This window comes from Clostridium sp. CTA-19 (assembly GCF_054767855.1).
Window position 1 is genome coordinate 1 of sequence record NZ_BAAABH010000025.1, and the last position, 52,797, is coordinate 52,797.

General features: G+C 27.1%; 36 protein-coding genes, 1 riboswitch and 1 other annotated feature. Of the genes, 34 read left to right on the forward strand and 2 right to left on the reverse strand.

Annotated features, from left to right (window positions below; translation table 11 throughout):
* Positions 1-640 precede the first annotated feature (640 nt).
* The 8 genes from yyaC to ACYUE0_RS13205 all read left to right on the forward strand — a co-directional run bounded on the left by yyaC (position 641) and on the right by ACYUE0_RS13205 (position 9,799).
* On the forward strand, positions 641-1,159 hold the full coding sequence (yyaC, locus tag ACYUE0_RS13170) for a spore protease YyaC (protein WP_460270939.1): 519 nt from the start codon (positions 641-643) through the stop codon (positions 1,157-1,159).
* Between the two features lie 96 nt (positions 1,160-1,255).
* Positions 1,256-1,499 (forward strand) — a binding site (T-box leader).
* A 267-nt stretch (positions 1,500-1,766) separates the two neighbouring features.
* Complete coding sequence (locus tag ACYUE0_RS13175) at positions 1,767-3,020, forward strand: dicarboxylate/amino acid:cation symporter (RefSeq protein ID WP_061995825.1); 1,254 nt, start codon at positions 1,767-1,769, stop codon at positions 3,018-3,020.
* A gap of 157 nt (positions 3,021-3,177) precedes the next feature.
* Complete coding sequence (locus ACYUE0_RS13180; RefSeq protein ID WP_460270940.1) at positions 3,178-4,203, forward strand: GIY-YIG nuclease family protein; 1,026 nt, start codon at positions 3,178-3,180, stop codon at positions 4,201-4,203.
* Positions 4,204-4,286: 83 nt separating this feature from the next.
* Complete coding sequence (locus tag ACYUE0_RS13185) at positions 4,287-5,636, forward strand: replication-associated recombination protein A (protein ID WP_460270941.1); 1,350 nt, start codon at positions 4,287-4,289, stop codon at positions 5,634-5,636.
* 174 nt (positions 5,637-5,810) lie between these two features.
* The gene (locus ACYUE0_RS13190; protein WP_460270943.1) at positions 5,811-6,983 is read left to right on the forward strand and encodes an alanyl-tRNA editing protein; all 1,173 of its coding nucleotides are present in this window, start codon (positions 5,811-5,813) and stop codon (positions 6,981-6,983) included.
* A gap of 178 nt (positions 6,984-7,161) precedes the next feature.
* The gene (locus ACYUE0_RS13195; RefSeq protein WP_061995828.1) at positions 7,162-7,389 is read left to right on the forward strand and encodes a DUF1292 domain-containing protein; all 228 of its coding nucleotides are present in this window, start codon (positions 7,162-7,164) and stop codon (positions 7,387-7,389) included.
* A 51-nt stretch (positions 7,390-7,440) separates the two neighbouring features.
* Complete coding sequence (locus ACYUE0_RS13200) at positions 7,441-7,590, forward strand: hypothetical protein (RefSeq protein ID WP_157450891.1); 150 nt, start codon at positions 7,441-7,443, stop codon at positions 7,588-7,590.
* A gap of 418 nt (positions 7,591-8,008) precedes the next feature.
* A complete protein-coding gene (locus ACYUE0_RS13205) occupies positions 8,009-9,799 on the forward strand; it encodes a MutS-related protein (RefSeq protein ID WP_199869661.1) in 1,791 nt (596 codons plus the stop codon).
* Positions 9,800-9,856: 57 nt separating this feature from the next.
* Here the strand turns inward: ACYUE0_RS13205 and ACYUE0_RS13210 are convergent, their stop codons facing one another.
* Positions 9,857-10,012, reverse strand: coding sequence for a hypothetical protein (locus ACYUE0_RS13210; RefSeq protein WP_164474743.1), 156 nt, complete (start codon positions 10,010-10,012; stop codon positions 9,857-9,859).
* 182 nt (positions 10,013-10,194) lie between these two features.
* Between ACYUE0_RS13210 and ACYUE0_RS13215 the strand changes: the two genes are divergently transcribed.
* From ACYUE0_RS13215 to ACYUE0_RS13340, 26 genes are all read left to right on the forward strand, one after another.
* Positions 10,195-11,532 (forward strand): MATE family efflux transporter, encoded by a 1,338-nt coding sequence (locus tag ACYUE0_RS13215; RefSeq protein ID WP_199869660.1) that lies wholly within the window; start codon positions 10,195-10,197, stop codon positions 11,530-11,532.
* Between the two features lie 466 nt (positions 11,533-11,998).
* On the forward strand, positions 11,999-12,316 hold the full coding sequence (gene trxA, locus ACYUE0_RS13220) for a thioredoxin (protein ID WP_061995831.1): 318 nt from the start codon (positions 11,999-12,001) through the stop codon (positions 12,314-12,316).
* 21 nt (positions 12,317-12,337) lie between these two features.
* Positions 12,338-13,222, forward strand: coding sequence for an NAD(P)/FAD-dependent oxidoreductase (locus tag ACYUE0_RS13225; RefSeq protein WP_199869659.1), 885 nt, complete (start codon positions 12,338-12,340; stop codon positions 13,220-13,222).
* 131 nt (positions 13,223-13,353) lie between these two features.
* Entirely contained in the window at positions 13,354-13,659 is a 306-nt protein-coding gene (locus tag ACYUE0_RS13230) for a rhodanese-like domain-containing protein (protein ID WP_010295603.1), read from the forward strand.
* 465 nt (positions 13,660-14,124) lie between these two features.
* The gene (gene clpB, locus ACYUE0_RS13235; RefSeq protein ID WP_460270944.1) at positions 14,125-16,728 is read left to right on the forward strand and encodes an ATP-dependent chaperone ClpB; all 2,604 of its coding nucleotides are present in this window, start codon (positions 14,125-14,127) and stop codon (positions 16,726-16,728) included.
* A gap of 800 nt (positions 16,729-17,528) precedes the next feature.
* Positions 17,529-20,396 carry a DEAD/DEAH box helicase gene (locus tag ACYUE0_RS13240; RefSeq protein WP_460270945.1) on the forward strand — a complete coding sequence of 956 codons (2,868 nt, stop codon included), beginning with the start codon at positions 17,529-17,531 and terminating at the stop codon, positions 20,394-20,396.
* 231 nt (positions 20,397-20,627) lie between these two features.
* Positions 20,628-21,920, forward strand: coding sequence for an NCS2 family permease (locus ACYUE0_RS13245; RefSeq protein WP_061995835.1), 1,293 nt, complete (start codon positions 20,628-20,630; stop codon positions 21,918-21,920).
* A gap of 342 nt (positions 21,921-22,262) precedes the next feature.
* On the forward strand, positions 22,263-23,456 hold the full coding sequence (locus ACYUE0_RS13250; protein WP_460270946.1) for a pyridoxal phosphate-dependent aminotransferase: 1,194 nt from the start codon (positions 22,263-22,265) through the stop codon (positions 23,454-23,456).
* 145 nt (positions 23,457-23,601) lie between these two features.
* On the forward strand, positions 23,602-23,865 hold the full coding sequence (locus ACYUE0_RS13255; protein WP_460270947.1) for a hypothetical protein: 264 nt from the start codon (positions 23,602-23,604) through the stop codon (positions 23,863-23,865).
* Positions 23,866-24,088: 223 nt separating this feature from the next.
* A riboswitch (cobalamin riboswitch) is annotated at positions 24,089-24,261 on the forward strand.
* A 134-nt stretch (positions 24,262-24,395) separates the two neighbouring features.
* Complete coding sequence (locus ACYUE0_RS13260) at positions 24,396-25,844, forward strand: ABC transporter substrate-binding protein (RefSeq protein ID WP_460270948.1); 1,449 nt, start codon at positions 24,396-24,398, stop codon at positions 25,842-25,844.
* Between the two features lie 29 nt (positions 25,845-25,873).
* On the forward strand, positions 25,874-26,902 hold the full coding sequence (locus tag ACYUE0_RS13265) for a FecCD family ABC transporter permease (RefSeq protein ID WP_460270949.1): 1,029 nt from the start codon (positions 25,874-25,876) through the stop codon (positions 26,900-26,902).
* Positions 26,899-28,098, forward strand: coding sequence for an ABC transporter ATP-binding protein (locus tag ACYUE0_RS13270; RefSeq protein ID WP_460270950.1), 1,200 nt, complete (start codon positions 26,899-26,901; stop codon positions 28,096-28,098). Before ACYUE0_RS13265 ends, ACYUE0_RS13270 begins: the two co-directional genes overlap by 4 nt.
* Positions 28,099-28,143: 45 nt before the next feature.
* Positions 28,144-31,896: a cobaltochelatase subunit CobN gene (gene cobN, locus ACYUE0_RS13275; RefSeq protein WP_460270951.1), complete on the forward strand. Its 3,753-nt coding sequence runs from the start codon at positions 28,144-28,146 to the stop codon at positions 31,894-31,896.
* Positions 31,889-32,935 carry a radical SAM protein gene (locus ACYUE0_RS13280; protein WP_460270952.1) on the forward strand — a complete coding sequence of 349 codons (1,047 nt, stop codon included), beginning with the start codon at positions 31,889-31,891 and terminating at the stop codon, positions 32,933-32,935. Before cobN ends, ACYUE0_RS13280 begins: the two co-directional genes overlap by 8 nt.
* Positions 32,922-33,761, forward strand: a complete 840-nt coding sequence (locus ACYUE0_RS13285; RefSeq protein WP_460270953.1) for an ABC transporter ATP-binding protein — start codon at positions 32,922-32,924, stop codon at positions 33,759-33,761. The genes ACYUE0_RS13280 and ACYUE0_RS13285 overlap by 14 nt, the downstream gene beginning before the upstream one ends.
* Positions 33,761-34,495: an ABC transporter permease gene (locus tag ACYUE0_RS13290; RefSeq protein ID WP_460270954.1), complete on the forward strand. Its 735-nt coding sequence runs from the start codon at positions 33,761-33,763 to the stop codon at positions 34,493-34,495. Before ACYUE0_RS13285 ends, ACYUE0_RS13290 begins: the two co-directional genes overlap by 1 nt.
* A gap of 31 nt (positions 34,496-34,526) precedes the next feature.
* Entirely contained in the window at positions 34,527-35,567 is a 1,041-nt protein-coding gene (locus ACYUE0_RS13295; RefSeq protein WP_460270956.1) for an ATP-binding protein, read from the forward strand.
* A 17-nt stretch (positions 35,568-35,584) separates the two neighbouring features.
* Entirely contained in the window at positions 35,585-37,540 is a 1,956-nt protein-coding gene (locus tag ACYUE0_RS13300) for a magnesium chelatase subunit D family protein (RefSeq protein ID WP_460270957.1), read from the forward strand.
* Positions 37,541-37,578: 38 nt separating this feature from the next.
* Positions 37,579-38,628, forward strand: coding sequence for an ABC transporter substrate-binding protein (locus ACYUE0_RS13305; protein ID WP_460270958.1), 1,050 nt, complete (start codon positions 37,579-37,581; stop codon positions 38,626-38,628).
* Entirely contained in the window at positions 38,618-39,631 is a 1,014-nt protein-coding gene (locus ACYUE0_RS13310) for a FecCD family ABC transporter permease (RefSeq protein ID WP_460270960.1), read from the forward strand. The genes ACYUE0_RS13305 and ACYUE0_RS13310 overlap by 11 nt, the downstream gene beginning before the upstream one ends.
* A 29-nt stretch (positions 39,632-39,660) precedes the next feature.
* Complete coding sequence (locus tag ACYUE0_RS13315; RefSeq protein WP_460270961.1) at positions 39,661-40,458, forward strand: ABC transporter ATP-binding protein; 798 nt, start codon at positions 39,661-39,663, stop codon at positions 40,456-40,458.
* Between the two features lie 26 nt (positions 40,459-40,484).
* Positions 40,485-44,234, forward strand: coding sequence for a magnesium chelatase subunit H (bchH, locus tag ACYUE0_RS13320; protein ID WP_460270962.1), 3,750 nt, complete (start codon positions 40,485-40,487; stop codon positions 44,232-44,234).
* Positions 44,235-44,278: 44 nt separating this feature from the next.
* Positions 44,279-48,031, forward strand: a complete 3,753-nt coding sequence (locus tag ACYUE0_RS13325) for a cobaltochelatase subunit CobN (RefSeq protein ID WP_460270963.1) — start codon at positions 44,279-44,281, stop codon at positions 48,029-48,031.
* Positions 48,032-48,062: 31 nt separating this feature from the next.
* Entirely contained in the window at positions 48,063-49,214 is a 1,152-nt protein-coding gene (locus tag ACYUE0_RS13330; RefSeq protein WP_460270965.1) for an adenosylcobinamide amidohydrolase, read from the forward strand.
* A gap of 164 nt (positions 49,215-49,378) precedes the next feature.
* Positions 49,379-50,350, forward strand: a complete 972-nt coding sequence (locus tag ACYUE0_RS13335) for a TIM barrel protein (protein WP_460270966.1) — start codon at positions 49,379-49,381, stop codon at positions 50,348-50,350.
* Between the two features lie 360 nt (positions 50,351-50,710).
* On the forward strand, positions 50,711-51,430 hold the full coding sequence (locus ACYUE0_RS13340; protein WP_460270967.1) for a hypothetical protein: 720 nt from the start codon (positions 50,711-50,713) through the stop codon (positions 51,428-51,430).
* A 57-nt stretch (positions 51,431-51,487) separates the two neighbouring features.
* Here the strand turns inward: ACYUE0_RS13340 and ACYUE0_RS13345 are convergent, their stop codons facing one another.
* Positions 51,488-52,177 (reverse strand): hypothetical protein, encoded by a 690-nt coding sequence (locus ACYUE0_RS13345; RefSeq protein WP_460270968.1) that lies wholly within the window; start codon positions 52,175-52,177, stop codon positions 51,488-51,490.
* Positions 52,178-52,797: the final 620 nt, after the last annotated feature.

The window sequence follows — 52,797 nt, forward strand, 5'->3', positions numbered from 1 at the left end:
TCATTATGTGATATAAACTCACTTGAAATAGGAAAAGAGTTAGGGGGGATAACTGCAAGTAGAGTATGCACATTAACTAATTATGGAATAGAGCTTCTCCGACATAATAGTAAATATAAAAACATATTTAAAAAGTTCATAGCAAAAGAAGCCTCAATAATTTAGTGATTTTTTTGRAAAAATTAAAGARTTGATATTATAGTAGCTTTAAAATTGTACAAGCTATCATAAACTATTTAAAAAAATCAATTTTGGTAAATTCAATTGACTACATACTAAAAATTAATGTATTTAAGTCATATTTTTAGTGACAGTGATTAAATATTAAACTAATAATTATTATAAATAGTGACATTTAATAAATATTAAATAAGTTAGTTAGTATATATAGTGACAGACAATAAATAAAATTAATAATTAGTAAAATTTGTATTTTATATATTTATGTTAAAGTAATCATAGTATAATTAAAATAGATTATTAATATGTTTTAATAGAATACAAATTAAAATTGTGTTGATAAATAATAAAGGATTAGAGATTTAAATTTTCAAAAAACTAATTATGAATTTTCATTTAAAATAAGGGCGTTTTATATAAAGTATAATAACCTAGAATTTTTATAAATGAAGGAGGAATAATGAAAGAGGTAGTTTTTTATGATAGTATAAAACTTGACATATTAAATTGCATTAAAGATATAGAAGACAGAGAAATAATAATTTTAGCTATAGGAACAGATAAAATATTAGGAGATTGCTTAGGTCCATTAACTGGAGAATTTTTAATTGAGATGAAATGTCCATGTGAAATTTATGGAACACTTAAAAATCCTGTTCATGCAAAAAACTTAAAAAAGACTTTAAAAATAATAGAAAAAAATCATAAAAATCCTTATGTAATAGCAATTGATGCCTCAGTTGGTAATTTAGATGAAATAAATAAAATAATGGTTAAGAAGGATTCTATTTTTCCAGGGTTAGGGTTTAAAAAGAGTCTTCCAGAAGTAGGTGATTTATCTATAACTGGTATAGTTGGTACAGAAGAAGAGGTTGTTTATGACCTTTTAAATAATTTAAGATTGAATCAGGTTTATACTATGGCTAAAACAATATCAAAAGCTATTATAGCAGCGTTAGATGAAAGTAATCTATATTGATTTTTTATTTTATTTTAAATTTAGATAATAAAAAATACAAAAAATATATTGACACATATATTTTTTGTAAGTATAATAAACCTCAACAAGATTAAATATAACACGTTGAATAGGGAAAGTAAGTTAATGTATTTACTACAGAGAAAAACTCATTTGCTGAGAGAGTTTATAAAAAAATTGGCCCAAGTGCCCCTAGGAGTGGAAATGCCGAAATTTATAGTAGGTTTTTACGGGTTCTCCCGTTATAGAGATAGGGTATTATATATGTACCTAAAATGAGATGAGCATACTATGTGCTTAATTAGAGTGGAATCGCGGAATTATATCTTCTGCCTCTGAGAATATCAGAGGCAGAAGATTTTTTTATTTTCAAGATTTTTAAAAGTTAAACATATTAAAAATGCATAACATTTCATTATTTGTATTAATAATACTAATATCAATTATTACTTGGCCAAGGAAAACATTGATAAAAAACAGATTTATAGATAAAGAAGTTCTAGAATAAGTTTACTAGAATTTATGTATCTACACAAAACTCTAATTTGCAATCTTGTTTCATTATAAGTTTTACAGTTAATTTAAAATAGAAAATGGAGGAAGAAATATGGATTTGTTTATATCAGCATTTATCCTAGTAGTAGTTATGATTTTTTTATATTGGTTAAAATTTAAGGAAATAAATTTTTCTTTAAGAATTTTAGTAGGTTTAGGCTTAGGTGTAGTTGCAGGGATTATATTTAAAGAGAAAATATCTTATGTTCAGTATGTAGGGACTATATACATATCTTTTATTAAGATGCTTGTAATACCTCTAGTTATAGTTTCTTTAATTGGAAGTATAACTAATTTGAAAGATGGAGAAAAGTTAAAATCCTTAGGAATAAAAACAATATTTTTCTTATTGTTAACAACAGCTATTGCTACCATGGTAGGTATTATTATAGGTAAAGTTTTTAATGTAGGAAGTGGTATGAACTATATAGTAGCAGAAGGATTTAAAGCAAGAGAAATACCTAATTTTAATACTGTTTTAATGGACATGCTACCAACCAATCCTATACAATCAATGGCAGAAGGAAAAATAATACCTGTTATCATATTTTCACTTTTTATAGCAATAGCAATGGTTATTGAGGGAAATATATATCCAGAAAAAATAAAACCATTTAAAGATTTTATTACATCTTTAAATGTAATCTTAGTAAGAGTAACTAGAATTATATTGAATTTCACACCATATGGAGTATTTGCATTAATGGCAAAATTATCAGCGGAAAATGGTATTTCAACATTACTTCCATTAGGGACAATGATTGTAGCGGTATATGTAGCCTGCATAATACAAATAGGGGTAGTTTATAGCGGATTAATATTAGCTATAAAAAAGAAAAATCCTATACACTTTTTTAAAGCAATATCTCCAGCACAAATAGTAGCTTTTACTACTCAAAGTAGTTATGGAGCATTACCTGTTACTATTAAAAGTCTAGTTGAAAGAGCGAACATTCCAGAAGAAGTTGCAAGTTTTGTAGCACCTCTTGGATCTACTATAGGTATGAATGGTTGTGGTGGAATATATCCAGCAATTGTTGCTATATTTGTAGCAAATGTATTTGGAATAGATTTAACAATGACCCATTATGGATTATTGGTAGTAACAACAGTTATAAGTTCTATAGGTATAGCAGGAGTTCCAGGAGCAGCAACTATGTCAACAACAGTAGTTCTTGCCTCTTTAGGGTTACCGATAGAGGGACTAGCTATGGTTATAGGTGTGGATGCTATAATAGATATGATAAGAACAATGACAAATGTAACGGGATCATCTGTAGTAGCATTATTAGTTTCAGAAGAATAAAAAAATTATTTAAATTGTAAACAACAAGAAGTAGAGGTGCTGAAAAAGTACCTCTATTTTTGAGCGATAGGAAAGTTCATTTTATTAATTATATATTTTTATTTTATAGTTTACTTGTGTATAATAGTACTAAAGATAAGATGAAAGGATTTCGAAAATGCTTAAAACGAAGGCTAAGAGTTTAAAAGAGTACCCTGGAGTTTATCTTATGAAGGATAAATTTGATATAATTATATATGTAGGGAAATCTAAAAATTTAAAAAACAGAGTATCAAGTTATTTTAGTAATATTAAAAATCGTACAAGTAAAGTGGAAAAGCTTATTAAAAATATAGCAGATTTTGAATATATATATTTAGATACTGAAATTGAAGCATTACTTTTAGAAAAAGAGCTTATAGATAGGTATAAACCAACTTATAATAGACTATTAAAGAATACTGAGAGGTATCCATATATTGAAATTACCTTAGAAGAAGATTATCCAAGGATTTTGGTTAGTTATGAGCCTATAAGTGAATATAATCTTTATTTTGGCCCTTTTACAAGTTTAAGTGTGGTAGAAAAAGTATGTTTTAGTATAAGTAAAATATTAAAGTTAAGAACTTGTAATAGAATATTGAAATCCAGCTGTCTAAATTATAATTTAAAAAACTGTTTAGGTGTTTGTATAAATCATAATATAAAAGAAATATATTATAATAACTTGAATATAGCAATAGAATACTTAAGTTTATTAAATACAAAACTTTTAGATATATTTCAAAATGAAATGAAAAATGCCTCTTTGACTTTGGATTTTGAAAATGCAATTAATTTTAGAGAAGATATTAAAAGTTTAAATTTTATCAGAGAAGCACTATTAAACTCTGTTAAAATAAAGAATAAAAATATACTTATGGTAGAAAATTTAAATAAAAATACATTTAAAGTATTTTGTATATATAATAAAATATTCTACTGTGAAAAATATGATAAAGAAAATTTAGATATAAAAACGTTAGAAAGAACAATAAAAAGTATTTTTAATACTTTTGAGAAAAATTCTTATAAAAATAGCAAAAGCAGTATTGATAGTACTCTTATAATCAATCGGTATTTAAACAATAATAAAGTTAATTTTTTAGAGGTAACAGATAAATCACATATAGATTTATTTTTAAATGAATTTATAAGGTTCTAAATTTTAATTTTTTAGTTTTAGATTTTAGAACTCATTAATAAGTTTAGCCCTATAACATTATAGAAAGGATTAGAATAAATAAGATGAATTTTGAAAATATCAGTTTATTTGATAGTAACAATTCACAAAATGAAGATAATATAGAAATTAAAGACAATTCACCTTTAGCTGAAAGATTAAAGCCAGAAACTTTAGATGAGTATATAGGACAAGAACATATATTAGCTAAAGACAAACTTTTATATAGAGCTATAAATGCAGATAGACTTTCTTCACTAATATTATATGGCCCACCAGGTATAGGAAAGACTAGTTTGGCAAGAATAATAGCCAAAACTACAAAAAGTAAATTTAAATCATTAAATGCAGTTACAAGCAATTTGAAAGAGCTAAGAGAAACCATAGATAAGGCTGAAAACAGCTTAAATATGGAAGGGAAAAAAACTATAGTATTTATAGATGAGATACACAGATTTAATAAAAATCAACAGGATGCACTTCTTCCACATGTGGAGAAAGGACGAATAATTTTAGTTGGTGCTACAACGGAAAATCCTTTTTTTGAAGTTAATAAGGCACTAATTTCAAGAGCTATGATATTTAAATTAGATCCTTTAAATAAAAAACACATAGAAAAGATGGTAAAAGGAGCACTTAATAATAAAGAAAAGGGATTTGGTAATATAAATATAAACCTTCAAGATGATGCTCTTAATTTTTTAGTAGAGTGTTCAAATGGAGATGGTAGAAGAGCGTTAAATGCCCTTGAACTTGCAGTACTTACTACAAATAAAAATAGTAATGGAATAATTGATATAGATCTAAAAACTATAGAAGAATGTATACAAAGAAAACATATAAATTATGACAAAAATAGTGATAATCATTATGATGTTGTTTCTGCTTTTATAAAAAGTATGCGGGGATCGGATCCAGATGCAGCCATACACTATTTGGCAAGAATGCTTTATGCAGGAGAAGATATAGAGTTTATAGCAAGAAGAATCTTAATAGCTGCTAGCGAAGATGTAGGAAATGCAGACCCATATGCTCTGCTTATTGCAAAAGCTTGCTTAGATGGAATAAAGGAAATTGGTATGCCAGAGGCTAGAATACTTTTAGCACAAGCAGTAACTTATGTAGCCTCTGCTCCTAAAAGCAATGCTTCTTACAATGCTATAAATATGGCACTTAAAGATATTGAAAAAGAAGATATAGGAGAAGTTCCTAATCATTTAAGAGAAAAGGGTTACAGTGGAGCTGAAAGGCTGTATAGTGATAAAGAAAAATATTTATATCCACACGATTATAAAAATCATTATGTAAAACAACAGTATTTACCACATAAAATAAAAGAGAAACAATATTACAATCCTAGTGATTTAGGATATGAAGGTAAAATTAAGTTAAGATTGGAAAAATTAAGATATTAGATTAATTTGTAAAAATAGTATATAATAGTTCGTAATGTAAAGAATTATTATATAAATTAATATATTAATGAAAAATTAACATTTTTTTGGAGAAAACTTTTCAAAAACTGTTGAAATTTTTATTGATAATTATTAAAATGTTTAAAACAATTAATATTGCAGAGAGGTTTATTTATGACTATAAAATTATATTATGATAATCTATATCTAAAAGAATTTGATTCTAAAGTAGAAAAAATAGAAGAAATTGATGGAAAATATCATGTTGTTTTACAGAGAACAGCTTTTTATCCAGAAGGTGGAGGACAGCCTTGTGACATAGGAACAATAGATGGATTAAATGTTATATACGTGTATGAAAAAGATGATTTAATATATCATGTTATGGAAGAAAAAATTAATAAGGATAAAGTTAGAGGAATTATAGATTTTAATAGAAGATTTGATTACATGCAGCAACATACTGGTGAACATATATTGTCAGGAGTGTTTAAATATCTTTATGGAGCTAATAATGATAGTTTTCATTTAGGTGAAGAATATGTAAGTATAGATATTGATATTAAAAATTTAACTAAAGATATGGTTTCCAAGGTAGAAGATATAGCAGATAGTGTTATATCAATGGATTTACCAGTAAAAACATATGTGGTAGATGATTTAAAAACTCAAGAAATTACATTAAGGAAAAAAGTTAATGTTGAGAAAAATATTAGAGTTGTCCAAATTGGAAATTTTGATTTTAGTGGATGTTGCGGAACACATGTAGAAAATACTTGTCAAGTTGAAACTATAAAAATATTAAAATGGGAAAATTATAAAGGAAAAACTAGGGTTTATTTTAAATGTGGAGAAAGAGTTAACAAAGATTATAATAAAAAACACGAAATTCTTTCTACAGTTTATCAAATGCTAGGTTGTAAACTAGATCAAATAATTCCAATAACAAGAGAAAATCAAACTACTATAAAATCTTTAAATAAAGAAGTTAAGGACTTAAAAGAAAAAATAGTATTTTTAGAAACTAAAGAGATATTAAGAAATTTAGGCGATAAAAAATTAATAAATATAACTTTTAAAGATGAAACATTACAGGACATAGAGCTATATATAAAGGAAATAAATAAAAATAAAGAATGTATCATTTTAGCTTTATCTGAGACAGATAAACAAGTGGTTTTAACTTATAATGGAGATTTTGCTATAGAGTGTGGCAAAATGTTTAAAGAAAATATAAAATCTTTTGATGGAAAAGGTGGAGGAAATAAAAAAAGAGCTCAAGGTGTATTTGAAAGCAATGAAAAAGCTCTAGAATTCTATAACTTCCTTTTAGAAAAAATACAATAAGAAAACTAAATGCCAGCATTATAGCTGGTGTTTTTTGTTTAATAAAATTTTTTTATTAACTGTATCCCTATATTTCCTATAAGTGCAATTAAAACTTGTTATATATTTTATTGAATTTGCACATCTTAAATATGTAATAAAAAATATTTTGTAAAACTTAATTTAGGAGGTATTTAACATGGCAGAAATTTTTAAAATTAATGACTCTCATGGTAATGAAGTTGAAATGGAGCTTATAGATAAGCTGAAATTAGATGATAAGGAGTATATAATTGCAGGTCCTAAAAATGCTAATGAAGCATATGCATACAGAGTTACACGATTAAATAATGAAATACAATATACTTCAATAAGTAGAGGGGATGAATTTAATAAAGTACTTAAAGCTTATAATAAAACTGCTTAGAAATAAAAAATACTATTCCTGTTAAAAATAATTAGGAAGAAGGTGAATCCTGTGAAAACTTCAAAAGAAATAAAAGATGAAAATGAAAAATATTATAAAGAAAAATTTGAAAATTCTGGACACCTTCCAGATAAAAATACTTTTCCCAATCATCAAGAAAACCCTGGAACACAAAACTATCAAATAAATAATAGACGTTAAAATTAATTAAAAGGACTATTTCAAAATATAAAATTATTTTGAAATAGTCTTTTTGTATATTTAGTTTATTAAAAATATAATTGGAATATAATTGAAAGGTGAAAAGATTTTTTAGCAGTAGTATAAACGTAGAAAACAGTAGTTTTTATAATTTAGATTTTTATTATGATAAAAAACAAATTATGAGGTATAATATGTTAATATATAAATAAATTTCTATTTAAACTTTATTATATAGAGATGAACTTTCTACATTTAACTTATAATTTAATTTTTGGTATTAAATAAAAAAATAAACATCTTATAGAAATTTAATCTTAAAAATTCTCAAGTAATAATGGTATAAGTTAGATCTCTAGATTATAATCATATTATTAAGATGAAACTAAATTTAAAATATACATGAAGGAGAAGTCAAATGGTTTTTGAAGAGAGATTAAAACACTATGAAAAAGAAGCTAAAAGCTTTACTAAAACTTATAATATTTTAGGAGCATTAAGACTTATAGTGTTTATATTAGCTGCTTTTTTTACTTATGCTATATGGAAGTTAGGTTTAATTCCAATATATAGCATATGTTTTGCTATAAGTTATGTAGCTTTTATAATACTTGTGGTTTATCATAGAAATATTAGTGATAAATTACAATATGCTAAAGGTATGATAGGAATAAATAAAGATTATATTGATAGAACTAATGGAAAATGGGTAAATTTCAAAGATTGTGGTGAAGAATTTATAGATAGAAAGCATCCATATTCTTTTGATTTAGATATTGTTGGAGATAAATCCTTATTTCAGCTTATAAATACTACTAATACTTTTATAGGTAGAGAGAGGTTATCTAAATCATTGTTAAATCCTGATTTTGATACGGAAATTATAAAGAAAAGACAGGATGCAATAAAAGAGTTATCTTCTAAGTTAGAGTTTTGCCAAAGCATAGAAAACTCTGCATATAGAGATAGAGAAAAACTACAAAATCCAAGATTTTTATTTAAATATGGAAGTGAAAAAAAGGAAATTACCAACAAAGGGTTTATAAAAAAAATACTATATATACTTCCAATTATAACAGTTCCAATATCTTTAGCGCTAATATTATTTAAAGGTACTTTAGGTTTTAAACTAGCGTTTCTTATAATAGCAATTCAACTTTTAATTTGGGCAATGGGATTAAACAAAATAAATCAAAGTTTTTATGAAGTATCTAAATTTAAAAGTGGGTTTGATGGATACTATAATTTGTTAAAACTTATAGAAAATGAAGAATTTAAAAGTGAATTGCTTAAAGATTTAAAAGAAAAACTTTTTGAAACTGGAAATGAATCTTTAAAGGGAATGAAAGATTTAAATAAAATTATGAACAAGATAAATCTTAGATTTAATACTTTTTTCATGTTGCCCCTAAATGGAATATTTCTTTGGGATTATCAATGTATATTTGCGCTTGAAAGTTGGAATAAAAAATATGGAAGCAATATAGAAATGTGGCTAAGTTTAATAGGCGAATTAGAAAGTTTAATAAGTTTTTCTGTGCTTATGCATATAAATGACAATGTTACAATGTGTGAAATAAATGATAAATCTTTAAAAGTAAAAGCTGTGAACTTGGGACACCCACTTATAAATTCTTCTATTAGGGTTTGTAATGACTTTAGTATGGATGATGAGATATTTGTAATAACGGGATCTAATATGTCAGGAAAGACAACTTTTTTAAGAACAATAGGAATTAATCTTGTTCTTGCTTATAACGGAGCCCCAGTGTGTGCGAAAGAGATGGTTGCATCTAAAGTTCAAATATATACATCTATGAGAATTAGTGATGATTTGAAAAATGGTGTATCTACATTTTATGCAGAACTTATAAGGATAAAACAAATAATTGATTATTCTAATAAAAATAGCAAAATGATATTTCTAATAGATGAAATTTTTAGAGGAACTAATTCTGTAGATAGAATTACAGGAGCTAAAAATGTATTAGCAAATTTAAATAAGTTAGGAGCAATTGGATTAATAACTACCCATGATTTAGAACTTTGTGCTCTTGAAACTAACAATAGGATAAAAAATTTTCATTTTGCAGAGAATTATAATGAAAATAAAATTCTTTTTGATTATAAATTAAAAAATGGAAGATCCACCTCTACAAATGCAAAATATTTAATGAAGATGGTAGGAATAAATATATTAGAAGAGTAAAATTATACATTATAAAAAATAATCGCCAACAAAATGTAGGCGATTATTTCTATTGGTTTAAAAACCTTTTTTCTTAGCTATAATACCACTTTCGTTAGTTCCTGGTTCTTCTATTGTAGTATTAAAACTATTTTTGGCAAATTGATTTTGAGTTTTGTTTCCATTTTTCAAATAGTTTTCTTCAGAATATTCTTTTCTATTTTTAGTCTTCATAATTGTCATCCTTTCATCATTAAATTCATAATTAGTATGTGAATAAACTAAAAGAATATTCTGCGTTTTATATAAGAAAAAATTTATTTTTAAAATATAGAATATAAAATAAAATTTTGATACAATAGTCAATATAGTTATAGAAATATAACTGTGTAGTAACTATAATTTAAGGGGGCAATATGAAGGATTTAACAGAAGGACATGAAGGAAAACAGATTTTTACTTTTGCATTACCAATGCTTATAGGAAGTTTGTTTCAACAATTATACAATACAGCAGATAGTATAATTGTTGGGCGTTTTATTGGTAAGGATGCAATGGCTGCTGTTTCAGGGGCAAATCCAATTATGTTTTTATTAACATCGTTACTTATGGGAGTTACTCTTGGGTTTTCAATTTTAGTATCTCAATATTATGGTTCTAAAAATATGAAAAAAATAAAACGTACAATTGATACAACATATATTTTTATATTTATAACATCAATTATTATTACTATAATAGGTATAATTTTTAGTGAACCTATATTAAAAATTATGAATACTCCAGATGTTATAATGAATCAGTCAAAAGAATATCTTATAATTATTTTTTCAGGGACTATTTTTTCAGCAGGATATAATTCTGTAAGTGCTATATTAAGAGGACTTGGTGATTCTACTAACCCTTTAATATTTCTTATAATATCTACAATTTTAAATATAGTTTTAGATATAGTTTTTATATTAAATTTTAATATGGGTGTAAATGGTGTTGCATTGGCAACTATAATAGCTCAAGGAATTTCTTTTATATTTAGTATAATTTATCTTAATAAAAAGCATGAAGTTTTAAAAATAAGATTTAAAGGATTAAAATATGATAAGGATATATTTAAAAAAGGATTAAGACTTGGAATTCCTAGTGCTATTCAACAAATGTTATTTTCTTTTGGCAATATAGCGCTTCAATCATTAGTAAATGGTTATGGAACATCTGCTATGGCAGCTTTTGGGGCAGGGACTAAGGTTGAAACTTTTATATCTATACCAATAATGAATTTAGGTGCAGCAGTTTCTACTTTTGTTGCTCAAAATATGGGAGCAGGAAAGTTAGATAGAATAAAAAAGGGAGTAAAATCATCTTTATTTATGGCAGCTTCATTATCAATAGTTGTTTTAGTAATATTTTTAATGTTTAACAAAGAACTTATAGGGCTTTTTAATACAGATAAGGAAGTTGTAGATATTGGTTCAAGATATTTAATGACTGTTGGACCATTCTTTATAGCAATATCTACATCTTTTATGCTTACCAGCGCTATAAGAGGAGCAGGGGATTCGATGTTTTCATTAATAAGTTCTATAATTTCATTATGGGCTGTAAGAATTCCAGCATCCTATATATTTTCTAAATATTTAGGTGTAAATGGAATATGGGTAGGAATACCAGTAGGCTGGATTGTAGGATGGTTTGTAACTTTTTGGTATTATAAAAAAGGTATGTGGCAAAAAAAGGATATAATTAAAAACTCATAGAAAGTACATATTTTAAAATATATAGGATTCTAAGTTAGGTTATTGTATAGGGAAACAAGCTCGCATTTGAATTTATTCAATAACTTTAAATGTTTTTATGCAAGATGCAGTGTTGAATTCTAACTGATTCAGAACATGTCTCATTATTTTGGATATCCAAGTTTTGGAATGAATAAATTTAAGAGTCAACTTGGAATCCTATAGTTCTATATGAATTAAGTAGTTAAAAGTATAATTAATTTCTTTTGTATAAAATATTAAAAAATATATTTTAATATTTGAATATATAAATGCTTTATGATAAAATAAGATTAAAAGATAAGGGATATTTGTTAATAAAAATTATTGTAATTTAATATATTAATGTAAGGATACAAATGCTATTAAAATTTTTAAAAAGCACAGGTATAGCAATTGTGCATTTGCATAACCTAATATTAAATTCTATTTATAAGGAGTGGTAAAAATGATAAAACATATAACAGATAGTAGTTTTAATGAAGAGGTTCTAAATTCAAAAGGTTTAGTTTTAGTAGATTTCTGGGCACCATGGTGTGGACCATGTAAAATGCTTGGACCTGTTTTAGAAGAACTAGCAGGAGAGATGAATAATAATTTAACTATAGGAAAAGTAGATATAGATACAAATGTTGAAAAAGCATCTGCATATAAAATATCAGCGGTTCCAACTATGTTATTATTTAAAGATGGTGACTTAGTAGATAAATTTAGTGGATTTGCACCTAAAGAAATGTTAGTTGAATTTTTAAACAAACATATGTAATAAAGAAAGGCATGATTTAAGATGGAACAGATGAAACAGTATGATGTAGCTATTATAGGAAGTGGTCCTGCAGGAATTAGTGCTGCATTAAATTTAAAAATAAGAAATAAAAGCTTTGTAATTTTTGGTCAAGAGAATCTTAGTAATAAGTTAGAACTAGCTCCAAAAATAGATAATTATCTTGGATTTCCAGGTATAAGTGGAAAAGAACTTACTAACAATTTTAAGAAGCATATAGATGATATAGGTATAAAAATAACATATGAAAAAGTAACAAACGTGTATTCAATGGGAAGCTTCTTTGCGGTAGTTTGTAATGATAAATCTTACAAAGTAGATGCAGTTATATTAGCAACAGGAGTAAACTATGGAAAATTACTACAAGGAGAAGAAAAGCTTGTAGGAAGAGGTGTAAGCTATTGTGCAACCTGTGATGGTCCATTATATAAAGGAAAAGAAGTAGCTGTTGTTGGTTACAATCAAGCTTCTTTAGAAGAAGTTGATTATTTAAAAGGAGTGGCATCTAAAGTATACTTTGTTCCAATGTTTAAAGGCCAATTTAGTTTAGGTGATAATGTAGAAGTTATTCACAGTAAAATTAAATCTATTGAAGGTGAAAATTCTTTTGAAAAGATAATATTTGAAGATAAAGAATTAACAGTATCAGGATTATTTATATTAAGAGATAGTGTAGCACCAGATGTGTTAATGCCAGGACTTAAATCTGCAGACGGTCATATAGAAGTAAATAGAAACCTGGAAACAAATATAAAAGGAGCTTTTGCAGCTGGCGATTGTATTGGAAAACCTTACGGTTATATAAAATCAGCTGGAGAAGGTCAAATTGCTTCATTAAATGCTGTAAGTTATTTATATGAAAAGGCGATTAGTAATAAAAATAAATAGTGAAAAACTACTTTAAAATAGATATTAATCTTATTTTAAAGTAGTTTTTTTTTATTTGAATAGAGCAATTATAGATAACTTAGTATATTATATTATAGAGATAATTTAAAAGCTTGCTAAGGGGTGAGTTTATGAAAAATATAAGTAAATATGAAGCAATAAATTTTTTGAACAATAGAGATGCTATATTTTTGGATGTAAGATCTTATTCTGAATTTGAGTATGGTCATATACCTAATGCAATATCTATACCAATAGATGAGCTAAATGAAAAAATTGATTTATTAGAACCATATAAAAATGAAAACATTGTTATTTACTGTAGTTCTGGTTCAAGAAGTTTTACAGCAAGTTCATTTTTAAGTAGAAATGGATTTAGATATATATATAATTTAACTGGTGGAATTAGCCCGTTACAAAATTATTTAGTAAGATAAAAAAATCAATTTATAAATTTATAAGTTAAATATGAAAAGTACAATAAGATATTTTAAATAGATGTCTTATTGTGCTTTATTTTACGTAAAAATAAAGGAAAAATAGACTTTGACTTTCTTTGACTTTTATATTATTATAAATATATTGAAATTAAATTATTTATTATAATTTTAAAAGTTAATTTATAATAATAATAACAAAGTAAGTTAAAATAATTTTAGAACTATAATAAATATGAACACAAGGTAAGGTGATAATATGAATATATTAAATATAAACAAGATTTTAGTTATCTAAAAGTTTATTATATGTATAACTTTTACATATAATGAAAAACTAATATGGAATGCGCTTAAAATATAAACTCACTTTAAAGTGTTTTGTTAAATAGAATAATTAGAAAATTAAGAGGAGGTGAAATGTTGCAATAAATTTTAATAAAATCTATTGCAACATAAAAATATATGAATGTAGATAAAATGACTGTAAGAGTACAACAAAGTTTAAATGATGCATATAGTGAGGCCGTAAAGTATAATCATCAACAAGTGGATGTAATACATTTATTTGCAGCTCTTGTAAATCAAGAAGATGGATTAATTCCTAATATTTTTGAAAAGATGTCAGTTAATATAAATGTACTTAGAAATGATTTGCATACTGAATTGGATAGAATGCCTAAAGTGTTAGGTGAAGGAGCTCAAAATTCAGGTGTAGTAGCTACAAGAAGAATAAATGAAGTTTTAGTTAAGGCAGATGAAATTGCAACGGAATTTAAAGATTCATATATTAGTGTGGAACATGTAATGATTGCTATTATGGAAGTTGACAAAAAAGGTGCAGTTGGAAAAATATTAGACAGATTTAATATAAATAAAAATGAATTTTTAAAAGTTTTATCAGATGTAAGAGGTAATCAAAGAGTTGATACTCAAGATCCAGAAGGAACATATGATGCACTTAAAAAGTACGGAACAAATCTTATTGAACTTGCTAAAAAACACAAACTAGATCCCGTAATTGGACGTGATGAAGAAATTAGAAGAACAATAAGAATACTTTCAAGAAGAACAAAAAATAATCCTGTATTGATAGGAGAACCTGGTGTTGGTAAAACTGCTATTGTTGAAGGTTTGGCAGAAAGAATAGTAAGAGGAGATGTTCCAGAAGGATTAAAAGATAGAATTATTTTCTCATTAGACATGGGTGCATTAATTGCAGGGGCTAAATATAGAGGCGAATTTGAAGAAAGATTAAAAGCAGTATTAAAAGAAGTTCAAAGTTCAGAGGGAAAAATAATATTATTTATAGATGAAATTCATACAATTGTAGGTGCTGGAAAAACAGATGGAGCAATGGATGCAGGTAACTTAATTAAACCATTACTTGCAAGAGGGGAACTTCACTGTATTGGGGCTACAACTTTTGATGAATATAGACAATATATAGAAAAAGATAAAGCATTAGAAAGAAGATTCCAAACAGTTATAATAGAAGAGCCAACAGTAGAAGATACAGTTTCTATTTTAAGAGGGCTAAAAGAAAGGTTCGAAATACATCATGGAATAAGAATACATGATTCAGCTATAGTAGCTGCAGCGAAATTTTCAGATAGGTATATTCAAGATAGATATCTTCCAGATAAAGCAATTGATTTAATAGATGAAGCTGGCGCTATGATAAGAAGTGAAATAGACTCTCTTCCAACAGAACTTGATATTATAAGAAGAAAAAAATTAATGCTTGAGACAGAAAGAGAAGCATTAACTAAAGAAAATGATGAGGCTTCACAAAAAAGGCTTAAAAATCTAGAAAAAGAACTTGCCGAATTAAAAGAAAAAAATGATGAAATGACAGCCAAATATGAAAAGGAAAAAGGCCATATTTTAGAAATAAGAAATTTAAAATCTCAACTTGACAAAGTTCGTGGAGATTTAGAAAAGGCTGAAAGAGAATATGATTTAAATACTGTTGCAGAGCTTAAATATGGAACAATTCCAGAACTTGAAAGACAAGTAAAAGACAAAGAAGAAGAAATGAAAAAAAATTATGAAGGTGCTCTTTTAAAAGAAGAAGTAACGGAAAGTGAAATATCTGAAATTGTTTCAAAATGGACTGGTATTCCAGTTACAAGATTAGTTGAAGGTGAAAGACAAAAACTTTTAAGATTAGAAAAAGAGCTGCAAAAAAGAGTAGTAGGCCAAGAAGAGGCAACAAATGCAGTATCTAATGCAGTACTTAGAGCTAGAGCAGGGCTTAAAGATCCTAATAGACCTATTGGTTCATTTATATTCTTGGGGCCTACTGGTGTTGGTAAAACAGAACTTGCTAAAACTCTTGCAAGAAACTTGTTTGATAGTGAAGAAAATATTGTAAGAATAGATATGTCAGAATATATGGAGAAATACTCAGTTTCAAGACTCATAGGACCACCTCCAGGATATGTGGGTTATGAAGAAGGAGGACAATTAACAGAAGCAGTTAGAAGAAGTCCATATTCAGTAATATTATTTGATGAAATTGAAAAAGCCCATGAAGACGTATTTAATATATTTTTACAAATATTAGATGATGGAAGGCTTACAGATAATAAGGGTAAAACTGTAGATTTTAAAAATACAATTATCATTATGACGTCTAATTTAGGAAGTAGTTATTTGTTAGAAAATCAAGATGAAAGTGGAATAAGTGAAGATGCAAAAAATGCTGTAATGAATGAGATGAAGTTAAGATTTAAGCCAGAATTCTTAAATAGATTAGATGATATTATAATGTTTAAACCTTTAAGTGGAGAAGGTATTAAAAAGATAATAGATATATTTTTAAAAGATGTAAGAAGGAGATTAAGTGATAGAAATATAACCTTAAAAGTAACTGATGATGCAAAGGATATATTAGTAAAGGAAGGTTATGACCCAGTTTATGGTGCAAGACCATTAAAAAGATACATTGGAAATGTGTTAGAGACTAAAATAGCTAAAATGATAATTGCGGGAGAAATTTATGATGGTTCTGTAGTTCTTGTTGATGGTAAAGATGAAGTTTTAGAAATAACAGTTAAAAATTAAAAGAGCTATTCTATAGTGATATAAGCTTGAAATTAAATTCATTCAATAACTAAGAATATTTTTATGTAAAATGTAGTTTTGAATTTAGGATATTACAAGCTTGTATCACTTTTTAGTTGTTTAGAATTTTGAATAGATATAGCGTTGAAGTTTTATATTAAGTATAGCCTTTTTAGTATAAGCTTTTTTAGTATATATTGAATTTTAAAAAAGGTATTGGGCAGAATTATATATATAATCTAAAATAAAAAATAATGAACTATTGAAAAAAGTAAAAAATTACGGTAAAATAGTATTTAAAAACCTCATATATAAAAATAAATACTATTTTATTAGGTAAAATTTAAAGTTTAACATGTTTTTATAAAGAAGTTTAATTAAGCTTATAAGATTATATATAGATATTTTATTATAAATACAATTTTAAGTTATTAAAATAAACTTAAAATAGTCATAAAAATAAATCTATAATAATATAGTATTATATTATATTAAAAGAAAACCTAAAATTTCTATTTGAACAGTTTTAGGTTTTATTATATATTATAATTTTATAAAGTTTTATATAATTCTAGAAAAACAAACTGGAAATTAGAATTATTTATAAGTCTAAAATATTGTTATTTGAAATATTTATGAGAATAACTAACTCTTAACAGTATTTAAGTTTCGGTATGAGTAATTTTAAAAGTAAACTTGAAACCTTATAATAACTTAGGATAAATAAAAAGGTGATTTATGAGAAATTGTAAGTAAATTTAAAGAGTTATATAAATTACGTTTAATGATTGGTGATGAAAATGATTGATGATTTTATTAATTTAGATATGAAATTAGAATTAAACCTTAATAAGGAAGTTAAAAATACCTTATTAAGGTTTAATGTTGTAAGAAAAAATGAAGTAGGTGAAAATTATAAGTTTAAAGAAATTTTTGGAAATATAAAAGATGATAAAATAATTAAAGTTAATAATAGTTTTAAAATATCTTATAAAAATTTTTATGAACAGCATAATAATTTTCTAAAAATTTTATTGAAAGGGAATTATTTAGAAAGTGACATTATTGTTTTAAATAGTGATGAAGAAGTTGAGGTTTTAAAATTCCTTGAAAATTGCAAATTTGACTTAATTACAAATGGTAAAAAATACCTAAATAGAAAAATATTAAATCGAAATTTAGATTTAAAATTTAAATTATTTGTTGATGAAGATGAAGATAAAGTGAAGTTAACTCAAATTAGTGAGATTCCTGATTATAGTACAAATAATTTTGAATATTTTTTATTGGGTAATAATATTTATAAACCAGAAATAATGCAATCTTTTAGATATAGCACTTTTTATAAGAATTTTAATACATTAGGATCTTCTACACTGACCTTTAAGAATAAGGATTTAGAAAAAACAATAGGGTTGATTTCTTTTAAATTAAAAGAGGTTAGTAATTATTTTTATATAGAAAGGCCTAATTTAAATAAAAAAATTCAGCCTTTAAAAGTGGACTTCTATATAGAAAGTAATACAAATGAAATCACGGTGAATCCTATGTTTACTTATGGAGATATTGTAATTGATATTTGCAGTGAAGATAAATTTATGCAGTCCCAAAAAGTATCTTCAAGAGATTTAGATAAAGAGAAAAAAGTAAACGATGTATTAAAAAAATATAACTTTGATATGAGAAAAATAGGATTTGTTTTAGATAATACAAAAGATATAATAGATTTCATATTGCATGGAAAAGAGAAATTGAAAGAATTGGGTACAATTCATAAAAGCGAGGATTTTAAATGTAAAAAAGTATATAAAGAAAATGATTATGAACCTACTATGGAGGTTTATAATGAATATATAGAGTTTAGCTTAGGTATTGAAGAGATAACTTTTGAGGATGTTAATAATATTTTTAATGCCATAGAAAATGAAGAGAAAATAGTAACGATGAAGAATGGTTCCTATATATATTTAAATAATAAAAAATTGTTTAAAATTTATGAGGGAATAGGGTCAAGAAATTTTTCAAGTAGTAAGTCTAAAAATGGAAGATTTGTTGTATCAAGAATTGCTTCTGTCTTTGTAAAAGGCGGAAGTGGAAATTTTCATACCCAAAAATGGAGAAAAACAGCTAATGATATAGCAGAAAATGAGGCTAATAATAAACTTTATATAGAAAAGAAAGAAAAGTTAAAAGAATTTATATATAAAATAGAAAGTGTAGAAGATGAGTTTAAACTGCCTAAAAATCTGCAAGGAGTTATTCGCAATTATCAAATTATAGGATTTAAATGGCTTAAAACTTTGGCGTTAAGAAATTTAGGGGGAATACTTGCTGATGAAATGGGGCTTGGAAAAACTCTTCAAGCAATATGTTTAATACTTGACTATGTAGAAAATTCCAAAGATAGTGATAAAAAATATCCATCTATAGTTGTAGCGCCTACATCGTTAATTTATAACTGGGAAAATGAAATATTAAAATTTGCGCCTAATTTAAAAACTTGTGTTATTTATGGAGTAGCTAAGGAAAGAAGACCACTGTTTGAAACAATAAATGAATATGATGTGGTAATAACATCATATAGTACCTTAGCAAAAGATATTGATTATTATAATAACATAGAGTTTCAATATTCTTTTATTGATGAAGGACAACAAATTAAAAACTCAAATACATTAAATTCAAAAGCTGTAAAGTTAATAGATGCAAAGGCTAGATTTGCTTTAACAGGTACGCCTATAGAGAATTCCCTTTTAGAACTTTGGTCTATTTTTGACTATATAATGCCAGGGTACTTGTTATCGAAATCAAAATTTTATAGAGCTTTTCAATATCCAATAGAAAAATTTGGAGATGAGGCTGCATTAGATACCCTAAATCAAATTATAAGACCTTTTATATTAAGAAGAATGAAAAAAGATGTACTTTTAGAACTTCCTGAAAAGATTGAACAACAAATTATAATAGATATGCCTATTAAACAAAAAAGAGCTTATGATGTATGTTTGAAAAATGCTAGAAATTTAGTTCAAAATGAAATTGAAGATAAGGGAATAAATAAAAGTCAAATACACATATTTTCATTGCTTACAAGGCTAAGACAAGTATGTTGTGACCCAAGAGTAGTTTTAGATGAATATAATGGGCCAAATGGGAAAATGGAAATGTTAAAAAGTATTGTAAGAGAGGCAATAAGTAATGGAAGTAAAATTTTAATATTCTCCCAATTTGTAACCATTTTAGAAAATATTAAAAATGAACTTGACAGTGAGGAAATAGATACATTAATTTTAACAGGAAAAACAAAAGTTAAAGATAGACTTTCTCTTGTAGAAAAGTTTAATGAAGGAGAACAAAGTGTCTTTTTAATATCGTTAAAGGCTGGTGGATATGGATTAAATCTAACTTCTGCAGATGTGGTAATACACTTTGATCCATGGTGGAATCCAGCTGTAGAGAGTCAGGCAACAGATAGAGCACATAGAATAGGACAAGATAAAACAGTTAAGGTATATAAATTGATAACTAAGGGAACAATTGAAGAACGAATAATAAAACTTCACAGTTTAAAACGAAATATTATAGATAATGTTCTAAAAGATAAAAATTCTGAGGGTAGTTTTATCTCCAGCTTATCACAAAGGGAAATAGAACAATTATTTTCATAATAATTTATAAATATGGGAAACTACAGTTGAGATTTATTTTAAAATCACTGTAGTTTTCATTTTGAAAATAAAAAATGCATAAATTTATAGAAAAAATAAAAATAAGGAACGTACAAAAGCAGATTATTTCATAAAAAAATAAAAAAATATTCGTAAAAACTCTTTTCACTTAAAAAGAATTATGCTATTATAATAAGCGTGTTCAAAAAAAAGATAAAGTGAGTGATAGATATGGAAAAGTATTTTAAGCTTAAAGAGAACAATACTAATGTTAAAACAGAGATAGTAGCGGGAATGACTACATTTATGACGATGGCGTATATTTTAATAGTTAACCCATCTATTCTGTCAGTAGCAGGTATGGATTCTGGAGCAGTATTTACAGCAACTGCATTGTCAGCAGTAATAGCAACACTTATAATGGGACTTTATGCAAAATTGCCTTTTGCACAAGCTCCAGGAATGGGATTAAATGCATTCTTTGCTTTTACAATAGTTAAAGGCATGGGATATTCTTATCAATTTGCATTAACGGCAGTATTTTTAGAAGGATTAATATTTATATTTTTGACGTTATTTAATGTTCGTGAAGCAATTGTGGATTCAATACCAGAAAATATTAAAAAAGGAATATCAGTAGGTATAGGTCTATTAATAGCATTAATAGGACTTGAAGGCGCTGGAATAGTAGTTCATCCAGACGGTGGTGGAACAATAGTTGCACTTGGAAATATTATTTCAGGTCAAGGACTTTTAGCAATAATAGGTGTAATACTAACATCAATATTATTAACTAGAAATATAAAAGGGGCATTATTTATAGGAATGCTTCTTACAGCAGTAATTGGTATACCGATGGGAATTACTCATATGCCATCTAATATTGTAAGTATGCCACCATCAATTTCATCTTCAATGTTTGCTTTTGAATGGCATAACATAATTTCTTTAGATATGGTTATTGTATTATTTACATTATTATTTATGGATATGTTTGATACAATAGGAACTTTAGTTGGAGTAGCAACAAAAGCTAAAATGTTAGATGAAAATGGAAAAGTTCCCAATATTAAAAAGGCACTTTTTGCAGATGCAGTAGGAACAACATTAGGTGCTTGTTTAGGGACTAGTACAGTTAGTACCTTTGTTGAAAGTGCATCAGGGGTTGCTGAAGGTGGAAGAACAGGATTAACAGCAGTTTCTACAGCAGTAATGTTTTTCCTAGCATTGTTTTTCTCCCCAATATTCGCTGTAATAACACCAGCTGTAACAGCTTCTGCACTAGTATTAGTAGGATTATTTATGATAGAACCTATAAAAGAAATAGATTTAGATGACTATACTGAAGCTATACCGGCATTTTTAACAATTATAATGATGCCATTTTCATACTCAATATCAGATGGTATAGTTTTTGGTGTAATATCATACATATTATTAAAATTGTGTTCAGGAAAACATAAAGACATAAGTATAACAACAGTTATAATAGGAATAATATTTCTGTTAAAGTTTTTGATATAATACATATAATATAAAAATAGCCAGTAAAAGATAAATTAAGCCCTTATCTTTTAACTGGTTATTTTTACTTTAATTAATATAATTAATTAAAAAGAAATATCCAAAGATTTTAAAAATAAACTCAATTCGTAGCATTTCTATTTCAAATGACATATTAAAACAAATATGATAGAATTAAATAAAGTTATACCTTTACATACATTAAAATTTTGTTTGAAATATTAAACATATCGAATTTTAAATTGTCTCAAATTTTAAACAAGGTATAAAATATAAAACTATATAAAAATATAAAAAAATATATTAATTTTAAATTGTATATGAATATAGGAGGAATAACAAATGAAAATATCAAAAAGAATAGGAAATGTTGAAGCATCAACAATAATGGAACTTTTAACTTATTCAGCAGAAGCTAAGAAAAGTGGTAAAAAAGTATATCATTTAAATATAGGACAACCTGATATTAAAACTCCACAAGGATTTGTAGATGCTATAAGAAATCATAAAGAAGAAGTTTTAGAATATGCATTATCAGAGGGATTACCAGAATTAATAGAAGTTATACAAAAATATTACGAAGGATATAATATCAAATTTAATAAAGATGAAATATTAATAGTAAACGGTGGTAGTGAAGCATTGTTATTTGCTATGTTAACAATATGTGATGAAGGTGACAATATAATAGTTCCAGAGCCATTTTATTCAAATTATAGCAGTTTTGCAAATGCAGTTGGTGTTACTATAAGACCAGTTACAACTTATGCAGAAAATGGTTTTCACCTACCTAAAAAAGAAGAAATATTAGCTAAAATAGATGAAAATACTTCTGCTATACTTTTATCAAACCCTGGAAATCCAACAGGAGTTGTTTACACTAAAGAAGAAATTCAAATGATAGCTGAAATAGCAAAAGAAAAAAATTTATGGGTAATAGCAGATGAGGTTTATAGAGAGTTTGTATATGAAGGAGAGTACACTAGCTTTGGAAATATAAAAGCAGCAGAAGATAGAGTTATAATAGTTGATAGTGTTTCTAAAAGATATAGTGCATGTGGGGCAAGAATAGGTTCTATAGCATCTAAGAATAAAGCTGTTATGACAGAACTTTTAAAATTATGTCAAGCAAGGTTATCAGTTCCAACATTAGAGCAAATAGGGGCGGTTGAGCTTTATAAAACTCCATCTTCTTACTTAAAAGAAGTTAATGAAGAATATAGAGAAAGAAGAGATGTTTTATATAACGAACTTATAAAAGTTCCTGGAGTAGTATGTAAAAAACCAACAGGAGCATTTTATATAATGGCTAAACTACCAGTTGAAAGCGCCGATGATTTTGTAAAGTGGTTATTAAAGGACTTTGAAATAGATGGGAAAACAGTAATGCCTTGTCCAGCAGAAGGTTTCTATGGAACAGAAGGGCTTGGAAAAGACGAAATAAGACTAGCTTATGTATTAGAAAAAGAAACATTAGAAGATGCAGCAAGAATATTAAAAGAAGGATTAAATGAATATTTAAAATTAAATAAGTAATATACGAAAAAAGCTTTCCTAATTTGAACTTATAGGAAGGCTTTTTTTATATGTTTAAAGTGAATATTTTTAATATAAAGTATTAAAGTGGTAAATAGAAAATATAAATAATAGTATATGTAATAAAGGTGATAGGGAGATAATCATGGCAAGTTTAAATAAGTGTAATTTATATTATGATGAGAATGTATATCATTTTTTAGTAGAGTATAGAGGAGATTTTACAAAAGAAATAAACAAAGTTTCTTATGCTTGTGGATATGCAATTAATAATAGTCTTGCGATAGTAGTTGTTGAATTTGAAAACTTAGAGAAATTAAAACAAGATGTTCCATCAATTATTTATATAGATTTTAGAAGTACATTTATATTACAAGATATTTCTCCAGATTATGCAGATAACATATAAACTGTTAAAAATCCAAATTTAGAAGGTGTTGTTCCAGAATATGATTTTGTTATTATAAAAAATAAAATAATGAATAAGATTAAATTTATAATCTATTAAATTAAAAAATTGTAAAATAATTAAAATTTTTCACTGAAAACATGGTATATTTAAGAAAAAAATAAAAAATAGCTTGAAAAATGTAAAATTTAAGAATATAATGAAGGTGTTTGAAATAGAAAATTAAATAGTGTGTATGTTGGGTACCTTTATAGGTATAATAGGGAAAGTGGTTAAAATCCACTACAGCCCCCGCTACTGTATACGGATACGAAATCAAATCCACTGGGTAATACTGGGAAGGATGATTAAGGTTATGCCGTGAGTCAGGAGACCTGCCTAATATATTATGTCATAGATTTCGGAGGGAAATTGGGTGTGTAAAAGATAATAAATATTATTTTGATGTTTATTTTTATTGGATATATAACCTCTGTTTTTCAGAGGTTTTTTTATTTTAAATTATATAAATAAGTTTTTAGGGGGAAAAAATGTTAAGATTAAACAAAAAAATTACAAGAACAATATTAAGTATTACATTATGCACAGTAATAAGCGTAGGATTTGCTGGTTGCTCTAGTTTAAATTCAGCATCTACAACATCTAATGTAGTTGTAGATAATCAAAAAAGTGAAAGTAAAGTTAAAACAAAGTTAGAAGATGAAAAAGTATATGTATCTTTAAAAGATACTACTAATTATTTGAAAGGAGAATTTTTATTAGAAAAAAATACAGTAACAGTTAAAAATAAAGAAGATATTATAACTATAAATTTAGAAAATTATGAAGCAAAAATAAATTCTACAGCTATAAATCTAAAGGATAAAATAAAAAAAGAAAATGATGATGTATACGTTATAATGGATTTTCTGAATGAAGCTGTAGATGCTAGATTTACATATAATAAAGAAAATAAAGAATTAAACATAAAAACAGAAATGCCATTAGAGTATACAAAGGCTTTTAGTGTTAAGTATTTGAAAGGTGGCATTAAAAAAATAACTGATGGAGAAAAGAGAACTTTGATTTTAGTTCCACAAGGAAAAGAAGTTCCAAAAGAATATAAAGATGAAATAGTAATTAATACTCCAATAGATAATGTTTTGCTAGGTTCTACAACTCAAGCATGCTTATTAAGATCAATAGGTGCTCTTAACAGTGTTAAAGCTGTAACTACAGAAGCTAAAAATTGGAGTATAGATGAGATAAAAAATGGAATGGAAAAGGGCGATATAGAGTTTGTTGGAAGAGGAGATTCACCAGATTATGAAAAAATATCTATGATGAAACCGGATTTGGCAGTGGTGTATACTGGGCCATCAGGACAACAAAAACTTATTGAAAAGCTAAAGGAATTGAATATAAATTATGTAGTTGATAATGAATATTTAGAAGAAAATCCTTATGGAAGAATGGAATGGGCTAAATTAATGAGTGCATTTTATGATAAAGAGGAAGAATCAGAAAAGCAATTTAATGAAGCTATAGAAAAAGTTAAGGCTGCAAGTAAAAATATAGAGGGAAAAGATAAGCCTAAAATTGTATGGGCAACAATAAGTAAAGGAAAAGTATATATACCTAAAGGTGATTCATATGTTGCAAAAATGATAGAGATGGCTGGCGGAGAATATATGTTTAAAGATGATGGAATAGGAAGTGGGAACATAAGCATAGAGGAGTTATATGCAAAGGCTAATGATGCAGATATATTTATGTATTCTTCTACTACAAACTATACACCAACATTAAAAAATGTTATTGAACAAGCTCCTATCCTTGAGAAACTTGATGTAGTTAAAAATAAAAAAGTTTGGTGTTTTGCTCCAGATTACTATCAATCAATAGATAAAACAGATGAACTTATTATAGATTTAATGGAAATATTCCATCCAGGTTCTATAGGTGAAGATATAAAACATTATGTAAATTATAAAGAATAAAGAATTAAAAATTAATATTGGAGAGAAAGATGGAATTTATAAAAAAATCTAGAGTTAAATACACAATTATTTTTTCTGTATTAATATTAGCACTATTTTTCACATTAACTTTTTGTATTTGTTTTGGGTCTGTAAAAATAGGTGCTTTGAATGTAAGTAATATTTTATTTAATAAAGATATCATAGAGGATCCTTTTTATGATATAGTTTGGAATATTAGATTTCCAAGGGCATTAGCTACAGTAATAGGAGGGTCAGCATTAGCTTGTTCAGGATTATTACTTCAAATATTTTTTAAAAATCCTATAGTTGAGCCTTATGTTTTAGGAGTATCATCAGGAGCTTCTCTTGCTGTTGGGATTATTATGCTGGGAGGTTTGAGTTTTGGGTTTGAAAGCATTTCGCCTTTTATGTTAGTAGCAGCAGCCTTTATAGGTTCATTGATAGTTATGTGTATAGTAATTATTTTTGCAGGAAAAGTAAAAAGCGTAGTTACGCTATTAGTAATAGGTATGATGTTTGGATATCTGTGCAGTGGGGTTACAAGCGTATTAACAGCTTTTGCTGATAAGGAAAAACTTCAGGGATTTACAATTTGGAGAATGGGCAGCTTTTCAGGATTTACATGGGAACAAGTTAGGGCTTTAATGATTATAGGAATTCCAGCTATACTATTAAGTATGATTATTATAAAGCCTTTAAACGCATTTTTATTAGGTGAAGATTATGCTAAAAGTATGGGTGTGAAGATTAAAAATTTTCGTATAGCTATTGTAGCAATTTCAAGCATTTTAGCTTCAGTTGTAACTGCATTTTCAGGTCCGGTTGCATTTATTGGTTTAGCAGTTCCTCAAATTTCAAGACTTATATTTAAAACAACAGATAATAAAGTACTTGTACCAGGAACAATAATATTAGGAGGTATAGTAACATCTATTTGTGACTTGATTGCTAGAACTATTTTTGCACCAATTGAACTACCAATAAGTGCTATAACTTCTTTTATTGGAGCACCAATAGTTATTTTCCTTATACTTAAAAGGAGGAGCACTATATGATGATGTTAGAAACTAAGAATTTATCTGTTGGTTATGATAAAAAAGTTGTAGTTAATAATGTTGAGATACAAGTGAATAAAGGTGAAATACTTTGTTTTTTAGGTGCAAATGGAGCTGGGAAAACTACAGTGTTAAGAACCCTTTCAACGCTTTTAAAGACTATTGACGGGGAAGTTTATTTAAAAAATGAAAATATAGATAAAATTGATAAAAAGGAACTTGCTAAAAAATTAGCATTAGTTTTAACAAATAAATTTTCAGGAGAGTTAACTACTGCATATGAAATCGTATCCACGGGAAGGTATCCTCATACTGGTTTTTTTGGACGACTTAATGAAAACGATAATGAAAAAATATTGGAAGCTTTATCAGTTGTAAATGCAGAACATTTAAAAGAAAGATATTTTAATGAATTAAGTGATGGAGAAAAACAAAAAGTTTTAGTAGCAAGAGCACTAGTTCAAGAACCAGAAATTATTATATTAGATGAACCAACAACTCATTTAGATATAAGACATAGATTAGAACTTATGGATATTTTAAAAGAGCTTAGCAAGAAAAAAAATATAGCAGTTGTAGTTTGTTTACATGAGATAGACATTGCTATTAAAAGTTGCGATAAAGTAGTTTTAATAAAAGATAATTCTATGTTGGCATATGGAACTCCAGAAGATGTAGTAGATGAAAAAGTAATAAACAATTTATATGGTATGGAAAATAATTATAATAATTTATTAGGATCGGTAGAACTTAAAAATAAATGTAAACCTGAAGTATTTATACTTGGTGGATGTGGTAAGGCTTCTCACATATATAGGGCTCTTACTAAACGATATATAGGAATTTCAACAGGAATACTTTATGAAAATGATATTGATTATGAAGTAGCAAGGACTATGGGATTAGAGATTTATAGTGCTAAACCCTATGAAAAAATTAAAGAGAAGGATGTAATCTATGCTAATAATGCATTAAATGATGTAAATATAGTTATAGATTCTGGGGCAAGTCTTCAGGGTATAAATAAATTAAATACTGAAATTATTAGGGAAGCTATAAGAAGAAAAAAGATAGTTTTATCTTTAAGAAATGAATATGAGACTATGAGACTATTTAGTGATTGTTATAAAAATATTAAAAATGTAAATAGTATATTAGAGCTTTTAAACGAGTGTCATATAGTAATTAAAAAATAATTTAATAAATGCAGTAGCGCATATTTTAGGAGGTGTAGGATTAAAATGTTTAGACTTTTATTTATAATGTCTCCAATGGATTCATCATACAAATTAAAAGAAGTAAATATGTCACTTCAAGAAAAATACAATAATGAATTTTCTATAGAGTTTATGGATACATATACAATAGATGAAAATCCAGAAGAATTTAATAGGTGCATGAGAGAAATTCAATGTTCAGATATGATTTTTATCACGGCACATGGTGGAATAAGTTACTTTAAAAGCTTAAATAAAATAATGGACAAGTATCAAGGAAAAAAGAAATTTTTTATTCATTCAGGTCTAGATGATGAAAATAATGAATTATTTAAAAAATCATCAATTTCTAAAGAGGAATATATAGATATATTAAACTATTTTTTAATAGGAGATACTGAAAATTTAGAAAATATGATACTGCATTTAGCTAAAAATTTAGGTGAAAAAAATTATAAAGTTAATTCACCTAAATATCCTAAATGGGAAGGTATATATTATCCAGGAAGAAATATAGAAAACCATGAAGAATATATAGAAGGTTTAAGAAATAATGAAAAGCCGATTATTGCTATTTTATTTTATAGCAAATATATGCATGAAAATAATGTAGAACATATTGATAGATTTATAAAAGAGATAGAAAATCTACAAGGTCAACCATTAGCAATATATACATCTAGTGCCCCTAATCTATCTATGGGATGTAAGGGATTTCAATGGGTTGTTGATAATATATTGATGAAAGATGGTAAATCCCAAGTTGATGCAATTATAAATACTATAGGATATTCTCAAAGTATATTAAGTAACCCTGGAGATGGTACAACTGTAGTGGATAAAAGTATATTTGAAAATATAAAAGTCCCAGTATTTCAAGGATTAAACACTTATCAAAGTTTTGAAAATTGGGAAAATTCATTGCAAGGTGTTGACATGATGTCTCTTACAGGAAGTGTTTATTATCCAGAGTTTGATGGACAAATAATTACTGTAACTACATCTTATTGCGAAAAAGTAAAAGATGAAATAGGAGAAAAATTAGTATTTAAGCCAATCAAAGAAAGAATTAATAAAGTCTGTAGGTTAGCTTTAAATTGGGCAAAGCTTAGAGTTATGGAAAATAAAAATAAGAAAGTAGCAATAATTTTTCATAATATGCCACCAAGAAATGATATGATTGGTTGTGCTTTTGGATTAGATACTCCTGCTACTGTATTTAATATAGTAGAAAAATTAAAAAGTGAGGATGTATATACAGAGTATGATTTTGAAAATGGTGATGAAATAATAAATAGAATTATTGATGCTGTAAGTAATGATATGAGATGGCTATCACCAGAAAAGGCTATAGAAAAGAGTGTAGATATAATAGAGGGTAATTTATATAGAAAATGGTTTTCTAATCTTTCCGAAAAGGTTCAGAATAAAATGACACATGATTGGGATACTCCACCTGGGGAATTTATGGTATTTAATGATAAACTCCCAATACCAGGTATTATTAACGGAAATATATTTATAGGACTTCAACCACCAAGGGGATATGAAGAAAAGGCAGATGAAGTTTATCATAGTACAGATATTGTTCCACCTCACCAATATATAGCTTTTTACAAGTGGGTAAAAAATGTATTTAAAGCTGATGTAATTGCGCATATTGGAACACATGGTACATTAGAATGGCTTCCTGGAAAAGAAGTTGGACTTTCGAAAGATTGTTACACAGATATTGCAATTGATGATATGCCTCATATTTATCCTTATAGCATAAATGTTGTAGGTGAAGGAATTCAGGTAAAAAGAAGAGGAAATGGAGTTATTTTAGATCACCTTATTCCGTCACTTATGCAAAGTGGAACTTATGGTGAAATGGAAAATGTTGATGATTTAATAAAGCAGTACTATCATGCAAAACAAGGAGATAATACAAAAGTAAAACATATAGAAGATGAGATAGTAAATTTAGTTGTAAAAAATAATTATCATATAGATTTAAATATGAGTAAAGAAGAAATAAAAAATGATTTTAATTTATTTATGGAACGTTTTCATGGTTGGATTGAAGAAATCAAAAACTCCTTAATAAAAGATGGCTTACATATTTTTGGTAAAGTTCCGGAAGAAGAAAGGTTTGAAAATTTAGTTTCTGCACTTTTAAGAATATCTAATAGCAATATTTTATCATTAATTGAAGGTGTCTGTATTGCTTGTGAATTAGATTATGAATATTTAAAAGATAATCCATATGATATCAATAATGCAGGGAAAACAAATTTAATGTTATTAGATGAAATGGAAGAGATAAGTAGGGACATAATAAATAAAATTCATAAATCAAATTATGAAATTAAAACTATTGAAGATATATTAAAGAAATATTTTAAAGTAGAAACAAGCAATTTAAATGATTTAAGAAAAACATTAGAGTATGCATGTACTGTTGTTAAAAATAAATTGAATGGTACAACAGATGAAATTAAATATTTTATAAATGCAGTAAATGGAGAATTTGTGCCACCTGGTGGTTCAGGAAGTCCAACTAGAGGAAGAGTAGATATATTACCAACAGGAAGAAATTTTTATTCTATAGATCCTACTTCGGTTCCTACTAGAGCATCATGGAAAGTAGGTAAACAACTTGGTGATAATTTAATAAGCAAATATTTAAATGATGAAGGAAAATATCCTGAAACAGTTGTAATGATTGTATATTCTGGAGAAACGATGAAAACTTGCGGAGATGATATATCTCAGGCTCTTTATTTAATGGGAATAAAGCCTAAATGGTTAGGAGATACAGATAAAGTAATAGGACTTGAAGTTATACCATTACAAGAATTAAAAAGACCAAGAATTGACGTTACTTTAAGAATATCTGGTCTTTTTAGAGATACTTTTCCTAATATTATTGAATTAGTTGAGGATGCCGTTAATCTTGCATCAAGCCTAGATGAAAGTGATGATACAAACTATATAAGAAAAAACATATTAAGTGAAATTAATAATTTAATTAAAAGTGGTATTGAAGTGGAAAAATCACAACAACAAGCAAGTTTAAGAATATTTGGATGTCCTCCAGGGACATACGGTGCTGGTGTAGACACATTAATTAATAGTAAGAATTGGAATGATGTTAGTGACATTGGAAATGTATATGCATTATGGGGTGGACATGCTTATGGGCGTAAAATTCATGGAGATAAACTTAAAGATGTATTTGCAAAAAGATTGTCTTTAGCACAAGTAACTGTTAAAAATGAATCTTCACAAGAAATAGATATGCTTGATAGTGATGATTTTTATAATTATCATGGAGGTCTTATTGCAGCAGTAAGAACTTTTTCAGGGAAAATGCCTAAATCTTATTGTGGAGATACTAGTGATCCATCTAGAGCTAAAGTCAAAGAAGTTAAAGAAGAAACAGCGAGAATCATGCGATGTAGAATTTTAAATCCAAAATGGTTTGAGGGACTTAAGCCGCATGGATATAAAGGTGCTCAGGAAATTTCAGGTATGGTAGATTTCGTATTTGGATGGGATGCAACTGCCGATGTTGTTGAAGATTGGATGTATGAAAAAATAAGTGAAACTTATCTTTTTGATGATGAAAAAAGAGAGTGGATAAAAAGTGTGAATTCATGGGCTATACACAGTATGGCTGAAAGATTGTTAGAAGCTAATCAAAGAGGCATGTGGAATGCAAATAAGGAAAGTATAGAAAAATTAAGACAGATATACATGGACATAGAAGGAGATATAGAAGATTATGTTTAAAAATGTAAAATTTTTAGTGCTATGGCTAACTAATGATTGCAATTTGAGATGTAAATACTGTTATGCAAATGCAGGAGAGAAAAATGAATATATGACCTTTGAGACAGCAAGAAAAGCATTAGAAATGCCAAAGTCTAAATTTAAACTCCAACTAGCAGGAGGTGAACCACTTTTAAACTTTAATCTTGTTAAAGATATATATAATTATTTAAAAGTTAATAATCCAGAAATCAAAATTCAAATGCAAACTAATGGAGCTTTGATAAATAGTGAAGTTGCTAAGGAAATTAAGAAAATGGATATATCCCTTGGTGTAAGTTTAGATGGACCTATAGGAATTAATGAAAAATTAAGAGGGAAAACAAAGGATGTTATAAATAGAATAAAAATCTTAGCACAGGAAGGTATAATGGTAAATCTAAATTGTGTCGTAACTAATGAAAGTATTCAACATTTACATAAGCTTGTAGACTTAGCTTTATATTTAGGAAATGTTGGAGGTATAGGCCTTGATTTATTAAGAGAAACTGGAAGAGCTTCTAATGGTGAAGTAAAAAAGGCAACTCCATCTCAAATAGAAAAGCATTTAAAAGAGGCCTACAATAGGAGTATTGAATTATATAAATTAACTGGAAGAAAAATAATTATAAGAGAAATAGAGGATGCAAGAAAAAGAATTACAGAAAATAATATATGCACAGATTATTGCCATGCAGTCTATGGAGGGTCTATGGTGGTACATCCTGATGGAAGCTTATATCCTTGCGGTTCTCTTAGTAAAGATGAGAAATATTATATGGGGAATATCTCTAATTTATCTTCACAAAGAGAGATTAGAATAACTAATAATAAATCTGAAAGTTGTAAAATATGCAAATATGAAAAAATTTGTGTAGGAGCATGTCCAGCAAGGAATATTATAAATGGTAAAAGTAGTGAAATAAACATTGAGGATTGTACTTTAAGAAAAACCTCTTTTAAGATTGTAGAAAAAGAAATTAAACAGGGTGGAGAGGAGTATAAGAATGCTAATTATTAAAGAGCTTACAAAGAAATATAATAATGTAATGGCAGTAAATAAGTTAAATTTGCAAATTAGCAAAGGTGAATTCTTTGGGCTTTTAGGGCCTAATGGCGCTGGAAAGAGCACAAGCATTAGAATGATAAGTACACTGACTCCACCTACGTCAGGAGATATTATTATAAATAATGAAAATATGAATAGAAATTTGCAAGAAGTTAAAAAGAAAATAGGTGTAGTACCGCAAGGAAATAATTTAGAAGTTGAAATGACAGCTTGGGAAAATCTTGAGCTTCATGGAAGACTTTATAAAATGCCTAAACATATAAGAAGAAAAAGAATAGAGGAACTTTTAGAATTTACCGAACTTACTAAAAGGGCTAATGAAATTGTTAAAGGATATTCTGGTGGAATGAAAAGAAAACTTATGATAGCAATAGCACTTATGCATAATCCTGACTTACTTCTTTTAGATGAACCAACAGTAGGACTTGATGCAAATGCAAGGAGAAAAATGTGGGATTTGCTTAAAAGGTTAAAAGATGAAGGACTAACAGTATTATTAACAACTCACTATATTGAAGAAGCTGAGATTTTGTGCGATAGAGTAGGGCTTATAGATGGTGGAAGTCTAATGGAACTAGATTCTCCAAAAAAGTTAATAGAAAAGGTTGGTAAATTTACTGTTGAGTATTTTAAAAATGGAGAAACTAAAGAAGAATTTTTTGAAACAAGGGAAGAAGCTACTTTATTTGCATCTAAATTAGAAGGAAATGTAAATATTAGATCATCAAATTTAGAAGATGTATTTATTAAATTAACTAATAGAAGGGTGGAAGCATAATGTCAACATTTACAAGCATTTTATGGCAAGAATATATACTATTTAAACGTAAATTTTGGACTATAACTTTGGCATCAATGGTTTCACCTATTTTGTATTTAATAGCCTTTGGATGGGGACTTGGTGGAGGTGTAACTGTAGAAGGTAAAGCTTATATTAATTTTGTAATTCCAGGAATTATTGCTTTAACTACAATGACATCAAGTTATAATAACACAGCAAATTCAGTTAATATATCAAGAATATTTTATAAAACCTTTGAAACTTTTATGATAGCACCTATTTCTATAGCATATTATGCGTTAGGGAAAATAGTAGCTGGAGCATTAATGGGAATGTATTCAGCATTATTAATAATAGTTTTATCTATAATTTTTAAAGCAGGAATAACAATAAATTTTTATTTTATTTTAATAATTATTCTTAATTGTTTAGTTTTCGCAGCAATAGGATTTACAGTAGGGGTATTTATAAATTCACATAGCGATATGTCAAAGTTTTCAAGCTTTGTTATTACACCAATGTCATTTTTATGTGGAACATTTTTTTCATTAGATAAAATGCCATTAACAATAAAGAATATTATATGGTTATTGCCACTAACTCATACTAGTTTGGGATTAAGAAGTAGTAATGACAATTTAACGAATATGATTATACATCCTATTATTTTAATTTTATATTTTATATTTATATTTTTAATAGGAATAAGAAAATGTAAAAGAGCAGAATAACAATGCTTATATTTGAAGGGAGTCTTATAAAATGAAAAATACAAAAGAAATTTATCCATTTACAGCAATTGTTGGTCAAGATAGTATGAAAAAAGCATTAATACTTAATGTTATAAACCCATCTCTTGGAGGTGTTCTGATAAGAGGAGAAAAAGGTACTGCTAAATCAACAGCAGTTCGTGCTTTAGCAGAGCTTTTACCAGAAAAGTCACAGGTTGAAGGATGTATTTTTGGATGTGATCCTAAAAATAAAAGTAATATTTGTATAGAATGTGGTGAAAAAATAGAGAAGAATAAAGTTTTAAAAGAAAAAAAAGAAAAGATGAGAGTGGTAGATTTACCAGTTAGTGCTACAGAAGATAGAGTTGTAGGAACTTTAGATATTGAATATGCAATTAAAAATGGAGAAAAGAAATTTGAGCCAGGAATTTTGGCTAATGCTAATAGAAATATTCTTTATGTAGATGAAGTAAACCTTCTTGATGATCATGTAGTAGATGTTTTACTTGATTCAGCAGCTATGGGGGTAAACACAATAGAAAGAGAAGGTGTGTCTTTTTCACATCCAGCTAAATTTATTCTTGTAGGTACTATGAATCCAGAAGAAGGAGATTTAAGACCGCAACTTCTAGATAGATTTGGTATGGTAGTTGATGTAATAGGTGAGAGGGATAGCGAAAAAAGAGTTCAAGTAATTAAAAGAAGATTAGAATATGAAAACAATAAGGAAAGTTTTATATTAAGTTATGAGGAAGAGCAAAAAAAATTAAGAGATAAAATTGTAAAAGCAAAGGATATATTAAAAGAAGTTACTTTTGATGAAAAAATATTACAAATGGCAGCAACTATAAGTATAGAAATGGATGTAGATGGTCATAGGGCAGATATAAGTATGATAAAAACAGCAATGACTATAGCTGCATTAAATGGAAGAAAGAATGTAACTAGTGAAGATATGATTGAATCAGCAAAGTTAACCCTTCCACATAGAATGAGAAAAAAACCATTTGAAGAAGGAGTTATGAATTTTTCTAAGATTGAAGAAATAATTAACGAAATAGAAATAGCTTAAGGAAGGAGTGCTTTTAGATGATAGAAAATAGCGTATATCCTTTTGCGGCAGTTATCGGACAAGATGAAGTTAAAAAGGCCCTTATTTTAAATATAATAAATCCATCTATAGGTGGGGTTTTAATAAGTGGAGAAAAAGGTACAGCAAAGTCAACGGTTGTAAGAGGGCTGGCTCAACTTATGCAAGATATGAAAGTTATTAATTTACCATTAAATATAACAGAGGACAGGTTAGTTGGAACCATTGACATAGAAGAAGCTATAACTAAAGGTGAAAGAAATTTTCAGCCAGGAATATTAAAAAAAGCACATAAAAATATTTTATATATAGATGAAGTTAATCTTTTAAGTGAACATATTGTTAATTGTCTTTTAGAAGTATCTTCATTAGGTATAAATACTGTTGAAAGAGAAGGAATATCTTATAGACACAAGTCTGAATTTGTTTTAGTTGGAACTATGAATCCTGAGGAAGGAAACTTAAGATCTCAATTTTTAGATAGGTTTGGATTATATTTAGATGTTAAGGGTAGTAACAATGTAATAGAAAGAAAAGAGATAATTAGAAGAAGATTAAGATATGAAGAAAATCCAATTGAATATATAAATGAATGGAAAGATGAATCTAAGAAAATTTTACTTAAAATTTTAAAAGGAAAAGAATGCTTGAAAAAAGTTGAGATTTCAGAAAGTGTAATGAAGCTTGCGGTAGAATTTTCTAAAAAAGCAAATTGTTCTGGACATAGAGCAGAACTTGTAATTATAGAAACTGCAAAAGCTATTGCAGCTTTTGAAAATAGAAAAAATATAACTGTTAATGATATTAAAGAGGCGGCTAAATTAGCTCTTCCACATAGGATGAGAGACACTCCACCTAAAGATGAGCCACAGGAAAATTATGATGAAGACCAAGAAATGGATGATGAAAGCCAAGACGTGGATGATGATAATTTAGAAAAAAATGAAGATGAGAATAATCAAGGGGATAGTAAAGAGCAGACAGAGACTGAGAATGATGCTGAATCACAGGATTTTAACGAAAAGGAAGAAGATAATAGTGATGAAGATACAAGTAATGTTAAAGAAAGTTCGGAAAATGAAGAAAAAAAAGATAAGGAAAATAGCAGTGAAAATGATGTTGTAGACGATATTGGAAGAATATTTACAGCAAAATCTTTAAATATTCATACTATGGATAGAAAAAAACGTAGAGGTAGTGGGAAAAGAAGTAGAACAAAAACAGACTTAGTTCAGGGAAGATACATAAGATATACACTTCCAAAGGAAAAGTCAAAAGATATAGCTTTTGACGCTACTCTTAGAGCAGCAGCACCATATCAGAAAGTAAGAGAAAAACATGGACTTGCTGTTGCTATAAATAAAAATGATTTTAGAGAAAAGGTAAGAGAAAAACGAACAGGAAGCACTATAATGTTTATTGTTGATGCTAGCGGTTCTATGGGAGCAAAAAAGAGAATGACTGCAGTTAAAGGTGCTATAGTTTCTCTTCTTACAGATGCATATCAAAAGAGGGACAAAGTAGGTATGATAGCTTTTAGAAAAAAAGAGGCTGAGGTTTTACTAGGAATTACTAGAAGTGTAGAACTTGCAGAAAAAAGTCTTAAAACATTACCTACAGGAGGAAAAACTCCATTAGCATCAGGGCTTTCTAAAGGATATGAAATTTTAAAAGCACATAAAAAGAAAGATCCTGATATGGTTCCAGTTATGGTCCTTGTATCTGATGGAAGGGCAAATTCTTCAAAAAACGAAGGAGATCCTTTTAAAGAGGCTATAAATATGGCAAATATAATTTCTAAGGAAGGAATACAAACTATAGTTATAGACACAGAGCAGGATTTTATAAAGTTAGGTTTGGCTAAAGAAATTGCACAGGCTATGGATGCAGAATATTATAAGATAGAAGATTTAGAAGCAGGAGAAATAGCAGGTGCTATAAGGGAATGTGTTTAAAATAAGAGTTAAAGGTATAAAAGGGGGAAAATGAGGGGATGAAAAAGGTACAAATACTAGCGCTAATAATGGTGTTATCCATTGGTCTAACTGGATGTGGTGTCAATAAAAATGATAATAAGATAGAAAATAAGACTAAATCAACTATGTCACAAGATGTAAAGGATAAGGATATAGGGTCAAAAGGTAATGTTACTATATCTGAAGGTAAAGGATACCCTATTGTTATAAAGGATATGATGGGAAATGAAGTTACATTACAAGAAAAACCTAAAAAATTAGCAGCAGCATCATCAACTTTCTTAGGAAGTTTATATGCAGTAGGAGGAGAATCTATTTGTACTCCTAACTTATCTAAAGGAAGTCCTGCACCAAAGGAAGCTGAAAATCTTCCAACAATAGGTAAGGTTTATAATCCAGATGTGGAAAAACTAATTTCACTTAAACCAGATTTAGTAATTGCTCAGTTTGGAATACAAAATAAGCTAGTGCCTACACTAAAAGAAAGTAATATACCAGTTTTGGTTTTACAAATGAAAACTTATGATGAAGTATTAGAAAATTTAAAAATAATGGGAAGAATAGTTGGAAATGAAGATAAGGCAGAAGCAATTATAGATAATATGAATAAAGAAAAGAATAAAATAGTAAAAAAACTTCCAAAACAGTCTAAAAAAATAGTTGTATTATATGCTACATCTAATGATATATCAGTAAAACTTGAAAATAGTATAGCTGGAAATGTTGCAGAAATATTAAAATTAAATAATATAGCATCAGGAAAAAAACCAGAGAAAATGGGAGATGAAGCTATTCCATTTAGTATTGAAGAAATAGTGAAGGAAGATCCAGATGTTATTTTAGTAACTAGTATGGTGAAATCTGATAAAATGGCTAAAGAAGTAATAGAAAAGCAACTAGGAAGTGATTCTGTATGGAAAAATTTAAAAGCAGTTAAAGAAAATAAAATAGTATATTTACCACAAAAATATTTTTTATATAATGCAGGAGAAAATTTTGTAGATGGAATAGAATTTATGGCTAAAGGAGTATACCCAGAAATTTATGGTGAGTTAAATGAAAAATAGTTTAAAAACTATTAAAGAAAAAAATAGTAATTTTTATAAAGTATTTATGATAATGATTTTTTTTGGACTAAGTATAGCTGCATTTGTAGTAGGAAACATATATGGTTCTATGGATATATCTATAAAAAGTATAATAGGTATACTAAAATGTCCTAATAATTTAGACCCACAGTGGCTTGTAATATGGAATGTTAGAATTCCAAGAACTATTGTAGGAATATTAGTAGGAATTAATTTATCTATTTCTGGAGCTATATTACAAGGCGTAATGAGAAACCCACTAGCAGATCCAGGGATAATAGGTATATCTTCTGGAGCTGGACTTACAGGTATAATTATATTAATACTTTTTCCACAGTATCAATATTTAGTTCCACCAGTAGCATTTTTAGGAGCAATGATAGCAGCAGTTATGGTGTATATACTGGCATGGCAAAATGGTATACAGCCAATGAGGGTAGTATTGGCTGGGGTAGCAGTATCAGCAGTATTAGGAGCAGGTATATCTGCACTTATGGTGTTTTTTAGTGAAAGAGTTCATGGAGCTATAATGTTTATGAATGGTGGATTGTCTGCAAAAAGTTGGCCTCAAGTGTATATGATTTTACCTTATACAATAGTAGGTATAATAATTGCATTTTTAATGGCAGAAAGATTGAACATACTAGTTTTAGGTGATGATGCAGCACGAGGATTGGGAATTAATGTGGAATTTGTAAGATTTGAACTTGTTGTTATAGCAGCAATGCTTGCAGCTAGTGCTGTGTCTGTTGTAGGGCTTCTATCTTTTGTAGGGCTTGTAATTCCTCATACAGTAAGACTCATATTAGGAAGCAACTATAAGTATTTAATTCCTGGATCAGCATTTTTAGGAGCGGCTATAGTTGTGTTTTGTGATACTTTAGGAAGAACTATTTTTGCACCAATAGAAATACCAGTGGGAATAATAATGGCTCTTTTAGGAGCACCGTTTTTCTTATATTTATTAAGAAGACAAAGATAAAAATTAAAAAATATTAATAAGGTGATATTGTGAATGTTTTAAGGGTAGAAAATTTGAAAGTTAGTTATGGAGAAAAAGAAGTATTAAAAGGGATAAGTTTTAATATAGAAAGTGGAAAAATAGTATCTATAATAGGCCCTAATGGATGTGGAAAAACTACTCTTCTCAAGACTATAAGTAGAAATTTAAAACCAAATGAAGGTAAGATTTTATTAAATGGAAAAGATGTGTATAAATTTAAAAATAAAAATTTAGCAAGAATTATGGCAACGCTTTCACAAAGCAATGTGTGTCCAGATGATGTTTCTATAAAGGAATTGGTATCTTATGGTAGGTATGCACATAAAAAATTTTTTTCAGGATTTACAAAAGAAGATGAAGAAATAATAAATTGGGCAATAAGTAGGACAGGACTTAATGAAATGAAAAATAGAAAAGTCATTACTTTATCAGGTGGTGAAAGGCAAAGGGCATGGATTGCAATGGCTATAGCTCAAAAACCATCAATTCTTATTTTAGATGAACCTACTACCTACTTAGATATAAGTTATCAGCTTGAACTTTTAGATCTTATTAAAAGTTTAAATGAAAAAGAAAAAATAACCATAGTTATGGTACTTCATGATATAAATCAAGCATGTAAATATTCACATGAGCTTATTGTTATTAAAAATGGATATTTATACGAAAAAGGAAGTCCATCTAAGATTATAAATGATAATATGCTTAAAGAAGTATTTAGGTTAAAAGCGTATATAAATGAAGATAAAGACACAAAAAAGCCAATTATATATCCTAAAGAAGTTTTTAGTAAATTAAATATATAAATAGTTTAGCAAAGGGGGCGTAGATTTTGAAGGTTACTATTGTTTCTGTTTCTACAAGTGTATTTAAAGAACTTATAAGTGTCTCTAAGTATATTAATAAGAATTATAATAATATATTAAATTTAAAATTATATTATGTGTCTAAGCCTATGAAAAAAGAAAATTTACAAACTATGATGGTAGATATAGAAGACTCTGATGTAACAATAATAGATTTGATGGGAAGTTATGAAAAAAATGTTGTGGCTGTGTGTGATTCACTAAAAAAAGCAAAGGGTGAAGTAGTTGTTATAGGTAGACAAGGTAGAGAATATTTGAAACTTGGAAGTTTAACTTCAAAAAATATTCAGATGAATAAGAATAAAGAAAGCAGCAAAAATATAGATGAAAAATCCATAGAAAAAATGATAGATATAACAAAAACCATGGGAAAAATTATGCCCTTTGGAAAGTTAAATCATATGAAAAACTATATAAATATAAAAACATATTGGAATAATGCTACTTTTGAGGATATGAAAAACTTAATACTTTTATTATTAAGAGATTATGGAAACCATAAGGAATTACAAAAACCAATAGAACCATTGAAAAGAGAAAATATAAGTATATGTAATATAGAAACTATGGAATTTTTCCAGAATTATAATGAATATGTAAAGAAATATGGTTTTAAAAAAGAATTTCCTACAGTTGCTTTGATTTTTTATGGTCATAGTTATCCTTGTAAAACATCTCATTGTATTGAAGAAGTTGCAAGAAGAATAAGAGAATTTGCTAATGTTGTACCTATAGCATTTTCTAGTATTTTGAACTTAGATATGAATAAACTAAAAAATATGCTAGAAGATGCTTGTGGTAAAAAGGTAGATTTAATATTAAATTTTATGAACTTTAGATTAGGTGCAGGGCCAATGGGAGGAGATGCTAAAAAAGCTTTAGATGTTTTAAACAGTATAGAAGCCCCGTTATTACATCCTTTTTTTATGACTAAAAGAACAGTAGATGAATGGATAGAAGGCAATCAAGGAATAAGTTCAACTGAGTTTTTAATATCAATAATGCTTCCTGAATTAGATGGAGCTATTGAGACTTATCCTATTGGTGCAATGAAATGTAATGAAAAAAATGAAGAATTTAACATAGAGTTAAACGAACTAACAATAATAGAAGATAGATTAGAAAAACTTATAAGTAGAATAAAAGGTTGGCTTAAACTTAGAGAAAAACCTAATAACAATAAGAAAGTTGCTTTAATATGTTACAATTATCCTCCTGGTGAAGACAATTTATTTGGAGGAGCTTTTTTAGATACTTTTAAATCCGTAGAAAATATATTAAACATATTAAAAAATGAAGGTTATGACACAGAAAGCTTAAAAAGTGAAAATTTAATAGAGCGGTTTTCAGGTAAAATAGTTAATTCCGGAAAATGGATATCAGAAGAAAATATTAATAAAATAATAAAGTATACTTCTAAGAAATATAAAAAAGATATTAAAAAAATAAAGCTTTATGAAGATATGATTAAAACTTGGGGTGAAACGCCTGGAAATGTTATGACTGCAGAAGAGGATTTTCTAATACCAGGAATAATAAATAAAAATGTTTTTATAGGACTTCAACCATCTAGAGGAATTCATGAAAATATAGATAAGGTTTATCATGACAAATCATATCTTCCACATCATCAATATATAGCATTTTATAAATGGATTAAAGAAGAATTTAAGGCAGATGTAATTGTACACGTTGGAACTCATGGAACTATAGAATTCTTAAAGGGAAAAGAATGTGGTATGTCAAAAGATTGTTTTTCAGATATGATGATTTATGATATACCTCATTTATATTTATATTACATAGGGAATCCAGCAGAAGCTATGATAGCTAAAAGAAGAAGTAATGCTGTTATTATAAGTTATAGCCCACCATCTTTTATAGAGGGAAATCTTTATGAAAAATATTTGTCTATTCAAAAGGATATTGAAGAATATCATCAGTGTAAGCAATTAGATCTGAAAAGATGTAGTGAAGTGCTAAAAAGTATTAAAGGAAAAGCAAAAGTTGCTAATATGAAATTTCAAACTCTAGACGAATTAGAAAAAGAACTTTATAGAATGAATCGTTCCTTAATACCTAAAGGATTGCATATATTTGGAGAAGGATATAACCAAGAAGAATTAGTTAATTATATTAAATTTATTCTTAGATATGATAGAGAAAATATAAAATCTTTAAGAAGAATCTTCTGTGAAAATAAAGGGTTAGATTATGATAGTTTATTAAATGAAAATTCTACGGAAGTTTTAATTAAATTAGATAAAGAAGTGCAATGGCTTTTAGATACTTATAAAAAATGTGGAAATTTAAATTTTTTAAATAAATGTAATAAAAAATTAAAAAAATCTACTATAAAAGATATAACTAAATCTATAGAATATGGAGCTGTAATTAGCTTAAATATTAAAAGTAATTTTGAAATACATGGACTACTTAGAGGATTAAAAGGAAAATATTTAAATGCGAATTTAGCTGGAGATATAATTAGAAATCCTGAAATATTGCCATCAGGATATAATTTATATCAATTTGATTCAACACTGGTACCTACAGAAACCGCTTATAAAAGAGGAGCTATTATAGCAAAAAAAACTATAGAACTATATTATAAAGAAAATAAAAAATACCCATTAAGTACAGCAGTAATACTTTGGGGGCTTGAAACGTCTAGAACAGGTGGAGAAACTATAGGTCAAATACTATATTACCTAGGAGTTAAACCTGTGAAAACTGGTAATTCTTTTGAACATTCTTATGAAATAATACCAATTGAAGATTTAAAAAGACCAAGGATTGATGTAACTATAAATATGTGTGGATTTTTTAGAGATATGTTTCCTAATTTAATGAAAGATTTAAATGATATATTTGAGAGAATATCTAGTTTAGATGAAATCGTTGAAGAAAATTATTTTAAAAAGAACTCAAAGATTATATATGAAAATTTAAGGAAAAATGGATTAGATGAAGAAAATGCAAAAGAACTTTCTATATCTAGAATATTTGGACCTAAAGAGGCACAGTATGGCACAGGTGTAACTAAATTAGTAGAAACAAAGGCCTGGGAAGATGAAGATGATATAGGAGAAGATTTTATAGATAGTTTAAGATATGTTTATAGTAAAAATTTTAGAGGAAAAGAAATAAAAGATTTATATAAAAACAACTTAAAATCTGTAGATGTAGTGTCTCAACTTAGAAGTAACCATGAATATGAAATAACAGATTTAGATCATTATTATGAATTTTTTGGAGGACTTTCTAAAGCTATTAATATGGTTAAAAAATCAATGCCAGCTATGTATATAAGTGATACAACAGGAGAAAATGTAGAGACTGAAACTGTGGATAAATCTATAAATAGAGGAATAAGAACTAGGGTTTTAAATCCTAAGTGGATTGATGGTATGTTAGAGCATAAATATCATGGTGCTCAAAAGATAGCTGATAGGTTTGAAAACATACTAGGTTTGGCAGCAACTACTAACAGTGTAGAGCAATGGATATATAATGATTTATACGACAGATATGTTGAAGATGAAAATTTAAGAAAAAGATTAGAAAAAAACAATCCATATGCGTATATGACTATAGTTGAATGGATGATGGAGTATGAAAAAAGAGGATATTGGAAAGTAAGTACAGGTCAAATGGAAAAATTAAGAGATGTATATTTAGAGTTAGAAGGTAATATAGAAAATATGCAAGAATAATTATTTAAAGAAAATACAAAGGATACTTTAGGAGGGGAGTTAATGTGAACAAAAGAACCATTGTAGTAATAGGTGGAGAATTTATAAAAAATCAATTTAAAAAGGCATCTGAAAATATAGAATTTATAGATATAATATTTTGGGATAAAAATAGAATAGCTAATGATGAAACAGATGAAACCATTAATTTTATTGAAAATAATGCAAGTGCTGTAATGTTAAGTAATATAACTGCAGATGAAAAAATAAATCAATATTTCACTAAATTTAAAAAAGAAATAGAAGAAGTTCCTTTAATACCTATTGGCGCAGAAATCATAGAAGAAAATTTTTTTAACATAGATTTAAATAATGCAATTAAAATTGTTACTTATTTTACTTATGGAGGGATAAAAAATTTTATTAATGCTCTTTATTATATAGCATATAATTTTTTAAATCTCTCTTTAAGTGAAAAGCAATATTGCAAGAAATTCATTGCAGAGCCAGAGCAAGTACCTTTTGATGGTATTTTTCATAAGGATACAGAAAAAATATTTAAATCATTTAAAGATTATGCAAAATGGCATGTAAAAAAAGGAAATATAGCTGATTACAAGTGGATAGGGATTTTAACTCATAGGCATAATTGGAATAATAATAATACTAAAGTAGAAAATGCATTAATAAAATCTTTTGAGGCATTAGGGTTTAAAGTTATAACGGTATTTAGTTATGCTTCTACAGAAAATAAAAGTGAAATGAAGAATTTTAGTAGTATTATTAAAAATTATTTTTCTATTGATGGTAATTTAATAATAGATGGGCTAGTAAATCTTCAAATGGTTGCTGCTTTAGGAAATGGCGAAAATAAAAACATATTTAATAATGCTGTTGAAAATTTTAAACATATGAATATACCTATTTTTAGGCCTATCATAAGTAGTTTTCAAGATGAAGAAACTTGGAGAGAAAATATAGGCGGTGTTTCAATGGAGATTCCTTGGGCTTTTACTAGTCCTGAAATGATGGGAATGACAGAGCCGATTATTATAGGATGTAGAAATAAAAAAGGAGTAAATGAGCCTATTAAGGAAAGAATAGATAGATTTACAAGTAGAGTTTTAAAATGGATTGAATTAAGACATACTGAAAATAAGCAAAAAAAAATTGCATTATTTATTCATAATGCTCCATGCTCTGGTGTTGAAGCAACTATTGGTTTAGGTGCAGGTTTAGATGTTTTTCAAACTGTTGTAAATATATTAAAAGAACTTAAGAAAAATGGATATGATATTGAAGACATACCTGAAAACGGAGAAATGCTTCATAAAATGATAATGGAGAGAAAGGCCTATCAAGATTTTAGGTGGACTTCTGTAGAAGATATTATAGAAGCTGGTGGAGTAATATATGAAATGCCTTTAAAAAATAGTTGTGGATATTTTGAATTTTACAATGATTTAGATGGAAATGTTATAAAAGAAATTGAAGATACATGGGGAAAACCTCCAGGTGAAGGTATGGTTTTTAAAGAAAAGCTAATTATAACTGGAATTAAATTCAAGAATGTAACGGTTATGGTACAACCTAAAAGAGGGTGTTATGGTGCTAAGTGCACAGGAGAAGTCTGCAAGATACTTCATGATCCTAAATGTCCACCACCACATCAATATATAGCAACTTATAAGTATGTTGAAAAAATAATGAAAGCAAATGCCATAATTCATGTAGGGACTGGTGGAAGTCTTGAATATTTACCTGGGAAAACTAATGCATTATCTAATAAATGCTATCCAGATGTTGTTCTTGGTACAAGTCCTAATATATATGTATATAATGCAGGATTAGGAACAGAAGGTACCATAGCAAAAAGAAGAAATAATGCAGTTATAATTGATTATCTTCCTTCTTGTATTGGTGGAGATATTGAAAGTTCTAAAGTAATAAACTTAATAGGAGAGTACATAGAAGCGGAATTTGTTAATAATAATCAGAAGGAATTGTTAGAAGAAAAATTATTAATAGAAATAGATAAAATAGAAGGTGCAAAGGAAATTTTAACTTCAGAATATATGTTTATTGAGGGATTAAATAAATTAAAAGATTATTTAATGCAATCAATAAGTAATAGCAAAGTAGAAAAACTTCATGTTTTAGGGAAAGTACCAAATTTAAAAGAAAGTGTATCTTTTATTAATGAATATATTAGTAATAATAGTAAGAATGCTAAAGCAATTAAGGATTTATGTAAAAATGAATACATTCATAATATAACAATGATGGAATTGATATTTAAATGTATTACTAATAATAATGATTTAGCCTCAAAGTATAATTATATTGAAAAAAATATATTAAATGATTTAAGACATGAAATTATTGAGGTTTATGACAAATTACAATTAATAGAACATGAGATTGGAAATTTAGTTTTAGCTTTAGATGGAAAGTTTGTAGAGTCTGGACTTTCTGGAATGCCTTGGGAAGATTTGAAAAATATACTTCCTACAGGAAGAAATTTTTATTTGATGGATTGCGAGAAAGTTCCTACAAGGGAATCATATAAAATAGGATGCCAATTAGCGGACAAGCTTATAGAAAAATATATTGAGGATGAAGGTAAACTGCCTGAAAAAGTAGCTATGAATATGATATCTACAGATATATCTATGACAAAAGGAGAACAATTATCACAGATTTTATATTTGATGGGTATAACTCCAGTATGGAATGAAAATGGAAAAGTAGTTGATTTAAAACCTATATCATTAGAAAGACTTAAGCGACCAAGAATTGATGTAACGGTAAGAATTTCTGGAGTACTTAGAGATTCTTATCCTGATGCAGTAAATCTTATAGATAAAGGTGTAATTATTGCATCATCACTTAATGAAAGTTTTGAGAATAATTTTGTTAAAAAAAATACTTTTCACATTGCAAATGCACTTAAAGCATTAAATGAAAATTGCGATATAAAAAGACGATCAACTATAAGAGTATTTGGAGATAAACCTGGAACTTATGGTGCTGGAGTTGATCTTGCCTTAAAGGCTAGTGCATGGAAAAATGAAAAAGATATAGGAAATATATTTGTATATTTTTCTTCTCATGCTTATGGTGAAAAGTTGAATGGGTGCATGGCACAAAATGAATTTGTTGAAAATATTAAAGAATCAGATATTTCTTATGATACTACTATTTCAAAGAGATATGATCTCTTATCGTGTGGATTTGCAGCTTCTGTACAAGGAGGATTTAATGTAGTTAAAAAACTTCTTAATAAAAAAGAAATGAGACAGTATTATGGAAAATCAGAAAATAAGGATAATATTAAAATATCTACGTTAAGTGAAGAGATTAAAAAAACTATGAATGAAAGGTTTTTTAATCCTTTATGGAAAGAAAATGTAAAGAAGGATGGGTATATAGGCGCAGCAGAATTTATGAGAAGAATTCAAAGTGTGTTTGATTGGCAGTGTCTTTCGCAAAATATTGATGATAAAGATATTGATAAATTGGTGGATTTATATATTAATGATGAAAAGATGATTAAATGGTTTAATGAAAATAATAAATTTGCATTAGAAGAAATAGGACGACGATTTTTAGAACTTTATGAGAGAAAAAAATGGAATGCAGATAAAGAAACTTTAGATAAACTAAGAAAAAGCTATATTAAAATAGAAGGTGATATGGAAGAACTATTAGAAAACTCTAAAGGGGAAATTCAAGGTGGAGAAATCGAAATTTTAAATAGTGATGATATTGAAAGCTGGAGTAATAATTTAAAAGATATTAATAAAATTTTTATATAATTAGAAACAATAGATAAGTGGAGGAATTTTTATGATGATATTTAAATTAGCAACAGGTGATGAAGTACATAAATATAAAAAAAGTATAGTTGTTGTTTTAAAAGATGAAAGAAAGGTATTAAGCACAGGACCATTAAATGGTGGATATAAAGAAAATTTAAAATATGTATTTAATAATGATGGAAATCCAGGTGCAGGGATAGCTTGTAAAATGAAGGCTCCAACATATGAGGAGCATATGGGAGTTATTGCACAGGAACTAGGTTTGGATTCACAATACACAACAGGAATTTCTACAGCAGCATCAATGGAAAATGTATCTATAAAAACTGAGAATTTTGAGGATTTAATTGTTACTGCTATAGTAACTGGAGGTATTGAAGTAAATGGTGGAAGGGTTGGGGATCCTGCCTATTATCACGAAAAAAATAATAAATCAGAAATGATAAAACTTGGAACTATAAATATAATTTTAGTCATAAATAAAGAATTAACTGAAGGAGCACTTACAAGAGCTATGGTAACTTGTACAGAGGCTAAAACTGCAGCAATACAAGAATTAATGGCAGGTAGCAATTATTCAAGAGGACTTGCAACTGGTTCGGGAACTGATGGTACAATTATTATTTGTAATTCTAATTTAGAAAATAAACTTACTAATGCAGGAAAACATTTTAAACTTGGTGAGTTAATAGGCAAGTCAGTTAAAAATGCAGTAAAAGAGGCGTTATATAAACAAACTGGATTAAGTGGTGAGAGCCAACATAGTTTTTTACAACGTATGAAAAGATTCAATATAAATGAAGAGGTCATTTGGGAAAAGTATGAGAAAATTTCTTTACATAAAAAAATAGACAATCCACTTTTAAAACATGGGTTCATTCATAACATTCATACAATAGAAAGAGAAAATGATTTGGTGACATTAACTTCTGTATATGCACATCTTATAGATCAGTTAGATTGGGAACTCTTATCAGAAAATGAAGTTGTGAAAGAATGTAAATTTATATTAGAAAGAATATGTGGACTTTATAATATAGATAATCCCTTAATTGGTCACGGTGACATAAAAATAAATGATAATGACTGTAAAGAGACAATAATATTAAATTTTATAGATAAATTTGTACTTATTATAGCCATTATTTGTGGAGAAGATAATAAAAATATATTTATATAAATATCATAAAGGTTAAAAAGTAAATAAGAATGGCTTTTATTAATATGTAAGCCATTTTTATTTAAATATTAATACACATTTATATAAATGTAGTTTAAAATTATTAGTGTGAAAAATTTTATAAAATAAGAAATATTAAATAAGATTAAATTTGGGGGTAAAAAATGATAAAATCAATGAGTATGTCCACTTATAAATATGATTTAGCAAGATATGATGGGGACTTTAAAAAAATAGAAAAATTCTTGGAAAATAATAAGCTAGAAGGAATTGAACTTTTGGGCGTTAATAAGTGGGATGATAACGTTATACCTAAAAGATTAATAAATGGAGTACATTTATCTTATTATCCTATATGGATTGATTTTTGGAAAGGGAATATGGATGGCTTAAAAGAGCAATTTAAAGATGAAGATACAATTAATATGTACTATGGTGGACTAAATAAAGATATACTAGTTGAAAAATATAAAAAAGAAATAGAGATAGCAGATGAAATAGGAGCTAAATATGTTGTGTTTCATGTATCACATGTAGAGCTAAAATCAAGCTATAATTATAAATTTAAATATAATGATAAAGAGGTTTTAGATGCTACCGCTGAACTTGTAAATGAAATTTTTAAAGGATTAAATACTAATATAGAAATTTTGTTTGAAAATTTATGGTGGCCAGGCCTTACACTTTTAGACGATGAATTAACTTATAATTTTATTGAAAGTATAAAATATAATAAAAAAGGAATATTGTTAGATACTGGTCACTTATTAAATACTAATAAAGATATAGAGAATATGGATCATTCTATAAGTTACATAAAGGAAGTATTAAATAATCTTAAAAAATCAAGAGAGTTTATAAAAGGAATGCACCTTAATTATTCAGAAAGTGGTAGTTATGTAAAGGAAAAAATAAAAAAGGTTTCTAATAATGATGTGGAGTTTACTATAGATGAAATGTTTAAAGAAATACATAATCATATAATAAAAATAGATCAACATAAACCTTTTAATTGTAAAGATATAAAAGATGTAATAGATAAGTTAAATTTAAAATATCTAACATATGAGTTTATAACTAGATCTTTAGATGAATTAGATAATTATATAAAAATTCAAAATAAAGTTTTAGAATAATATATGCTCATAGTTGGTATTTGAAATTATTTAAGGAATTTACTGTTACGAAAAATGATAATTATAACTTTAAACAGTTATTCAGTTAGTTATTTACAAAAACTTTATGCATAAATTAATAGGTTAAATTTATAAAACTATATACCTAGGATTATAACTAGTTATATAGTTTATTTGTTATGCAAAATTAAATTATGTAATAAAAAGGAATTTTTCATTTATAATTGAATTATTTATTAATAAGAAAAAAATCAAAGTAAATTTTCTAATATATTATATGGAATTTCCTGGGTAATAATAAGCGTAATTTTAAATTTAAATTTAAAATTTATAAGAATTACGGTGAGTGTGAGGTGTATTATGATAAAAAAAATTAATTTAATTCTTTGTAGTATTATTATAGTATTTTTTTATAATTCAAAAGTTTTTGCTTCTGATGAAATATATAATTTAATTCATAATAATCAGCAAGGAATTATTATTGGACAAGTAACTAAAATGGAAGATGATACTATAACTGTTAAGGTAAAGAATCAAATAAGTAGTTCTAAAGATATGAGTTCAGCAAAAGTACAACAAATACCATTAAGAGGAGAAGTAAAAATCGAGAATGTAAAAGTTTATAATTTATTTTGCGAAAATAAATTAGAAGAGAGTAAAATAAGAAATGGAGATTATGTTTTAGCATCTGTTAATAAAAAACAAAATGAAAACTTTGAAATTGTAAATGGTTTATATCATGTTGATTCAGATAATTATAAAAATTTAAATGTACTTTCAATAAAAGGAGATTATAATTTAAAAAAAGATGCTATTGCCATAAAAATTTTTGTAAATAGCAATGGGAATCAAACAGAGTTCGAAACAGATACAAATAAATTATATTGTAATAGAAAATTAGTATATGATTCTTCAAGGGATGTAACATTTATAAATACAAATAGTAGTGAAAATGGTATAGAGAAGGAAAACATAGATTTACTTATAAAAGAGACTCCTAATGTGTATGTTTCATTGTTTATAGGGGTTGGAGTTATCTTCATGATAATAATATATTTAGTTAAGAAGAAAAAAATATAAATATATGATAAAAAGAGTCTATTGAATAAAGGCAATAGACTCTTTTGTTTTTATATATTATTTTATTTTTATATGATGAGCTATGTATGTACTTAACTCTTTATTATTTGCAGTACTGTCTGTATTGAAAGAATATGCCATTATAGCTATTTTGTCACCTTGTGGTATATGAATTTGAATTTGTTTGCTACTAAGTGCTTCGTTTAACTCGTCTAAGCTACCATTAGTTTTAAATTTTTCTAATAAGCTTTTATCTACCATGCCACTAGCTTCTAGAGCTTCAAATGATTCTGCTGAAACATTGCAATCTAACTCTATTAAAGCACCTTTTCCAGTTGGAAGGTCTATAACTTCTGAATTAGTTACAGTAAAGCCAGATTTTGGTTGAGATTCAAATCCCTCTTTTATAGTTTTGATGTATTCATTCATATCAGTATCATCAAGAGCGCCTTTAGGAACATCTAAGATGTTAATGTTACAATTAGGCGTAAAAGCGTCAGATGCCTCATCAACATTTAAAAATGCAACAAGAGGAGCCGCTATAGTTTCATCTACTTTCCAATTAGCTGGTATTGATGCAGTAAATTTAGTTCCATCATAATCTTGAACATCGAAGCTGGCTTCCATAGGTGCTACAGTTTTAACAGCATCCTCATTTTTTGTAGCTTCTCCATTAGAAGAACATCCAGTAAAAGTAAATAGTGCAATTGCAGCACTAGCTAAAATTAAGCTTTTAAATTTTTTCATTAAATAAATCCCCCTTAAGAATAATGTTGTAAAATGTAACAACATGTAAATATTAACATATAAAACATAAAAAGTAAAGAAATATTTGAAATATTTTTAATATTTATATTGAAAATATGAAAAAGTATAAATTTTAGAAAAGTTCATTGATGAAAAATGTTGAAAATAAAAGAAATGAAACAAAATCAATATTTAACTGTAGTACTATGGGAATGTAAAATTCAAATTAAATTTATTTAATAACTTAAAAATATTTTTATTCATAATGTAGTATTTAATTTAGACACGTACAAGTTTATATCACTCTTTGGGTATTAAAGTTTTTAAATAGATAATTTTAATTCATGAATATAAAAAGGGTTACCTTTACTTTTACGAGTGGTAAAAGCATAAACTTAATAGGTTTTTGAAAAAAGTTTAATTTTAAATTAATAATGGCAATGTTTTATTATAGGAACACATAGGATGAAATGATTAATTATTTATATACTGTCAAAGCTTTAGATAAGAATAGTCATTTTAGGAGGGATTTTATTTTGGCTAGACAGGCAAGAGTCAAAGCAGAAAATGCAATATATCATGTAAGAATAAGAGGATGCAAAGCAAAACCTTTGTTTGAA

Bases quoted from the DNA above. Each gene is read 5' to 3' on its own strand.
- ACYUE0_RS13215 (WP_199869660.1), top strand. From the start codon at position 10,195: ATGAAGGATTTAACAGAAGGACATGAAGGAAAACAGATTTTTACTTTT.
- ACYUE0_RS13250 (WP_460270946.1), top strand. From the start codon at position 22,263: ATGAAAATATCAAAAAGAATAGGAAATGTTGAAGCATCAACAATAATG.
- ACYUE0_RS13230 (WP_010295603.1), top strand. From the start codon at position 13,354: ATGAAAAATATAAGTAAATATGAAGCAATAAATTTTTTGAACAATAGA.
- ACYUE0_RS13240 (WP_460270945.1), top strand. From the start codon at position 17,529: ATGATTGATGATTTTATTAATTTAGATATGAAATTAGAATTAAACCTT.
- ACYUE0_RS13305 (WP_460270958.1), top strand. From the start codon at position 37,579: ATGAAAAAGGTACAAATACTAGCGCTAATAATGGTGTTATCCATTGGT.
- ACYUE0_RS13255 (WP_460270947.1), top strand. From the start codon at position 23,602: ATGGCAAGTTTAAATAAGTGTAATTTATATTATGATGAGAATGTATAT.
- ACYUE0_RS13285 (WP_460270953.1), top strand. From the start codon at position 32,922: ATGCTAATTATTAAAGAGCTTACAAAGAAATATAATAATGTAATGGCA.
- ACYUE0_RS13300 (WP_460270957.1), top strand. From the start codon at position 35,585: ATGATAGAAAATAGCGTATATCCTTTTGCGGCAGTTATCGGACAAGAT.
- ACYUE0_RS13245 (WP_061995835.1), top strand. From the start codon at position 20,628: ATGGAAAAGTATTTTAAGCTTAAAGAGAACAATACTAATGTTAAAACA.
- ACYUE0_RS13210 (WP_164474743.1), bottom strand. From the start codon at position 10,012: ATGAAGACTAAAAATAGAAAAGAATATTCTGAAGAAAACTATTTGAAA.
- ACYUE0_RS13270 (WP_460270950.1), top strand. From the start codon at position 26,899: ATGATGATGTTAGAAACTAAGAATTTATCTGTTGGTTATGATAAAAAA.
- ACYUE0_RS13205 (WP_199869661.1), top strand. From the start codon at position 8,009: ATGGTTTTTGAAGAGAGATTAAAACACTATGAAAAAGAAGCTAAAAGC.
- ACYUE0_RS13185 (WP_460270941.1), top strand. From the start codon at position 4,287: ATGAATTTTGAAAATATCAGTTTATTTGATAGTAACAATTCACAAAAT.
- ACYUE0_RS13280 (WP_460270952.1), top strand. From the start codon at position 31,889: ATGTTTAAAAATGTAAAATTTTTAGTGCTATGGCTAACTAATGATTGC.
- ACYUE0_RS13260 (WP_460270948.1), top strand. From the start codon at position 24,396: ATGTTAAGATTAAACAAAAAAATTACAAGAACAATATTAAGTATTACA.
- yyaC (WP_460270939.1), top strand. From the start codon at position 641: ATGAAAGAGGTAGTTTTTTATGATAGTATAAAACTTGACATATTAAAT.
- trxA (WP_061995831.1), top strand. From the start codon at position 11,999: ATGATAAAACATATAACAGATAGTAGTTTTAATGAAGAGGTTCTAAAT.
- ACYUE0_RS13295 (WP_460270956.1), top strand. From the start codon at position 34,527: ATGAAAAATACAAAAGAAATTTATCCATTTACAGCAATTGTTGGTCAA.
- ACYUE0_RS13310 (WP_460270960.1), top strand. From the start codon at position 38,618: ATGAAAAATAGTTTAAAAACTATTAAAGAAAAAAATAGTAATTTTTAT.
- ACYUE0_RS13290 (WP_460270954.1), top strand. From the start codon at position 33,761: ATGTCAACATTTACAAGCATTTTATGGCAAGAATATATACTATTTAAA.
- clpB (WP_460270944.1), top strand. From the start codon at position 14,125: ATGAATGTAGATAAAATGACTGTAAGAGTACAACAAAGTTTAAATGAT.
- cobN (WP_460270951.1), top strand. From the start codon at position 28,144: ATGTTTAGACTTTTATTTATAATGTCTCCAATGGATTCATCATACAAA.
- ACYUE0_RS13175 (WP_061995825.1), top strand. From the start codon at position 1,767: ATGGATTTGTTTATATCAGCATTTATCCTAGTAGTAGTTATGATTTTT.
- ACYUE0_RS13180 (WP_460270940.1), top strand. From the start codon at position 3,178: ATGCTTAAAACGAAGGCTAAGAGTTTAAAAGAGTACCCTGGAGTTTAT.
- ACYUE0_RS13345 (WP_460270968.1), bottom strand. From the start codon at position 52,177: ATGAAAAAATTTAAAAGCTTAATTTTAGCTAGTGCTGCAATTGCACTA.
- ACYUE0_RS13335 (WP_460270966.1), top strand. From the start codon at position 49,379: ATGATAAAATCAATGAGTATGTCCACTTATAAATATGATTTAGCAAGA.
- ACYUE0_RS13225 (WP_199869659.1), top strand. From the start codon at position 12,338: ATGGAACAGATGAAACAGTATGATGTAGCTATTATAGGAAGTGGTCCT.
- ACYUE0_RS13340 (WP_460270967.1), top strand. From the start codon at position 50,711: ATGATAAAAAAAATTAATTTAATTCTTTGTAGTATTATTATAGTATTT.
- ACYUE0_RS13195 (WP_061995828.1), top strand. From the start codon at position 7,162: ATGGCAGAAATTTTTAAAATTAATGACTCTCATGGTAATGAAGTTGAA.
- ACYUE0_RS13190 (WP_460270943.1), top strand. From the start codon at position 5,811: ATGACTATAAAATTATATTATGATAATCTATATCTAAAAGAATTTGAT.
- ACYUE0_RS13265 (WP_460270949.1), top strand. From the start codon at position 25,874: ATGGAATTTATAAAAAAATCTAGAGTTAAATACACAATTATTTTTTCT.
- ACYUE0_RS13330 (WP_460270965.1), top strand. From the start codon at position 48,063: ATGATGATATTTAAATTAGCAACAGGTGATGAAGTACATAAATATAAA.